This window comes from Scytonema hankhaensis NUACC26 (assembly GCF_045865695.1).
Lineage (GTDB): Bacteria > Cyanobacteriota > Cyanobacteriia > Cyanobacteriales > Nostocaceae > Scytonema.
On sequence record NZ_BAACAP010000227.1, the window covers coordinates 1 to 57,671 of the forward strand.

General features: G+C 41.4%; 48 protein-coding genes and 1 pseudogene (1 of these 49 running past the window's edge). 20 read left to right on the plus strand and 29 right to left on the minus strand.

All coding sequences use genetic code 11. The annotated features are described in order from the left end of the window. Positions 1–73: 73 nt before the first annotated feature. Together ACKTT2_RS33210 and aroB are read right to left on the minus strand one after the other, a co-directional pair. Positions 74–976, minus strand: a complete 903-nt coding sequence (locus tag ACKTT2_RS33210) for a flagellar assembly protein H (protein ID WP_407894812.1) — start codon at positions 974–976, stop codon at positions 74–76. 82 nt (positions 977–1,058) lie between these two features. Continuing rightward, positions 1,059–2,162 (minus strand): 3-dehydroquinate synthase, encoded by a 1,104-nt coding sequence (gene aroB, locus ACKTT2_RS33215; RefSeq protein ID WP_407894814.1) that lies wholly within the window; start codon positions 2,160–2,162, stop codon positions 1,059–1,061. Between the two features lie 203 nt (positions 2,163–2,365). On the opposite strand from aroB, the gene petL reads away from it, so the two are divergent. After that, positions 2,366–2,461: a cytochrome b6-f complex subunit PetL gene (gene petL, locus ACKTT2_RS33220; RefSeq protein ID WP_407894816.1), complete on the plus strand. Its 96-nt coding sequence runs from the start codon at positions 2,366–2,368 to the stop codon at positions 2,459–2,461. 218 nt (positions 2,462–2,679) lie between these two features. Here petL and bioB read toward each other — a convergent pair whose 3' ends face one another. Continuing rightward, entirely contained in the window at positions 2,680–3,690 is a 1,011-nt protein-coding gene (gene bioB / locus ACKTT2_RS33225) for a biotin synthase BioB (protein WP_407894817.1), read from the minus strand. Positions 3,691–3,863: 173 nt separating this feature from the next. Between bioB and ACKTT2_RS33230 the strand changes: the two genes are divergently transcribed. The 3 genes from ACKTT2_RS33230 to ACKTT2_RS33240 all read left to right on the plus strand — a co-directional run bounded on the left by ACKTT2_RS33230 (position 3,864) and on the right by ACKTT2_RS33240 (position 6,659). Beyond that, positions 3,864–4,436, plus strand: coding sequence for a GNAT family N-acetyltransferase (locus tag ACKTT2_RS33230; protein ID WP_407894986.1), 573 nt, complete (start codon positions 3,864–3,866; stop codon positions 4,434–4,436). 39 nt (positions 4,437–4,475) lie between these two features. Next, positions 4,476–4,910 (plus strand): hypothetical protein, encoded by a 435-nt coding sequence (locus ACKTT2_RS33235; protein WP_407894818.1) that lies wholly within the window; start codon positions 4,476–4,478, stop codon positions 4,908–4,910. A 291-nt stretch (positions 4,911–5,201) separates the two neighbouring features. Next, a complete protein-coding gene (locus ACKTT2_RS33240) occupies positions 5,202–6,659 on the plus strand; it encodes a protein adenylyltransferase SelO (RefSeq protein ID WP_407894819.1) in 1,458 nt (485 codons plus the stop codon). Between the two features lie 202 nt (positions 6,660–6,861). On the opposite strand, the gene ACKTT2_RS33245 is transcribed toward ACKTT2_RS33240, so the two are convergent. Continuing rightward, on the minus strand, positions 6,862–7,194 hold the full coding sequence (locus ACKTT2_RS33245; protein WP_407894821.1) for a DUF565 domain-containing protein: 333 nt from the start codon (positions 7,192–7,194) through the stop codon (positions 6,862–6,864). Positions 7,195–7,501: 307 nt separating this feature from the next. On the opposite strand from ACKTT2_RS33245, the gene ACKTT2_RS33250 reads away from it, so the two are divergent. After that, entirely contained in the window at positions 7,502–8,119 is a 618-nt protein-coding gene (locus ACKTT2_RS33250) for a hypothetical protein (RefSeq protein WP_407894823.1), read from the plus strand. A gap of 188 nt (positions 8,120–8,307) precedes the next feature. Next, the gene (locus ACKTT2_RS33255) at positions 8,308–10,110 is read left to right on the plus strand and encodes an ArnT family glycosyltransferase (RefSeq protein WP_407894825.1); all 1,803 of its coding nucleotides are present in this window, start codon (positions 8,308–8,310) and stop codon (positions 10,108–10,110) included. 146 nt (positions 10,111–10,256) lie between these two features. Here the strand turns inward: ACKTT2_RS33255 and minE are convergent, their stop codons facing one another. From minE to ACKTT2_RS33280, 5 genes are all read right to left on the minus strand, one after another. Next, positions 10,257–10,619, minus strand: coding sequence for a cell division topological specificity factor MinE (minE, locus tag ACKTT2_RS33260; RefSeq protein WP_407894827.1), 363 nt, complete (start codon positions 10,617–10,619; stop codon positions 10,257–10,259). A 30-nt stretch (positions 10,620–10,649) separates the two neighbouring features. Then, positions 10,650–11,456, minus strand: a complete 807-nt coding sequence (gene minD, locus ACKTT2_RS33265; protein ID WP_407894830.1) for a septum site-determining protein MinD — start codon at positions 11,454–11,456, stop codon at positions 10,650–10,652. A 98-nt stretch (positions 11,457–11,554) separates the two neighbouring features. Continuing rightward, entirely contained in the window at positions 11,555–12,586 is a 1,032-nt protein-coding gene (gene minC / locus ACKTT2_RS33270) for a septum site-determining protein MinC (RefSeq protein ID WP_407894832.1), read from the minus strand. 167 nt (positions 12,587–12,753) lie between these two features. After that, positions 12,754–14,082: a four-carbon acid sugar kinase family protein gene (locus ACKTT2_RS33275; RefSeq protein WP_407894834.1), complete on the minus strand. Its 1,329-nt coding sequence runs from the start codon at positions 14,080–14,082 to the stop codon at positions 12,754–12,756. A 22-nt stretch (positions 14,083–14,104) separates the two neighbouring features. Next, positions 14,105–14,767, minus strand: a complete 663-nt coding sequence (locus tag ACKTT2_RS33280) for a hypothetical protein (protein ID WP_407894836.1) — start codon at positions 14,765–14,767, stop codon at positions 14,105–14,107. A 289-nt stretch (positions 14,768–15,056) separates the two neighbouring features. On the opposite strand from ACKTT2_RS33280, the gene ACKTT2_RS33285 reads away from it, so the two are divergent. Continuing rightward, positions 15,057–15,713: a Uma2 family endonuclease gene (locus ACKTT2_RS33285; RefSeq protein WP_407894838.1), complete on the plus strand. Its 657-nt coding sequence runs from the start codon at positions 15,057–15,059 to the stop codon at positions 15,711–15,713. A gap of 53 nt (positions 15,714–15,766) precedes the next feature. Here ACKTT2_RS33285 and ACKTT2_RS33290 read toward each other — a convergent pair whose 3' ends face one another. Further along, positions 15,767–17,245, minus strand: coding sequence for a GTP-binding protein (locus ACKTT2_RS33290; protein ID WP_407894840.1), 1,479 nt, complete (start codon positions 17,243–17,245; stop codon positions 15,767–15,769). A gap of 51 nt (positions 17,246–17,296) precedes the next feature. Then, entirely contained in the window at positions 17,297–17,425 is a 129-nt protein-coding gene (locus tag ACKTT2_RS33295; protein ID WP_407894842.1) for a hypothetical protein, read from the minus strand. 107 nt (positions 17,426–17,532) lie between these two features. Between ACKTT2_RS33295 and tpiA the strand changes: the two genes are divergently transcribed. Beyond that, the gene (gene tpiA / locus ACKTT2_RS33300; RefSeq protein WP_407894988.1) at positions 17,533–18,258 is read left to right on the plus strand and encodes a triose-phosphate isomerase; all 726 of its coding nucleotides are present in this window, start codon (positions 17,533–17,535) and stop codon (positions 18,256–18,258) included. Positions 18,259–18,387: 129 nt separating this feature from the next. Continuing rightward, complete coding sequence (folP, locus tag ACKTT2_RS33305) at positions 18,388–19,221, plus strand: dihydropteroate synthase (RefSeq protein ID WP_407894844.1); 834 nt, start codon at positions 18,388–18,390, stop codon at positions 19,219–19,221. Positions 19,222–19,274: 53 nt separating this feature from the next. Here the strand turns inward: folP and ACKTT2_RS33310 are convergent, their stop codons facing one another. The 8 genes from ACKTT2_RS33310 to fabI form a co-directional block, all read right to left on the minus strand. Then, the gene (locus ACKTT2_RS33310) at positions 19,275–20,177 is read right to left on the minus strand and encodes an SPFH domain-containing protein (RefSeq protein ID WP_407894846.1); all 903 of its coding nucleotides are present in this window, start codon (positions 20,175–20,177) and stop codon (positions 19,275–19,277) included. Between the two features lie 232 nt (positions 20,178–20,409). Next, positions 20,410–22,059: an alpha/beta hydrolase gene (locus ACKTT2_RS33315; protein ID WP_407894848.1), complete on the minus strand. Its 1,650-nt coding sequence runs from the start codon at positions 22,057–22,059 to the stop codon at positions 20,410–20,412. Positions 22,060–22,447: 388 nt separating this feature from the next. Beyond that, positions 22,448–22,966, minus strand: coding sequence for a hypothetical protein (locus tag ACKTT2_RS33320; protein WP_407894850.1), 519 nt, complete (start codon positions 22,964–22,966; stop codon positions 22,448–22,450). Between the two features lie 75 nt (positions 22,967–23,041). After that, positions 23,042–24,508 carry an SLBB domain-containing protein gene (locus tag ACKTT2_RS33325; protein WP_407894852.1) on the minus strand — a complete coding sequence of 489 codons (1,467 nt, stop codon included), beginning with the start codon at positions 24,506–24,508 and terminating at the stop codon, positions 23,042–23,044. A 232-nt stretch (positions 24,509–24,740) separates the two neighbouring features. Next, positions 24,741–26,069: an RNA-guided endonuclease IscB gene (iscB, locus tag ACKTT2_RS33330; RefSeq protein ID WP_407894854.1), complete on the minus strand. Its 1,329-nt coding sequence runs from the start codon at positions 26,067–26,069 to the stop codon at positions 24,741–24,743. A gap of 554 nt (positions 26,070–26,623) precedes the next feature. Next, positions 26,624–27,598: an ABC transporter ATP-binding protein gene (locus tag ACKTT2_RS33335; protein WP_407894857.1), complete on the minus strand. Its 975-nt coding sequence runs from the start codon at positions 27,596–27,598 to the stop codon at positions 26,624–26,626. Between the two features lie 33 nt (positions 27,599–27,631). Further along, a complete protein-coding gene (locus ACKTT2_RS33340; protein ID WP_407894858.1) occupies positions 27,632–27,772 on the minus strand; it encodes a hypothetical protein in 141 nt (46 codons plus the stop codon). A gap of 172 nt (positions 27,773–27,944) precedes the next feature. Next, on the minus strand, positions 27,945–28,721 hold the full coding sequence (fabI, locus tag ACKTT2_RS33345; protein WP_407894860.1) for an enoyl-ACP reductase FabI: 777 nt from the start codon (positions 28,719–28,721) through the stop codon (positions 27,945–27,947). A gap of 379 nt (positions 28,722–29,100) precedes the next feature. Here fabI and ntcA point away from each other — a divergent pair, with 379 nt between their 5' ends. From ntcA to ACKTT2_RS33360, 3 genes are all read left to right on the plus strand, one after another. Further along, positions 29,101–29,769, plus strand: a complete 669-nt coding sequence (gene ntcA, locus ACKTT2_RS33350; protein ID WP_033336565.1) for a global nitrogen regulator NtcA — start codon at positions 29,101–29,103, stop codon at positions 29,767–29,769. 193 nt (positions 29,770–29,962) lie between these two features. Further along, positions 29,963–31,474 carry a DUF3084 family protein gene (locus ACKTT2_RS33355; RefSeq protein WP_407894863.1) on the plus strand — a complete coding sequence of 504 codons (1,512 nt, stop codon included), beginning with the start codon at positions 29,963–29,965 and terminating at the stop codon, positions 31,472–31,474. 8 nt (positions 31,475–31,482) lie between these two features. Next, complete coding sequence (locus tag ACKTT2_RS33360) at positions 31,483–31,923, plus strand: pre-16S rRNA-processing nuclease YqgF (protein ID WP_407894866.1); 441 nt, start codon at positions 31,483–31,485, stop codon at positions 31,921–31,923. Between the two features lie 50 nt (positions 31,924–31,973). On the opposite strand, the gene ACKTT2_RS33365 is transcribed toward ACKTT2_RS33360, so the two are convergent. After that, positions 31,974–32,237 carry a DUF3146 family protein gene (locus tag ACKTT2_RS33365; protein WP_407894868.1) on the minus strand — a complete coding sequence of 88 codons (264 nt, stop codon included), beginning with the start codon at positions 32,235–32,237 and terminating at the stop codon, positions 31,974–31,976. A gap of 1,342 nt (positions 32,238–33,579) precedes the next feature. On the opposite strand from ACKTT2_RS33365, the gene ACKTT2_RS33370 reads away from it, so the two are divergent. Both ACKTT2_RS33370 and ACKTT2_RS33375 read left to right on the plus strand, forming a co-directional pair. Continuing rightward, entirely contained in the window at positions 33,580–34,269 is a 690-nt protein-coding gene (locus tag ACKTT2_RS33370) for a DUF6875 domain-containing protein (RefSeq protein ID WP_407894870.1), read from the plus strand. Between the two features lie 102 nt (positions 34,270–34,371). Further along, positions 34,372–40,341, plus strand: a complete 5,970-nt coding sequence (locus ACKTT2_RS33375; protein ID WP_407894871.1) for a non-ribosomal peptide synthetase — start codon at positions 34,372–34,374, stop codon at positions 40,339–40,341. 222 nt (positions 40,342–40,563) lie between these two features. Here the strand turns inward: ACKTT2_RS33375 and ACKTT2_RS33380 are convergent, their stop codons facing one another. Next, entirely contained in the window at positions 40,564–42,717 is a 2,154-nt protein-coding gene (locus ACKTT2_RS33380) for a polyribonucleotide nucleotidyltransferase (protein WP_407894873.1), read from the minus strand. Positions 42,718–43,103: 386 nt separating this feature from the next. Here ACKTT2_RS33380 and ACKTT2_RS33385 point away from each other — a divergent pair, with 386 nt between their 5' ends. The 3 genes from ACKTT2_RS33385 (at position 43,104) to ACKTT2_RS33395 (ending at position 47,634) form a co-directional block, all read left to right on the plus strand. Continuing rightward, on the plus strand, positions 43,104–46,394 hold the full coding sequence (locus ACKTT2_RS33385; protein ID WP_407894875.1) for a sll1366 family intein-prone helicase: 3,291 nt from the start codon (positions 43,104–43,106) through the stop codon (positions 46,392–46,394). Between the two features lie 10 nt (positions 46,395–46,404). Beyond that, complete coding sequence (locus tag ACKTT2_RS33390) at positions 46,405–47,250, plus strand: SWIM zinc finger family protein (RefSeq protein WP_407894876.1); 846 nt, start codon at positions 46,405–46,407, stop codon at positions 47,248–47,250. Positions 47,251–47,334: 84 nt separating this feature from the next. Next, complete coding sequence (locus tag ACKTT2_RS33395) at positions 47,335–47,634, plus strand: CU044_2847 family protein (RefSeq protein ID WP_407894878.1); 300 nt, start codon at positions 47,335–47,337, stop codon at positions 47,632–47,634. Between the two features lie 154 nt (positions 47,635–47,788). On the opposite strand, the gene ACKTT2_RS33400 is transcribed toward ACKTT2_RS33395, so the two are convergent. The 5 genes and pseudogenes from ACKTT2_RS33400 to ACKTT2_RS33420 all read right to left on the minus strand — a co-directional run bounded on the left by ACKTT2_RS33400 (position 47,789) and on the right by ACKTT2_RS33420 (position 53,024). Continuing rightward, positions 47,789–48,433 (minus strand): retron system putative HNH endonuclease, encoded by a 645-nt coding sequence (locus ACKTT2_RS33400; protein ID WP_407894879.1) that lies wholly within the window; start codon positions 48,431–48,433, stop codon positions 47,789–47,791. Next, positions 48,430–49,836, minus strand: a complete 1,407-nt coding sequence (locus ACKTT2_RS33405) for an AAA family ATPase (RefSeq protein ID WP_407894881.1) — start codon at positions 49,834–49,836, stop codon at positions 48,430–48,432. The genes ACKTT2_RS33400 and ACKTT2_RS33405 overlap by 4 nt, the downstream gene beginning before the upstream one ends. An 8-nt stretch (positions 49,837–49,844) precedes the next feature. Next, positions 49,845–50,753: a metallophosphoesterase family protein gene (locus ACKTT2_RS33410; protein ID WP_407894883.1), complete on the minus strand. Its 909-nt coding sequence runs from the start codon at positions 50,751–50,753 to the stop codon at positions 49,845–49,847. Between the two features lie 144 nt (positions 50,754–50,897). Continuing rightward, positions 50,898–52,127, minus strand: a complete 1,230-nt coding sequence (locus tag ACKTT2_RS33415; RefSeq protein WP_407894885.1) for a metallophosphoesterase family protein — start codon at positions 52,125–52,127, stop codon at positions 50,898–50,900. Between the two features lie 60 nt (positions 52,128–52,187). Then, positions 52,188–53,024 (minus strand): annotated as a pseudogene (locus ACKTT2_RS33420) (Rpn family recombination-promoting nuclease/putative transposase). A gap of 13 nt (positions 53,025–53,037) precedes the next feature. Here ACKTT2_RS33420 and ACKTT2_RS33425 point away from each other — a divergent pair. Continuing rightward, positions 53,038–53,178, plus strand: coding sequence for a hypothetical protein (locus tag ACKTT2_RS33425; RefSeq protein WP_407894887.1), 141 nt, complete (start codon positions 53,038–53,040; stop codon positions 53,176–53,178). A 259-nt stretch (positions 53,179–53,437) separates the two neighbouring features. Here ACKTT2_RS33425 and ACKTT2_RS33430 read toward each other — a convergent pair whose 3' ends face one another. After that, positions 53,438–53,818: a DUF1823 family protein gene (locus ACKTT2_RS33430; protein ID WP_407894889.1), complete on the minus strand. Its 381-nt coding sequence runs from the start codon at positions 53,816–53,818 to the stop codon at positions 53,438–53,440. Positions 53,819–54,351: 533 nt separating this feature from the next. Here ACKTT2_RS33430 and ACKTT2_RS33435 point away from each other — a divergent pair. Then, the gene (locus ACKTT2_RS33435; protein WP_407894891.1) at positions 54,352–54,648 is read left to right on the plus strand and encodes an acylphosphatase; all 297 of its coding nucleotides are present in this window, start codon (positions 54,352–54,354) and stop codon (positions 54,646–54,648) included. Between the two features lie 10 nt (positions 54,649–54,658). Here the strand turns inward: ACKTT2_RS33435 and ACKTT2_RS33440 are convergent, their stop codons facing one another. Beyond that, on the minus strand, positions 54,659–55,951 hold the full coding sequence (locus ACKTT2_RS33440) for a proton extrusion protein PcxA (RefSeq protein WP_407894893.1): 1,293 nt from the start codon (positions 55,949–55,951) through the stop codon (positions 54,659–54,661). Between the two features lie 706 nt (positions 55,952–56,657). Here ACKTT2_RS33440 and ACKTT2_RS33445 point away from each other — a divergent pair. Then, on the plus strand, positions 56,658–57,236 hold the full coding sequence (locus ACKTT2_RS33445) for a COP23 domain-containing protein (protein ID WP_407894895.1): 579 nt from the start codon (positions 56,658–56,660) through the stop codon (positions 57,234–57,236). Positions 57,237–57,560: 324 nt separating this feature from the next. Here ACKTT2_RS33445 and ACKTT2_RS33450 read toward each other — a convergent pair whose 3' ends face one another. Beyond that, positions 57,561–57,671, minus strand: partial view of a protein kinase gene (locus ACKTT2_RS33450; protein WP_407894897.1) — the final stretch only. The gene runs 294 nt beyond the window's last position; only the last 111 of its 405 coding nucleotides appear in the window; its start codon lies beyond the right edge, outside the window — the gene reads right to left on this strand; it ends in the stop codon at positions 57,561–57,563.

Sequence of the window (57,671 nt, forward strand, 5' to 3'; positions counted from 1 at the left end):
AACCAGTCGCTGTTCAACAACTGGCTGGGCGAGATTGGTGGGTGAAATGCACTTTGAGCAGGTGTGATGTTCGCTATGCTTGTGGAGGTTGAAATTGTGCCAGTAACTCTTCGCGAGACAGTTGTGAAAGTTGCAGCAGCAAACGGGTATATTGCTCGGTCGGTAGTTGCAACAATGATGGAATGATACCAGCAAGTTGTTCGTCTAGTTCCCCAAAACGGACTTTGAGAAGGTTCTCAACCACAAGGCGTTGTCCTTGCTCGAGTCCGCGACGCTCAGTCTGTTGTTCCCACTCCAAGTAAGCTTGTGATAATGTCATCAGTAACCTCCGTTCGTCTTCATCTATCTCACCACTGATTTCTATATTAATCTTCCAAGTTGAGAGCAACTTTAACACTGCCGAACGTTGCGGATTTTCCACAGGCAGTGCAATCACTTCTTCTATGGCTTGCTGTTGCGTAGCATCTCTACCCAAAACCCTCAGCCACAGAGTTTCTGGAGTTCGAGGTAATTCGTTGATAGCAATCATTGCCGTTTTCAGCCCGTCTGCAAACAAATAAATTCCTTCGCCCCAAGTGTCATTAACAAGCGCCCGAAAGGTATTGACAAGGTTATCCGATGCACTTGGAGCCAGAATCCACAGCTGGGGCAATTCTGCTTCTGGAATGGTCTGTCTTTCTCGTTTGGCTTGGCGCTGAAAATCCGCTTGCAGGAGAAATAGCTTGAGCAAACAATTTCGGACTTCTGTAAATGAGGGTTGATTGCGAAACGGTTCCAATAAACAACAAGTCGTCGCAATCAACCCTAGTAAACCCAGAGTTTGGCGATTGACAGTTGGCTGTGGAAATGGCGCAAACCAAATATCTACAAATCTTGGCTCACCGGGAACTTCAAGCGTGGGTTTGACTTCACCAACTAAAGTTAATAACTCTTCCAAGAATTGTTTGGAGAATTGGTCAAAGGGAGTTCTGGTCATTCTTTAGTATCTGAGTACTATATCTATCTATATACAAACCTCCATAGAGTACAAGTATTTTTTTTGACCCTCCATCAACTATTTATTCTACGGTTATCATCCTTTGTAACACTTGCTTGATTGTATCAGATGGTACCTCATCAGTAATTGTTACAGTTCCTATTTGTGTTGGCAAAATAAACCTGACTTTGCCCGCCTTCACTTTCTTATCGAGTTGCAAAGCATCAACGATCGCATCAATATCTAACCCAGATGGCAGTTGAGTTGGTAAACCTGCTTTTTGAATCAGCAAATCTTGCCGTTCTGTCTCTTCTTTTTGCCACATTCCCAGTTCTACTGCAATCTGCCCTGCTGCTACCATACCAATGGCAACTGCTTCACCATGATTTACAATACGATAACCCGTCAAGCTTTCTACTGCATGACCAATGGTGTGTCCGTAGTTGAGAATTGCCCTCAACCCTGCTTCTTTCTCATCTTTACTGACGACATCAGCTTTAGCTTGACAAGAACGTGTCAAAATACTATCTACTAACTCTGGTTTGATGTAGCGCATTTGGTCAAGACGTTTGCTCTGTTCCATCTCGCTAAATAATTGAGCGTCCCAAATAATACCGTATTTAATGACTTCTGCCATTCCCGCACGAAACTCCCGCACTGGCAATGTTTTTAGTACTTCTGGATCTATAAGAACCAAGCGCGGTTGATGGAATGCACCAATCAAATTCTTTCCTTGGGGATGATTCACACCAGTTTTGCCACCGATTGACGCATCAACCATTGATAGGAGTGTTGTTGGCACTTGTACGAAGTTAATCCCTCGCAACCAAGTCGCTGCTGCAAAACCTGTCATGTCTCCAATGACACCACCGCCCAATGCCACCATTGTTGAGGAGCGTTCTATCCGATTTTCTAGGGCTTTATCATAAATTTTCTGCACTGAGCTTAAAGTTTTATAACGTTCGCCTGGAGGTAAGGTGCAGCTTGCGACTTCAAACCCAGCAGCTTCTAGAGATCCAATTGCCCTTTCACCATAATGCTTAAATAATGTTGGGTTAGAAACTATAAGTACTTTCTTACCAAGCTTTAAATTGGTCATGTATTCACCAAGCTTGTCTAAACCGCCCGGAGCGAGCGCAATTTCATAAGACTGCTGCGGCAGATTCACGCTAATAACAGACGCCATTACCAAACCCCTTTCAAAACGCCATCGGGCTGTATTCTACAGCTTAGGCATTATCGATTCTTGAATGTTAGACCCTTTTTATGTTCTTTTCTGTCTAATTTTTGGATATATCTTCCTTAAGGATGAGGGGAACGGGGGGACAGTTGAGCGCTAACCCAAATAAATGTTTCAATAGATTTATAAATGAATGTGGAGAAACACAAATGTTTGCTGCGATCGCTTACGTAGGATTCTTAGCCGTGTTTACTGGTATTGCAATTGCTTTACTGTTTGGTTTGCGTGCTGCTAAGATTCTTTAATTTATACAGTGCAACACTCCTGTGGGGTGGGCATTTTACCCTTGTGTTTTACCCCACCCTAACCCTCCCCTTACTAAGGGGAGGGAACTCGATCTTCAGTTTCCTTCAATTGGTGGGCAATGCCCACCCTACAGTTCAACCTTACTAAGGGGAGGGAACTCGATCTTTAGTTTCCCCCCTTTACAAGGGGGGATTAAGGGGGGTAAATTATGCTACAGTTACCCAACCACACTTTCCTTAGCAACTTTCTCCTGACGAGTGAAAGGAGGACGCATTTCCAAGCCGAACAAGTTTAACATATCGCGATCGCACCCGTAACCCGGACAGGGAGTTGTTACTGTTAGCATATGTCCGTCATCGCTAGAAAAGATGGAATTTGCCCCTGCTAGGAAACACATTGCTTGTTCAACCTGTGACAGCTTTGCTCTACCTGCACTTAAGCGAACGTCAGAAGCAGGCATGACAATTCGGGCTGTGGCGATCGCTCGTAGAATATCCCAAAAGGGAATATCCGATTGATTTTCTAAAGGTGTCCCTTCAACCTTGGAAAGTATATTTACTGGTACGGATTCTGGGTGAGGATGTAGGGTCGCTAAAGTGTGTAGCATGGATACTCGGTCATCTGTAGTTTCACCTAGACCGAGTATACCTCCAGAACAGACTGTAACGTTTGTTTGACGAACGTTATTGATTGTGTTGAGGCGATCGTCATAAGTTCTGGTGGTAATAATAGTACTATAGTAATCGCGAGAAGTATCTAAGTTATGGTTATAGGCGTAAAGCCCTGCTTCTTCCAAGCGCTTGGCTTGAGCTTCTGTAAGCATACCCAAAGTGCAGCAGACTTCCAAGCCTAATGTTGTGACTTCCTTAACCATGTCTAGCACCTGCTCGAATTGAGAATTATCCCGTACCTCTCGCCAAGCAGCGCCCATACATACCCGACTCGCACCGTTGACCAGTGCTTGTCGTGCAATACCTACTACTGTTTCTTTTTCTAAGAGTGCTTGTGGCTTAACTTCTGTTTTGTAGTGCGAGGACTGAGCGCAGTAACCACAATCTTCCGGACACCCGCCTGTTTTGATTGATATCAGTTTACAAACTTGTATCTTCTTGGGATCGTGGTATTGACGATGTATACTGGCTGCTTGATAGATAAGCTCTAGCAACGGAGTATTATATATTGCTCGTATCTCTGATTCTTGCCAATTGTATCTTATTGCTACTGACATCACTGACCTTTTTGTTGTTAAAAATTATCCGATTTTTGTGTTTAATGCATTCCCCTGATTGTACAGGTTCTATTAATAGTTTTGTACTTAAAAGCTAAAGATAAAAAACTTTAATTTAGTTGTCAATACTACAGAAAAATTAGAAAATATTGTCATTCTAGTCATTGATAACGATAAAAATGGAACTGCCACTGATTACCACTGAACGTCTTTTGCTAAAAATAGCTACTGAAGAAGACATTCCGGCAATTCTAAAATTTTATACAGACAACAAAACTTTTTTGACTCCTTACTCTCCCGCTTGGGCTAATGGTTTCTTTACGGAAGATTACTGGTATTGGAGGATAGATAGCGATCGCAAAGAATTTATAAATGATATATCCTTAAGACTCTTTATTTTTCTGCAAAGCGAGCCAAAGACAGTCATTGGACTGATTAACTTTAGTAATTTCACAAGACGAGCCGCTCAATATTGTAATGTTGGATACGGACTTGCAGAAACCGAACAAGGAAAAGGCTATATGACAGAAGCCCTGCAAGCAGCCATTCAATACGTATTTCAAGAATTGAATATGCACCGGATTATGGCTAACTATATGCCTCACAATCGGCGGAGTGGTAATGTCTTAAAAAAGTTGGGCTTTGTCATAGAAGGTTATGCCAGAGATTATTTACTCATTCATGAAAAATGGGAAGATCACATTCTTACTAGCATTACCAACTATAATTGGCGTTTAAAGAATTAGTCTTTGAATCTCTACGAAATCCTACAGGAATATTTCTCCATGAGTTACAAATCTCCGAAGCGCTTATCTGTATTTTTCACATCTTGTGTTTTGATTACCATATTATCGGGAATACCATCTGCAGCCAATGCTAGACCTCTTCCCTCTTATATACTCGTTCCACTTACAATACAAGCTTTAGGATACGCCTTACCACGGATTGAAAAAAGACTAACGCCGCAACAGCGTCAAAAAATACAAGCCCTTAAAGAAGAAGCATACCACGAAGTTGAGGCTGTATTTACCCAAGTTCAACATAGCAAAATGGTTCAAGGCTTGCGATCGCGTCAAAATCTCCAGCAACTAGTACAATCTGTAAAGCTTACACCTACACAAAGAGCGCGTATACAAACAATAGTTCAAGCCTCTCGAAGAAAAATCAATGCTATCCTCTCTGAGGATTCATCACCTGTTAACCAAAATTCGAGAAGTTGAGATTTACTGTATTTATAGGACTTCTATTTGATTTTTGAAATGCACGTAAGGTAGAGATTGCCCACCACTAAGTCTTTTGTGCGGCATAGCCCTACCTACTTAAAATTTCCACAAATCATTTATGATTCCTATAGATCCCCGACTTCTTGAAGAAGTCGGGGATCTAAGGGGATTTAAGTTTTGTTGAAGGGCTGACAGAAGATAGTATTAAAGAAGAAGTTTTTCAGTTCAATTTATTTAGTCTATCTCCCCAATCTGGCTATATTTTACACCAAATCGCACACAATTCTAATGGCTCTAGCTGAAACAGAAAACAATAAGATTTCTGACAATCCCTTCCTCAATCTCAACTACGAAAGCGCTCTCGAAGCTTTAGGCAATGATTATTACGAAGAAGTCGCTGCAGCAGAATTTCCCCAACACATATTGCGTTGGCGTAACGATTCACTGCTAAATCGCTTGGGGTTAAATCCTGAAGATGTAGCAGACGAACATTTTATCACAGCTTTTGGCAAATTTGAAGGAAGAAAACCATTGTTAGCGCTTCGTTACCACGGCTATCAATTTGGTGAATACAACCCTTTTTTGGGTGATGGTAGAGGGTTTCTCTACGGACAAGTCCGCAGTACTGATGGTGAATTATACGATTTTGGCACCAAAGGTTCTGGTAAAACTCCATACTCCCGTGGTGGCGATGGAATGCTGACTCTCAAAGGTGGAGTGCGGGAAGTTCTAGCAGCAGAAGCACTCAATTACATGGGTGTACGTACCTCGCGATGTTTGAGCATGATTGAAACAGGGTTGTCCCTGTGGCGGGGCGATGAACCCTCTCCCACTCGTTCCTCAGTTATGGTTAGGATGAGTCGATCGCACATCCGATTTGGTACGTTTGAGCGATTGCATTATATCCGGCGTCCCGATTTAGCTAAGAAGCTCTTGGATCGCGTCATAGAACTGTACTATCGTTATTTAGTAGATGAAGAAGAAAAATATGCCTTGTTCTATACAGATTTAGTTAAAAGAACAGCAGAACTTGTAGGACAGTGGATGGCTGCTGGTTTTTGTCATGCCGTATTAAATACTGACAATATGTCCATTACAGGAGAAAGCTTTGATTACGGTCCTTATGCTTTCATCCCTACTTATCAACCTAATTTTACGGCTGCTTATTTCGACTACTATGGACGTTACTGCTACGGTCATCAACCAAGTATTTGTAAATGGAATTTAGAAACACTCCAAGAGTCATTAAAAGCTATTATCGAACCATCCGATATGGAATCTGGTTTAGTTAGCTTTGACGAACATTATCATCGCGAGTATCGCTCTCTAATGTTAAAGAAGCTAGGTTTTGAGAAAATAGATTCTCCAGAAGCCATAGAACTTTTCAATTTAACAATTCAATTTTTGCTGGAAAGCAAAGTTGAATATCATAAGTTCTTTTCTGAAATGGCTCGCACGTTTTCATCCAAATGGCGCGACGATCCTAGTTTAATTATGATAGATTCGGACGTTGTACCAGTATCAGGTTCATCACAACTTTTCGATGACTGGTGCATTCTATATCATAAGATACTGAATAGTTTTGATATAGACCAAATAAACGCGATCGCCCAAACTTTAATTCGTTACAATCCCAAAACAGTGATTCTCAGACCAGTTATTGAATCAATTTGGGAACCAATTGTTCGAGAAGATAATTGGCAACCTTTTTACGAGCTTCTTGCTCGCATACAGTCTGGGGAGTAAGTGGTAAGTGGCTAGGGGTGTCCAAGAAATAAATTATCCATCTTGTGGTACGGGCTTCTAGCCCGTTCTTTGTGAGTGACGGGCGAGGACGCCCGTACCACAAGAGAAAGTTGGTTATTTTTTTATTTAGCTAGCCCCGGCAGAAACCCCACACTTACACGAAGTGCGGTGTGTGGAGTCGTCACAAGTTCCATAGTCGGGCTTACGATCCCAGCTTGAAGGCTTCGAGAAACAAGCTGTATATCAGACCTACTTTAAGGATATTAAGCGCTTCTAACCATAAGGGTTTTCGCTCTTGGGTAGAACGATCGTAGAATATCCTGCTACATACTTCTGTCAACAACACTAAAAACGCAGCAGCAACAACATCCAATTCGGCTGCTTGTCCGGCTGTTGTGGAAATTGCACTGCCTAAGAAAAAACCGAACAACCAACTGATTATTAATATCGACCACCGTCGCCAAGGGTTGAACAACCAAACCCTCAAGCGATCGCCGAGCGTACTCAATAGGTTGTTAAGACGAGTGTTTTGCATTACGTAAGCTTATAATCATCCGGAACCCATAATATATTGTTATATATGAGGGTATGCAGCACAGCGTAGTCTTGCTTAAATAGTATTATGGGCTTCTGCTTGGTTTTCAGCGAGCATAAATATCTATACATTTCTTCACTGTGAGAAGTAACGAAATTTTTAGTTGCCCTCATAGTGGTTCTTATGATACTTTTCATAACTGAATTCCAACTGAGTTTGTGCGATACGGCTTTAGCCGTTACGTCCGCTTATCGCCCTTGCTGTTATTGCAGCCAACAAAAAGTACTTATTAGTAAAATATATTACCATGAAACCATCAGTGTATTTTCACGCTGTTCTGGTGGCATCTTCATTGGGATTGCTCTTGCTGCCATTAGGGTGTCAAAAATGGATTGTATCTTTTGAGCCAACAGGACTAAGAGGTTCTTCCACCCCAACAGAGCGAGCATTAGACGTGCAAAGTGCAGTGCCTGTTTCCACTTCGTCCAGTTCAGTACCCAATCCAACTAATTTAAAAAGTAAAGAAGATAGTCGTACCGATATTGCGAAAGATGCTAGTAACAATGGGACATCGGGTTTTGGAAGCTTACGGATGAGCAATCAAACCAATCAACCAGTACGCCTTGCCTTACTTTCACGGCAATCTGTTAATAAGGGAAAAGAAGTTTCCTCGAAGACAGCGACAGCTTATGATGCTGTTCCAGCACATTGGGATTTTGCCCCTCAAGAAGGTAGTGAAAAGGGGGTAATTCTAGCCTTACCTAACGGGGATCTCAAGCTGGAAAAAGGTGATATCTTAGTCGCTTTTGCACAAGATGGTTCTCGTCGCTATTGGGGACCTTATGTTGTTGGAGAAACTTTTTCTCCAACCTGGAATGCTCAAAGCAAAGAATGGCAATTGGTTTTGATGAACAGTGACCAGTGACCAGTGACCAGTGACCAGTAAATAGTTACTAAATACTAGTCACTGGCAATTCTGGGTTTGATTGTTCGTGATTTTCCCTTGTCTCTCGTATCCACCTTGTCTATTAGAAATTAGTTCAGGAACCAAGAAGTTGAGCTAAAGTCTTCTAAATAAACAACCAATCCCCAGTCCCCAATCCCTAATTCACAATGCCCAATTCCCAATCCCCAATCCCCAATCCCCGATGGAGTAGTATAGAAAAGCGTCCAGCCCTTGCTGTGACTTTATCGATCTTATGGGTAATTTTGATAGGTGGGATTGCCTTTCTTTGGCATTTGGGCAGTATTGGCTTAATTGATGAGACGGAGCCTCTGTTTGCTGAAGCATCTCGCCAAATGTTTGTCACGGGAGATTGGATTACACCGTTTTTTAATGGTGAAACTCGATTTGATAAGCCTGCTCTTATTTACTGGTGTCAGGCGATCGCTTTTTCAATTTTGGGTGTGAATGAATGGGCGGTACGTTTACCTTCAGCACTTGCTGCTATAGGGTTGATTGGTTTAGCATTCTACACCATACACTGGTATTTTGCAAGGAAAGATGAGTTAGAGCAAAGGTATCGTCCTGAATTGCGATGGATAATAGCAGGGTGTGGAATAGCTGTTATGGCACTCAATCCAGAAATGATTATTTGGGGTAGAACAGGTGTTTCAGATATGCTGCTGACAGGTTGTATGGCGTCAGCATTACTGTGCTTTTTTTTAGGATATGCCCATCCTGCAAAATCTAATGTACAAGCACGTTGGTACATAGCTTTTTACGTACTTATTGCTGCAGCGATTTTAACAAAAGGACCAGTAGGAATTGTTCTACCAGTGCTGATTATTGGTATATTTTTGCTGTACTTGGGTAATATTACGCAAGTCTTACGGGAAATGCGTCCTTTTACAGGCTTACTTATTGTTATTTGTCTATCATTACCCTGGTATGTGCTAGTTATTTGGCGCAATGGTTGGGATTATATTAACTCCTTTTTTGGATATCACAACGTCGAACGCTTTACAAACGTAGTCAATCGTCACTCAGCTCCCTGGTATTTTTATTTTATAGTTGTGCTGCTTGGCTTTGCACCGTATTCAGTGTATTTACTTATAGCAATGGGACGGTTGAAGTTTTGGCAACGAAAATACTGGCGATCGCAAGAACGTTCTCAACAACTAGGTTTATTTGCCTTTTGTTGGTTTGTTGGCATCTTTGGTTTTTTCACTGTTGCCGTGACAAAACTTCCTAGCTACGTGTTACCTCTAATGCCTGCAGCAGCTATTTTAATCGCTTTACTGTGGAGTGATTTATTAGACAAGGGAGACAAAGGAGACAAGGTAACAATTTCTTCCTTATCCCTCTCTCGCTTTGGGTGGACTGGTTGGGTAAATGTTGTTTTTTTATCAGCAATAGCAGTAGCGATGTTTTACTTACCTAAAGTAATAGGTAGCGATCCTGCTGCACCCGACTTTCGTAACTTGCTAGAGCGATCGGGTTTAACTGTTTTGGGGGGAGCGATTTGGATTTTAAGTGCCATAGCAATTGCTGTTGCGATCGCTCGCCGTCGTTACGAGACTATGCTAATTATCAATATTATAGGATTTGCAGCATTCCTGACGATAGTTCTCACACCCGCCTTATTTTTAATGGATCGAGAACGTCAGTTACCTTTAAGAGAATTATCTGAAATCGTAGTTCAAACACAAAAACGTGGTGAAGAATTAGTTATGGTCGGCTTTAAAAAACCTACAGTTGTTTTTTATAGTCGTCGTAGTGTTACATACCAAAAAGTAACTGCGTCTGCTGCACAATACCTTCAAGACAAAGCAGCAAAGAAGCCAACACCTTCCACAGTATTAGTTCTTACTCAACCGAAAAAGTTTCCCGAAATGGGATTCAAGCCCACTGATTACGAAAATTTAGGGACTCGTGGTGCTTACCAGCTTGTTCGGATTTTTTTAAATAGATAGTGGTTAGTGGCGATGGAACTAAGTTTTACTCCACCGCTTCTAAAAATCTGGTTTTATAGAACATTAGTCCGCGTAGGCGGACTTAACTTGTATAGCCGTGATTTCTAATCACTCGATGTTTTTTCCAAATTGGGATGCTCCCTTTCTTACTCACTAACCCGATCGATAACTTCCACTTCTGAAATTGATTCTTTTGGAGTTACTCCTTTAGTGACAACTTCAGGTTTCAGTGTCTCTTCCGGTAAATTTTCTTTAATTCTCCGAATTGGTAAATTGGCAATCAGGGCGGTTGTCCGTTGATTGCTTTCTAGGGAAAACTCTAATCCATCTTTGTCAATTTCTACATAACGGCAGACAATTTCTAAAATCTCTTGCCGCATCTTTTCTAAGATTTGAGGGCTGAGGTCAGCGCGATCGTGAGCTATAACTAATTGCAGGCGACGTTTAACCTGAGTGCGGCTGTTGTCAGCACTGCGAGAAAAAAGTTTTTCTAAAAGTTCGACAATCATTGCAGCTAGAAGGGCAGACGGGTTGGAAAGTTAAACAATCTTCGTTCGGAACAACTTCTTCAAACGAGAAAAGAGGTTGTCGCGATCTGAATCTAAATCAAGAAATTCGATTGATTCTCCTTCCAATCTGCGAGCAATGTTGTCAAAAGCTGTGGCAGCTAAAGAAGAATTCTCTGATAGTACTAAAGGTTCGCCGCGATTGGTAGAGACTATAACGCGCTCGTCATCAGGAACTACCCCAATTAAAGGAATAGCTAAAAGTTCTTGAACGTCTTGAACCGACATCATATCATTTACCCGTACCATTGCGGGTCTGATGCGGTTAATGATGAGATGAGTTTTCTTAATACCCTGTGCCTCTAGCAGCCCCACAACCCTGTCAGCATCGCGAACTGAGGCTATTTCCGGTGTGGATACCACGAGGGCTTCTTTTGCTGGGGCGATCGCATTTTTAAACCCCATTTCAATTCCTGCTGGGCTATCAATCAAAACATACTCATACTTTTGTGCTAGCGCATTCACCAAAAGCTTCATTTGATCGGGAGTGACAGCATCTTTGGTACGATTTTGTGCTGCAGGTAACAGGACTAGATTGGGTTGCCGTTTGTCCTTAACTAAAGCTTGCTCTAGACGACATTCTCTAGCCAAAACTTCAACTGCAGTGTATACTATGCGATTTTCTAGTCCTAGCAGCAAATCCAAATTTCTCAAACCAAAATCCGCGTCAACTAAAGCCACTTGACGCCCTATTTTAGCTAAAGCCATACCCAGGTTTGCTGTTACTGTGGTTTTACCCACCCCTCCTTTGCCAGAGGTAACGACAATAATGCGAGTCATGATGGAAACGCGCTCGATTGGTGATTAAAAATATACAACAAAATAGGGATTGGGGATTGGGGACTGGGGAACTCGGGGCCCAATCCCCAATCCCATTTTCATCCCTCATCCTTTTTTTGGTTGAGCCTACTTAATAAGACTTTAGAGAAATCAGTAGAGCGGGCGATGCGAATTCCCTCTGAGGTGACGTATGCCACTTCAGGATAATACTGCGTAGGAGATTTTTCTGGTGCTCTAGCCACCGCGTCTGCTATCCGTAATTGGGTTGGTTCCATTTGTAAAGCCATAATCAAACACTCTCTATTCCCACTAGCACCTGCATGAGTAACACCCCGTAAACGCCCCCATACGAGAATATCCCCATCTGCAATTACAATACCACCTGGGTTTAAATCTCCCAAAAGAATGATATGACCTGAGTGGCGAATTTCTTCTCCCGAACGAATAGTTTTTTCTAAATAAAGAGGTTCCGCTAGAGGTGGGCTCGTAGGCTTGGGTTCGGGACGAAGCGTTTTTGAGATCTGTATTTGTTCTACAGAGTAGCCCGCAGTTGCAGCAACAATAGCAGTTTGGCGGCGACTGGTGGAAACAGATTTTAAATGAACTTGATATTGATTTAAACCCTCTGCTAGTTCTTGTAGTTGTCTGCCATCTAACAAGCGATCTTGGGCTTCTAAATGCACGAGAGTATCGGGTGAAAAAGAACGATTGCAAGCTAAAAGTCGCAATTTCATCTGTTGCCAAATGTCATTCCAACTGTATTCTGAGGAAGGCACTTGAGATTCTGTAGGTAAAACTAATAACAGCCTGTCTTTTTCACTTTTCAATTGGACTTGAATATTTGGATTTACCGTATTTTCTGGAGACGGTAATTCATTTACATCTATTTTCTCTACATCAGCAGTGAGAGAATTCGATTCTACATCCACAACTGTAGAATGTGAATCTTGCTCGGCAGTTATAAAATGTGAGGCTGTCTCAACAACAGCAGAAGGTGATTGTTCGCTGACATTAACAGAAATCACTTCTGTATTGCCTTCAGTAGGATTTGATTTTAAATATACGAGAACAGAATTGACCTCAGATTCGGGGAGAATAGGATTTTCTTCTGCATTAGAGTAACTAGACATTGATTTTTCTTTTTAAATATTGTTATTGGATAGTTGTTAGTTGTTAGTTGTTAATCGTTAGTGGTAAAAAATTTCTGTACGGACGTAATGCCTTGCGCCCTTACTAACCAATAACCACTGTACGGGCACAAGGCATTGTGCCCCTACTAACCACTATCCACTAACCACTAACCACTAACCACTTTTAATCTTCGATAAACTGTTGCTAAAGCATGGGCATCACCTACATTGCCAGGAAATAATACTACTGGTAAATCGGGAAATTGAGGATGATCTGATGGAGTTTTTACCATTGAACAACCAGATAGAATTTGACCGAGCAATCGTGCTGAAGTCAAAGCTAAACCAGTGCTTAAAACATCGTTAGAAGTAATACCACCCTTGCTAATTAAAAATCCAATATCTGATGGTAGATACCGTACAATATCCATTAATAAAGCTGAAACCCTCAGACCAAATTGCAATCTAGTTTCCACATTTTCAAATGTTAGCTCTTGACGACTGGTGTAAATTACTGGTGTTTTATAAGCATCATGTGCCGCTCGAACTTTGTCAACAACCTTGATTAGCAGTGTAGCAGATTCATCTGGGCTTGCATTAACCAACTGAGCGACATCAACTTCTACACCTTCTGTTCCCTCTTCTTGCAAAAGCATCTTTAATTGCTCGGTTGTTTTCTTTACGTGGGAACCTACAATAACTGCCCCTGGTTTACCCCCTCTAACATACTGTGCCATATTTTCTGCTGCAATGGGTTGAGGTGGTAGTCCCGCTAAAGCTGTTAAGATACTGGCAGCACTGCGAAATAAAAACCTTTTTCCTTGGCTTGCTGCTGCTAGTACGTCTCGTGCAAAAGTGTTCAGATCTGTTTGAGTTTCTCCATCCACAACTACGCACCGATTGTTGCTGAGTTGCATTAAGCGTTCTAAACTTCCTGTACGAATATCCTCAAGTAAAAAGCGTTCTACTGACTTTTCACTAATACGTCCATTCGTTTTTTCTTCTACATACTTTGGTAAATAACTGTGATGGTAGGCAAAAACTGAATCGCGAGCAAACTCAGTTTCGTGTACGGGGGTTGGAACACCATCAATTATTAAATAATGTACGCTGTCGCGAGTGATACGTCCGCCCTCAAAAAACGCTGGTACAAGGAAATGAGCATCAAAAGGACCGAGTTCTTCAGCAATGACATCGGTTTCAATGGGATAATGTCCGCGTAAAGTGGAGTCGGAACGACTAACAAGCAGAAAATCGTGAATTTTTTCAGCTTCTATAGCTATTTTGAGGTTATGGCAAACTTCCGTGGTAACCGATGCTGCTTTATCTGCAGGCAAAGACCTTGTATTAGTTAGTACAAAGAAAATCGGAGAATCGTCTTGTAATCCCAAGCGCAGGGTATCTACATCCCAGTGCATGAGCAGTAAACAACTGTGAACTGTTTGAGAACCTGTAGGGTCGTCATCCAGGACAATGATTTTTGGTTTTGTGGTCATTTTCGTGTCACCTACTCTTCACTTACTGGGGAGACTGCAATTTTCTTATCTCTGCTTGGACATCAAGGGCAATTTGTAACGATTGATTGAGAAATTGAGCGTATTCGCTGGCTTGAGCGCTCACTTGCAAAGTTTGCAGATTCGTTAAATTATTGACAAATAGCTCTTGGTTGTTGGCAAGCAGTTTTTTATTATCTCGTAAAATTCGTTCCGTTTTCAAAGCCCGGACTAAATCTTCTCTAATTAGTTGTAAAGCTGCGATCGCTTTCTCGCGATCGTTAAAATGGTTGTCATTGCCTGATATTGTGAGTTGGTCGTGAATATCTATCGCTTTGATAACAGAATGATATTTATCAACTTCATCTAAAAGAGTTGTGAGGGTTTTGGGACAGCTTATACGCCGCCAAATCCACCGCCCGCTTGCTACAGTCACTGGTACTATAATTAACAAGAGTAGCCCAAGAGGGACAGAGGAACCGAGGGTGGGCAAAATTATAAACGCATAAATTCCACCGACAATAATCGGTGTGAGAGCAAGTGCTACTATCATTTCGTTTATAAGAAAACCTAATCGCTTCTCGCGATTTTGCATAATAGAAGGTCGAAATACGTCATCTGGGTCTAACCCAATCAAGCGTCTTAGTTCGCCCTTCGTAATTTCTAAGCCCATTAAATCTGGCTGCAAGATTTATACTCCTGATAAAACCTGATTTACGTCTAGTATTGTAGTGAGAAAATTTTAAATAAAAAAAGGTTCCAAAATTTCTTGTGGTGCGGGCACAAAATTTCTAGTGGTGTGCTATCTATACAAGGACGGGCGAGGACGCCCATCCCACAAGATCGCAAGATAAGAGAATTTATTTTTTACAGTTCTCTCAGTTAGCTATGTTTTTGCGTAATAATCATGGCATATCCAAGTCACTCTCGGCAGCTTCTCAATAGTTGTGCAGTCCTCTAAAGTTCAAACTTCAAGAATGCCCATTCCTCCCTTAGAAAGCGGAGATCGTCTCTCTCGTGCTGAATTTGAGCGACGTTACAATGCTACTCCTGAAGGTTTTAAAGCGGAATTAATTAATGGAGTCGTATACGTGGCATCTCCCGTTAGAATTGTTCATGGCAGACCTCATGCTACTTTGATGACTTGGCTAGGGACATATTGGACAGCTACCCCTGGAACAGATTTAGCAGATAACACAACTACACGACTCGATTTAAAGAACGAACCTCAACCGGACGCATTGCTACGCTTAGAGGTTGGCGGTAGTTCTTCTATTAGTGATAATGGATACATTGAAGGTGCGCCTGAACTAGTTGCAGAAGTAGCGGCTAGCATTGCTGCTATTGACTTAGGTGATAAGAAGACTGCTTATAAGCGCAATGGTGTGCGGGAGTATCTGGTTTGGCAGGTGTTTGATAATCGGCTAGATTGGTATTGTTTGCAGGATGGTAAGTACCTTCCTTTGGAACCCGATGCTGATGGTATCATTCGCAGTCTCGTGTTCCCAGGGCTGTGGTTAGCGGTATCAGCTTTATTGGAAGGCGATCGCGTAAAAGTGTTAGCAGTGTTAGAATTAGGACTAAATTCACCTGAGTACATTGCTTTTTTGCAACATCTGTACCAGCAAAGATAAGGGAGTAGGGAGTAGAAAAATTTTGATTTGTTTTGGTATAAGAAAGTACGCGGTTACTCCTTTGATTTTACCTTACTACGTAATTCATCCTTGATTCGATTGAGAATAGAACTTTCATCAAGATCTGCCAAAATCTTATTAACGACAGCTTTAGGTCCGCTCGCTCCCCATGATGCTCCATTGGCCAAATAAGCCTTCGTGACTTGTCCTATGGCGTAGGAAGAAACGCCTGCAACTCCTGCTTGCGTCACGGCTACAGATAAATAGGGACCGAGGGAAATACCGCCAGTTGCAGGTGCAGATAATCCAAGCAGTGTTTTCAGGGAACTTAAACCCAAGTTTGCTAGTAATTCGCTTGCTGTAATGCCACCCATTCCAAGGGCAATTTGTTTTAATAAGTTAACTGCTCCTGTTTCTGTCATCGGAATGCTGTATAGTTTGGATAAACCTACGATGAGAGCAACATCGATTACTGCTCCACTCAGGAAATCTACTATTGTAATGGGATTGAGTGCGATCGCAGCTGCCTTTGTCATAACTGATTTCCAAATCAGTTGATTGGCGGCATTATCGCGAATTTTGAGCTTGCGCTGCACCAGTTGTTCGTTTACACTGTCAGCAAAAATCATTGTGTTAAGAGCAACCAAAGCTTTCCCTTCACGTTGCAAAACTTCCAAAATTTTTAGTTTGAGTTCCTCAATTTGAGCAGTTCCCGACCGTAACTGTATGCCATGAGTGCCATTAGGACGGCGAACCATCGTCCTCATTAATGGTGATGCTGCTGTCATCACAATTTCGTCGGGTGATAGGAGTTCTTTTACCCTCTCATTCCGAATTTTTTCATAAATTGCCATTCGGTCTGCTTCTGGATACTGGTCTACTTTATTAAACACCAGCAAAATCGGCTTACCCACCTCGCGTAATTGTGAAAGGGCTTCGTGTTCGACTTTGGTCATATCGCCGGAAATGACAAACAGAATTAAATCCGCTTGTTTTGCAATCTGTTCTGCTAGTGCAGCGCGGGTATCCCCATCGACTTCATCTAAACCGGGAGTGTCAATTAATTGTACTTGAGATTGACCTATGCTAGGTAAAGTCACTCGCAAAGCGTGTTCTGTTTTACCGATTTCTTCTGAAGAAAAGCTCCAGTCTACTGTTTGAGTGTTGCGGGTGACGCCGTGTAGAGGTCCTGTTTCAAAGACTGTTTGTCCTACCAAGGCATTAAGTAAGGAAGATTTGCCACGTCCTACTAAGCCAAAAGCTGCTATTTGAACTACCATGCGATCGAGTTTGCCTAACATGGTTTCTAAGTCAGCGATTTCTGTTTCTAGCCCTTCTTGTTCTTGGGGAGTGAGGTCGAGATGGGTGACTAAATTATGTAGTGCTGTTTGTGCTTGTTTGTAGTTGAGTTCTGCTTGAATGTCTTCAAAGGTGAAAATGGCACTATCGAGTTCTTTTTCCCATTGGAGAGAGTTGTCGTCTGTACTGGCTGGATTGCTATTGGGTTCTGGTATGGGTAATGTTGAAGTCATATCAATTTTGGATTTTGAACCGCAGATGAACGCTGATGGACGCGGATAGTTTTAAGAATTATGTAGGTTTGTTTTTGGCTGTAATTTTAAATTTTTACACGCCCCACCTTCCATCGTAATCACTTTTGATTTTAGAGTGAGGTGTAAAGAAGGTAGAGTTAGCCACTGGTCACTGGTCACTGGTCACTGGTCACTGGTCACTGGTCACTGGTCACTGGTCACTGGTCAACAAAACATCCTAAACTGAAGAATGCATCTGTAGCAGTAAGATATTGACGAAATCACCTGTGCGAAAAATAGTTATTGCCGGTAACTGGAAAATGTATAAAACTCAGGCAGAATCTGAAGATTTTTTAAGAGGATTCTTGCCAGCTTTGGACGCCACCCCCGATCGGCGAGAGGTGGTTTTGTGCGTCCCCTTCACCGCTCTAAGCGCTTTGTCAAAAAATTTACATGGCAGTCGCGTACAATTGGGAGCGCAAAATATCCACTGGGAGGAATTTGGAGCCTACACGGGTGAAATTTCCGGACCTATGCTGGCTGAAATTGGGGTACGCTATGTTGTTGTCGGTCATAGCGAACGGCGACAATATTTTGGGGAAACGGATGAAACCGTTAATCTACGTCTTAAAGCCGCTCAACGTTTTGGATTTACCCCGATTCTTTGTGTGGGTGAAACTAAACAACAACGAGATGCAGGCGAAACAGAATCGCTGATTACTCACCAAATAAAATCAGCTTTGGTGGGTGTAAATCAAGAGAATTTGGTCATTGCTTATGAACCTATTTGGGCGATTGGCACTGGTGATACTTGTGAATCCAAGGAAGCTAATCGTGTCATCGGTTTAATTCGTAGTTTGTTGAGCAATCCTGATGTTCCAATTCAGTATGGCGGTTCTGTTAAACCAAATCTGATAGATGAAATTATGGCTGAACCTGAAATTGACGGGGTTTTAGTGGGGGGAGCAAGTCTTGAACCTGCAAGCTTTGCTCGAATTGTCAACTATCAGTAAGGGGATTGGGGATTGGCGATTGGCGATTGGGAGCTAGGGACTAGAGGTAATAAATAATTAATGTCCAATGCCCGCTGCCCAATGCCCAATGCCCAAACCAAACCTCAATCCAAAACTCTCTAATCCAAAATGGTATTAACTATCCGAGAACACTGTTTTGAGTGGGGACAGCGCACTTACTTAATGGGTGTGTTAAATGTTACACCAGATAGCTTTAGTGATGGTGGCGATTTTTACACGCTCTCTGCTGCTTTAGCGCAAGCACGGGCTATGGTCGCAAGTGGTGTAGATATTATCGACATTGGAGGTCAGTCTACTCGACCTGGAGCCGAACAAATTTCTTTGAATGAAGAAATTAACCGTGTTTTGCCAGTCTTGCGCTTATTGCGAACAGAATCTCAAATTCCTATTTCTATAGACACCACAAGGTCTGAAGTAGCAAAAGCTGCTGTAGAAGAAGGGGCAGATATAGTGAATGATATTTCTGGTGGAACTTTTGACCCAGAGATGTTGCCAACCGTAAGTAGTCTAAATGTTTCTATTATACTCATGCATATCCGGGGAAATCCACAGAATATGCAACAAATGACTGATTATCAGGATTTGATGGGGGAGATTGTAGATTTTTTGACACAGCAAATTGCTGCCGCAATAGATGCTGGTATCGATCGCCAAAACATTATTATCGATCCAGGTATCGGCTTTGCTAAAAACTACGAGCACAATTTAGAAATTTTGCGCCGCTTACCAGAATTGCGTCAACTTAACTGCCCTATCTTAGTAGGGGCTTCCCGTAAAAGTTTCATTGGTCGAATTCTCAACCAAAGCGATCCGAAAGCACGAGTCTGGGGAACGGCGGCGGCGTGTTGTGCTGCAATCTTTAGTGGCGCTGATATTCTACGGGTCCATGATGTGAAAGAAATGCGCAATGTGTCTTTGGTTGCTGATGCTATCTTTCGATAATTGCCCCTCGAATTGCGATACGGCAGTATAGCTGTTAAGCTTCGCTTATCGCTCTAGGTAGAGCCATTTCCATTGCCAGATTTTTTCCCTTCATCATAGACACTGTCGGAAATCAAATCCATCATTTCACTGCCTTTACCTGGATCGACAAACACGACTTTAGCATTTTCGCTTTCCCCTAGTTTGTAGCTAGCATTGATGTAATCTTGAGCGACAAGATAACGCAAGATTTCTTTACTTTCGGGATTAGCCTGCAAAGCTGCAGAGATTATTTGCATAGATTCTCGCGTTCCTTGAGCTTTCTTAATAGCTGCTTGCCGTGCTCCTTCAGCTTCTTTAACCGCAGCATCCTTCCTAATTTCAGCTGCTTTCTGTTCTTCCATTGACCTCTGGACGCTTTCTGGAGGTGTAATCCTTTGAATATCTACTCTTGTAATCTCAACTCCCCAACCTAACTTCGGTTCGTTCGTCACTGGATCTATGACTACTTTCTTCGTCTGTGGATCTATTTGCTCATTCGTTACCTCATTTAACATTCTCTTAATAGTTTCACGCATATTACTGCTATCAGTATTAGCGTCCTGCAAGTCATTCTGAGCAATAACTTCTCGAATAGTTGTTGTCGCTAACTGAGTGAGAGCACCTTGAAGGTCGTCTACTTTATAGTAACTACTGCTCATGTTGACGATCCTCCAAAAGATCACAGCATCAACTTCTAAATAAACGTTATCCTTAGTTATGATATTTTGAGGTTTAATATCTAACAACTGCTCTCTTGTTGTGTCCTCCATCACAATTTGATCGAGCAAAGGCACAATAAAGTTCAAACCAGGATTGAGTTTTCGGTGCTGCTTCCCTAGGCGTTCGACTAAGGCTTCATTTCCCTGATTTATCAGTTTTGCAGATCCTAATGCGTACCCTACGAGCACTAAGACTATTGCAATAATTGGTTCCATGTAAGCTCCTAACTAAGTGTTTGGTAGAATTTATTATAAGGACACACTACTATGATGCCCCAAATTCAGGTTATTCTCTCTGGATGAGTATTGTAGGTATCACAAATTGTAGAAATAAGCAAGCTTTTATCAACTAAATACAAAAAGCTAGGGCAGTTGAGTCCTAGCTGTAAGACATCGCTATTAAATCACTAAGTGGTTACGCTTGCAAGTATTTTTTTTAGCCGTAACTTTACTTAATATAACTGCGATCGAGACTCCCTTCTACCCAAGGTTTAATACTGGATGGCAATTCAGAAATAAGACGCAATGGCAATTCAGGAGTAGAAAGAAACTGTGCGTAACCTGGGGTCAAAAATTCTCGGTAAGTTTTTGCTTCTGGTGTCAGTTGTTTGACGAATGCTAAAGTAGTCCCTTGAGTTAATCGTCTCAAGGATCTGGCTTCTTCACCTCGTCGTTCTTTCACGATGGAGTAGGCTTCACTTGCAGGATCGCTAATGCTTAAATGAGTTCCTCCAATGGCAGTTAACAAATATTTTTCGCTCTGTAATCGAGCGAAAGGTGCTATCTGATGTTTAAGTGCTGGGGTAATAGCATCTTCGGTTCCTGCTAAGATAAGGATGGGTTGGGTAATTTGGGCTAAAGCTTTTTTATTGAAGAGTTCCCCAATGACGGGATTTAGTGCGATCGCTTGACTCACTCGTTTATCTTGCAATCGTAGTTTTTTATCTCGCAATGAAGCAGCAGAACACTGCAACCAATCACCGGGAGATTTATCAAGATTGAGAGAGTTTTTACAGAATTTCCGCAAATCTTCTAAGTTCATCTCTGGGGTAACTAAAGCTAAAGCCGTGTAACCTCCCAAGGAATGACCGATGACAGAAACTTTCTCTGTGTTAAACTTTCCTTGAAGTTCTCCCAATTGAGTATTGAGTTTTGCAAGTTCATCAAGGACGAAGCTGACATCGAGTGGGCGATCGATAAATTCTGTGGGTGGTAGCAGTTTTCCTAAATTAGCAGCATCGTTTGCTTTATTCACTGACATGGCATTGCTACCTGGATGCTCGATAGCAACGACTGTTATACCATGTGAAGCAAGATGTTTCGCTAAGTATCTTAAGGATTTTCGATTAGAACCAAAACCGTGGGAAAGTACAACCAAAGGATTTTCAGCATTACCCCTACTCCAATAAATATCTACAGGTAATATACGATTGCGCCGTCGGTCAGAAAAATTTAGAGTCTGTTCCTGTACGATTTCGTTTCCGATTATGGATGGGTCAAAGGCTGGTTTAAAAGATGTATAACTTTTAGCAGATAACTCTCGTTCCAATAAAACACCTAGAGCTTGACTTTGCAAGTTACTTGGGTTAAGCTCTACTGCTAAACCAATAACTTGAGTTGCATCCACTGTTACATTTTCTCGTGGGTAAGCACGTAGGAATCCAAGCGGACTCAAACCATTGACTTGCTTAAGCGCGAGGTTGAGGGCAACTTGTATGGTATCAACTGTACTGCCCGGAAGCGCCGTATTCAAGGATGATAAAATTTGCCTACCTACTGGTGTTTGCCGTATTTCATCAACAAATTTATCGGCAAAAGCTGGATCTACAGTAAAACGCTTGGTCAAGAACTCTCGTATTTCTGATGTTAAGAAGGGTGACAAAACTTCTAGCCCTTCCGGCAATCTACCAGTTTTAGCAAACTTTTCCAAGTCTGCGATCGCCACTGACTGCTGAAAAGGACCCAAGCGGATGGTCACTGTTTCTGCAGCCAATGTAGAGGGAATTCCTACACCCCAACTAAAAGCTAGGGTTAAGCTGCACAGGAATCTTTTTAACCAAGATACTTTAGGTTGACGTTTGCTAACCAGAAATTGCATATAACTCGCGAGTCATTAGTTATGAGTACTAGCACATTTATGAATGACGTAGAAACTAGCAGTCTGGATTACCAGTTTTTAACTTAGGGATTTCCAACAAATAAATTATCCATCTTGTGGGACCCAGAGCAGCGCCGTGCGGTGAGTAAGCGTCCTGCAGGCGGGTTTCCCGCGCCCTGGAAACTAGCGAACCCGTTGGGGGAAACCCCCCAACCCCAGAGGGAACCCCAAAGCCCCCCGTTGAGGAGCCACTGCGTTGCTCTGGTTCCCAGAGTTGAAGCAAGTGGCGTGCGACGGCGGGGCGTCCTCGCCCGTCTTATACTGGTGGCGGGCTTTAGCCCTACATACAGTACTTAAAATTTTTCATAAATCATTTAGGATTCTTATATCACTCCTCTTCACTTAAAAAAGTTTCTTCTAAAAATAACATTCCAGATTTATTAGTAGAAATTTCTAAGATAAGTTCTTCATAAGCAGTCATGCGCTGTGTCACTGTGCGATAATCCTCAGACTGAGTACATAATTCCTCCCATAAGTCTTGAGTGCGAATGGTAGCGCCATCAAGAACATCTTCCGGGTCAATTCTAAGAGTCCGTTTTTTCACCCAGTCAAGAGAATTAATAAATTTTACGATCGCATCATAACCACCACTCCCCTCATCCGTGGATTTAGGAAGTGTAGGCATTGTTACCATATCACTGACTGCGCCTGTAAAAAAGCAGATGGAATCGGGTTCTTTGAAAAGAGCAACAAATGAAGCCACTCCAGAATCAAAACCTAAATCGCTACGATTTTGCAACCACAGCAAAATATAAAACTGTTCTTGATACTTTTGAATAATTTTTATTAAGTTATATTCACCAGAAGTAATACTTTTACCAGCCATCGGGAATAAGTTAATTCTCATAATTTTTCCTCTTGCTTAACAAATAAAGCCCGCTGATGCGGGCTAAAGGGAGTAAAACAACTGGTGATAATACTTTTAGAATCCAAATAAAGCTCTAAAAACACCTAAGACAGCACTGAAAGGATTGATGACTGTACCAATGGTATCACCAGTTTTAGCTACACCAGAACGGTAAACCACTACAACGTCATTATTACGAAGTATGGGGTTTGTGTCTTCATTAATCCCTGCTTTAAAATCTACCTTGACTTGACGCTTGGTTACAGAACCATCTGGATTCAAGCGAACTACGTCAACAGCTTTGCTGCTAGCTCTTGCATCATTAAATCCACCAGCTGCCAGCAATGCCTGATTTAAGGTACTATTGGGCTGAAGCTCTACTTGTCCCGGTCTTTTCACTTCACCGACAACACCCACTTGTATGCGTGTGGGAGATAAAGTTGTTGTCGCTAATTGTGTTGCTTCTGCCCGGTTGATTTCTGTTGCTGTTGGAATAACTACTGTGTCTCCATCTTGTACAATAACATCTTGATTGATATCGCCGCTCTGCAACAGTTGCCACAAGTTAACATTGATGGACTGTTCCGAGCCAGTTCTTGTGGGTCGGCGAATGATAACATTACGAACATCAGCTTGTGGTGTAATTCCTCCTGCCTGCTGAATTGCCCGTGTCAAAGTTGGTAGACCTGTAATACTTGGCGCACTGGTCTGAGTAGTAGTACCACCACCACCTTCTGCAGCACCCTGAGTGACTAAATATGACCCAGGACGATAAACTTCACCAATGATGGCTACTGTGCGGGGTCTTGTGGGATCGGCAGCGAAACTAGATGCAGATAAGTTACGTGCATTTGCTAAGTTTAGGGTACTTGCTGTGGGTACGTAAATGGTATCGCCATCCCGTAAGGTAACATCTTGAGGTAACCTACCTGTGCGTATAAATTCTTCTAAATTGAGAACAGTGACTTGCTCTGGTCTGCGTCCGAGTTTTCGCCGTAATTCTACTCTAGTGACATCCGCACTCAAGGTTACACCCTGAGCAGTGGTTAGTGCAGCGAGTACTGTTGGGTACTGTACCCCAGGATTGTCTCCCGCGCCTCCTTCTAGCCTGAGACTGTAGGCTCCAGGACGGGTAACTTCTCCAGTTACGGAAACGTTAATGGGGCGAGGTGATAGTAGGTTAACTGAAATAATAGGACGTTTTAAATAGCGAGAGTATCTCTGGGCAATTAAATCAGCTGCTTGTTCTGTTGTCAGTCCTAGAACGCTGACAGTGCCAATCAAAGGTAAGTTAATTCCTCCACCAGGTGGAACTTGGTACTCTCCTGAGTATTCGGGAACTTCAAATACACTCACTCTAATGCGATCGCCGCCTCCTAGCGTGTAGTTTGTGTCTACTGCCTGTGTCGCTCCCTGTGTCCTTCTCGGTGCAGGCTGTCTTTGCGCTAAACTAACAGATGGAACAGCGATACTTACAGATGTTAATAACACTATACCCACAAATGGATGGGCGAGCCATTTCACCACACTCGTATTATGCATTGCTTACCTGAGATTATTATCAATTAGATACTGCTTAAACATTTTTAACTTAATCCAATCATATGCCTCTCACTCACCTGCAAGGGGAGTGATGAGACGGACAGGTCGCTCAACTCTGAGAACCAGAGCACGTGACTCTCCTCATGAATTTTGGGGCAACGACGAAACCATCCCCGACCAATACTTGCCGCTATGCTAGTGAGGGAGTGGGGTAGGTGAGGAGTTACCAGTCTTAGGTTTTGGCACACAAACCAGACCTCCTTTTGATAGGTTTAACTTTGTGTACGTTGACGACTTTATTTTTGACTCCGAGATAGTTTTTCAATTTAACGCCAGTACCTAAGTTTTGCATTCCGACAACCTCATATATTGTTCCTTCAAATTCCACAAAATCTCGCGGTTGATAACGATATCGTTGTTTCTTGATTCGTCTTTGCCCAACAGATATTTTCTGACCTCTATACTGTCTTAAATTTTCACCATTCTTACTTTTATTACGGGTTCTACGACCAGAGGATAGTTCTGTACCTGACTTGACTGAACCATCTCTGCTGTCGATGTATTTTGCATCATAGAACTGTTCCATTGAACGTTTATTGCGTCTAATCTGTTCTAAATTTAATGACTCTATTCTTTTGTGAATTGTCCCACTAGCAATGACAAACGCATCATTGTGATGTGATTTTTTTAGATTGAAATCTCTCCTGACACCTTTGGTAATATAACCATAAGTTGAGCCATACTTCCCTTCGTTAGTTAAGCGCCATCGCACTATAGACATGAAAGTTTCACCTTTAAAAGACTTAAGTTTTGGTTCCCAGCCAAACAAGAAACCATTCTTTTTATGATTCTTTGGGGTATGACATTTATCACAAAGAGTAATAAGGTTTGCTGGTCTATCTGCTCTGTCTTCTTTCCTGAAACCAATGTGATGAACTTGCAATATGGGCGGGATAGATTTGTTTTTGCACTCTGGATTTTGGCATCTATGCTCATCTCTGTAAAGAATGTATTCACGAAGATTGTCAAATCGATATTGTTCACCTTGTTGGTACTCAATACCATTAATTTCACTGTTTTTGATTTTTTGAATGTCAAAGCTAGCAACTTCTATGACAACTTCTTTGACTGGAACAATACTTTTTATCCTGTCAATGATTTTGTGATGAGTATCAAGTTTTTGCTGAATACTTGGAGCTAACCAATTATCCTGACGCTTACGATTATCAAACCTGGAAGCGCGATAACGTTTTCTCTGACGACGTTGACGACGGTATACGAAGCGTTCTGTCAATCGTTCTGACATTCCTTGCAACATCTGAACTTCGCCACCAATCAACTCTTCTTTCTCGTTGACAACACTGTAACCAATATTGGAATATCCAGCATCAATCCCTAATTTCCCAGGTTGAGTGTAACCGCTAGAACCATAAATTAATTGAATGGTGAAAGGATTGCGACTGTGAATTTTTGCCTTGCCCTCTTTTAAAAGCAATCTAGCTTTTCGGGGTGAGGTCGGCATTAATGGATGCCCATGTTTGTTGACAACGTAAACTTTCATAACTGATATTCCTAATAAATAGGTAATCGTCAATAGACGTGGTTTCCTTGGCCAATGTTTTTCCAGGTTTCTTCTCACCAGCACTTCCCCTCTTCCTGTAGGAATGTTTAACCACTGAGCGCAGAATTCGGAACTAGGAAACGGGACGCTACTCCCTGCATTCCGAAGTGCCTATACATTCTGGATAAACGTAGTAAACCTTGCATAGCGGATTACTGAGGCTAATGACGAACCTCTAATTTCTTAGAAGCCCACACCTACCACGAAGTGGAGGTGTGTGGAGTCGTCACCCTGATTGACTATTTTCACGTATTCTGGTTCCCTGATGTTCACACATTCTTCAATTAAATTATCCTTCCGGAAGGGAATTATTTAATAAATTTAAATTTTATTTAAATTTTATTTAAAGCTCAACTCTCGCTTCTGTAAATTTCGTTATCCGAGCGCTAGTACATGAAGGTAGAAGTAAGGAGGCAGAGGGCAGAAGGCACAACATCTCTTATTGTAAGCTTTTTTTATGTTACTAACGATCGCTTTATTTCCGCGCCCTTGTACTAATTTTTTAGGTTTTGAATTTGTTGCACAAAAAACTTTTCTAAAGATGGGCGTGACAAATTCATAGCTATTAATTGCCCTCCCATCAAACGAAAACTCGCTAGAAAATCATAATAATCTCCTTTGAGTTCTCCTTGCCAAGAGCCATCCGGTTGGTATTCCAAATTTGCGACCCATTTTTCGATAATTTCCCAATCTCCACCGTGTCCTTTGACAGAGTATACGTCAGTTGTTCCTAAAAGTTCATTGAGAGATCCAGTACAAACGAGTTCGCCTTGGGCAAGAATGGCAACGCGATCGCAAATTTGTTCCACTTCACTCAAAACATGACTGTTGAAAAAGATTGTTTTCCCTGCTGCTTTCAGTGACAAGATAATCTCTCTCATTTGATAGCGTCCTACAGGGTCAAGCCCGGACATTGGTTCATCCAAGAATACCAGTTCTGGATCGTTAATCAGTGCTTGCGCCATCCCGACACGTTGTAACATTCCTTTGGAATAACGCCGCAAGAGTTTTTTACGAGCATCAGATTGAGGTAACCCCACCAATTCAAGCAACTGAGGAATGCGTTGGCGTTGAACTTTTTTAGGAATTTGAAATAGTCCAGCAACTAACTGTAAAAATTCCCAACCCGTGAGATAGTCATATAAATAAGGATTCTCTGGTAAATAACCTATACGTTCTTTAACACCACGGTCTCCAATCGGCTTACCCAAAAGCAGACCCCGCCCTGATGTTGGACGGATAATTCCCAGTAACAATTTTAACAGTGTTGTTTTCCCAGCACCATTTGGTCCTAATAGCCCAAAAGTTTCTCCCTTGTAAACTTTTAAAGAACAGTTTTTGAGAGAGACAACTTTCTGATTCATAAAAAAGCCAGTACGATAAACCTTTCGCAACTCAGAGGTTAGAACAACTGGCGGACTGTCTCGGGTATTCAGTTCAGAGTTTGGGGCGTCTGCAACAGACTTCATTTTGTGCTTCGGGTAACAACAATACGGTTTAATCTATAGGTTACCCAGTTGACTCTCAATAATAACATTGACCAATGACCAGTGACCACCTGACCAGTAACCACCTGACCAGTGACCACCTGACCAGTGACCACCTGACCAGTGAATAACGGAGAGGTATTGAGCGTTAATCATTTCCTCAATCGCCAATCACCAATCGTCAATTATCCAGTTAGGGGTCAGAGCCATTTGCCAATAACCAATCTCTAATGGTAAATACACAATTAAGTAGCTTTATACCAATCAAGGTAACCATCCTATTGACTAATCACTGGTCAGGTGGTCACTGTTCACTGTTCACTGTTTTTTACATACCCATGATTTCGTATCCTGCATCGACGTACAGGACTTGTCCGGTAATTCCGCTAGACAAGTCGCTACACAAAAAAGCGGCTGCATTGCCTACTTCCAGTTGCGTGACAGTGCGTTTTAATGGCGCGACTTGCTCAACATGGTGAATCATGTCCAAAATGCCTCCTACCGCACTAGAGGCGAGAGTACGAATGGGACCTGCGGATATGGCGTTTACCCGAATATTGGCAGAACCCATTTCAGCCGCAAGGTAGCGCACGCAAGCTTCTAATCCTGCTTTGGCAACTCCCATGACATTATAGTTGGGAATTGCTCGTACACCGCCCAGGTAAGAGAGAGTAACAATACTTCCTCCCTCAGTCATCAATGGTTTAGCGATCCCTGCTAGCTGTACTAGAGAGTAAGTACTTACCTCCATCGCCAACTTAAAGCCAGAACGAGAGGTTTTGCTGAAGTCTCCGCTCAAGTCATCTTTACTGGCAAAGGCGAGGCAATGAATGAGGATATCTAGCTTACCCCATTTTTGCTGGATTTCTTCAAAGGTTGACTTAACCTGCTCGTCGTTTTGGACATCACAAGGAAGAAACAAGCTGGGGTTGAGGGATTCTACCAGTTCTGCAACTTTCTTTTCCATTTTGCCTTTTTCATCTGGTAAGTAAGTGATTCCCAGATCGGCTCCTGCTTTATGCAGTTGTTGGGCGATCCCCCAAGCGATGGAGCGGTTGTTTGCAATTCCTGTTACAATAGCTTTTTTTCCTGTCAGGTCAAGCATATTAATTCTTAATGAGAACTTTCTTGCTTGAGCATACTAGAATCTGACGCTAGTTGTCTGGAGTTTTGAGCAGTATTAGTAAATATCATGCTCCGGGTACCTGTTAGCTACCAGAAAATTGTTACTGGAAGCTTCGGGGAATCTCAATATATCTTCGGTTTTTTGCTAAAAAACTGTTTTGTAAAAACTTTTGTAATCAACTATTAAAAAGTACTAGATCTAAACAGGAAAAATTATGTATCATGATGAACAATTAACTATGAGCACCAGAGGATAAGTATAGGAAAGAACAGAAAGGTTGACAATGTGTTCTTGATTTTTCAGGTGTATTCTTAGGGAATTAGTTTTATTTTTTCCGGCATTGGGTAGGGGAAGGGAGATGATGACACAAGATAAGGCCCTAGCAAATGTTTTTCGTCAGATGGCAACAGGAGCGTTTCCTCCTGTTGTAGAGACGTTTGAACGCAATAAAACCATCTTTTTCCCCGGCGATCCTGCCGAACGAGTTTATTTCTTATTGAAAGGTGCCGTTAAACTCTCCAGGGTGTACGAGGCAGGAGAAGAAATAACCGTAGCGCTACTTCGGGAAAATAGTGTTTTTGGCGTTTTGTCCTTGCTAACGGGAAACAAATCAGATAGGTTTTACCATGCAGTGGCTTTTACACCTGTTGAATTACTATCAGCTCCAATCGAACAGGTGGAGCAAGCACTCAAGGAAAACCCAGAATTGTCGATGTTAATGCTGCGCGGACTGTCTTCGCGAATTTTACAAACAGAGATGATGATTGAAACGCTAGCTCACCGAGATATGGGTTCGCGATTGGTGAGTTTTTTATTAATTCTCTGTCGTGATTTTGGCGTTCCTTGTGCTGATGGAATCACAATTGACTTGAAGCTATCCCATCAGGCAATAGCGGAAGCAATTGGTTCGACTCGCGTTACCGTTACTAGGCTACTAGGTGACTTGCGCGAGAAAAAGATGATTTCCATTCATAAGAAAAAGATTACTGTCCACAAGCCCGTTACTTTAAGTCGGCAATTTACCTAAAAGGCAGAAGGCAGAAGTTAGAAGGCAGAAGGCACGCCTCCTTTTCTCTTCTGCCCTCTGCCTTTCGACAGTGTAGAATGAGGAAGATAACAAAACAAATGCTTCAGAACTCAGCACTTTCCTCTAATTTCTCCACAGATGATGGCTTGAAGTAGTAGGCTGTATCTGGAAGGATTTCGTCGGTAGCTAAAAGATGACCACCGGGTACATCCTGATATTGGCAATATTAATCTTGGGAGGCGCGATCGCCACAGTGGGAGACCGGATTGGCACCCGAGTTGGCAAAGCGCGGCTCTCACTGTTCAACCTACGTCCCAAAAACACGGCAGTACTAGTCACTATTTTGACAGGAACTTTAGTCTCGGCATCAACTCTGGCAATTTTATTTGCTGCTGACGAAGGGTTACGCAAAGGAGTGTTTGAGTTAGAGGACATACAAAAAGACCTTCGACGCAAGCGCGAAAGTCTTGAATCCACAACTCAACAACTGGATATTACCCGGAAAGAACTCGAGCAAGCTAGAAAAGAACAACAAGAGAAAGAAGAACGCTTGCAAAAAACCAATGAGTCCTTAAAGGAGGCAAATACAAAACAACAAGCCACGCAAAATCAACTGAATAGCACGACAGAACAACTCAGCCGCACTCTGAGCCAACAAGCTCAAATTCAAGCTCAACTTCAAAATACCGAAACCCAACTCGATCGAGTTGTTACACGCTACAAACAAACTGTAGCAGAACTGAAAAACGTTGATGTTGAGAAAAAAAAGCTCCTGGCAGAAGTAGAAAAACTGAAGATAGGGCGGCAAAAATTGTTTGCTGAGGCAAAAAGAGCCATCGCCCAAGCTCAAGAAGCAATTGACAAGCGCGATCGCGAATTGGCTAACCGACAAGAGGTCATCGAACAGCGAGACAAAAAAATCAATGACTTAGATCGCCTGATTCAAGAACGCAACCAAGCGATTGCAGAACGAGAAAAAGTCATTGCTCAAAGGGAATCTCGCCTCAAAGATCTCGAAACACAACAGAACGAACTAGAACAGGAAGTCGCAAGGCTGGAAAAGTTCTACCAGTCTTACCGCGAACTGCGTTTGGGAAAACTTGCTTTAGTTCGGGGTCAGGTTCTCGCCTCTGGGGTGGTTCGCATCGAACAACCACCCGCCGCACGTCAGGCGATCGTTCAGCTTTTACAAGAAGCCAATCGAACGGCTAACCTCAGACTTACTGAACCTGGTACGAACACAGAAAATTCACAAATATTATTTGTTACTAAAGAACAAATTGATAACCTCAGCCAGCAAATTAAAGATGGTCGAGAGTATGTAGTACGAGTGTTTAGTGCGGGTAACTATGTTAGAGGAGAAAATAATATTCAGTTTTTTGCCGATGCAACCCTCAATCAAAAAGTCTTTACAGGAGGTGAGGTGTTAGCTGCTACAACAGCCGATCCCCAAAAAATGACAGCCTACCAATTACGACAGCGATTAGAATTACTTATTTCTGCTTCGCAATTTCGCGCCCGTAATGCTGGAATATTGGATAGCATTCAAATAGATAGTACTTTGTACCGCTTTATTAGCCAACTAAGGCAGTATAATTTGCCATTAGATATTAAAGCTGTTGCCGCCGAAGACACTTTCACGGCAGGACCGCTCAAAGTCAAACTTATAGCAATTCAGAACGGACAAGTTGTTTTTAGTACCTAAAGCGACTAATGACTATTCCTGACTCTCCACCAACACAACCAGTGATTTTGGGCTTCGACCCGGGTCGCGATAAGTGTGGTTTAGCTGTTATGGGCATAGATCGGCAACTTTATTATCATGAAGTTGTCCCTTCCGATGGTGCGATCGCTGCTATTTTATCGCTAAGGCAAAAATACCCCATTTCTTTGTTGGTCATGGGAGACCAAACAACAGCTAAGCTTTGGAAACAGCAACTCGAGCGAGAATTAACAGATTCATTGAACGTTATTCTTATAGATGAGAGATACACTACCTTAGAAGCACGCGATCGCTACTGGCAGATGTACCCTCCTAAAGGCTTGACTAAATTCCTTCCACAAGGTATGAGACAGCCTCCAAGACCGATAGATGACATTGTTGCCATCCTGCTTATCGAAAGATACTTAAATCGGCTAACGAATGATGAATGATGAATTATGAAAATACTATTCATAATTCATCATTCATCATTCATAATTTTTTACAGTTCTGCTCGAATTGTAAACGCATAGTCTCCGCCCGGTTCGAGTTGGTAGTCTCGTTGCTCTAAAAAACGACCCAACGGTTCTTTAATTAAGGCACGTCCTTGAGAGGGCTTGACAGCAAGTTCCCCGCGACGGAAATGCCATTGGAACTGCCACTCAAAATCGCCTGCTCTAACTTCACCTTCAAGATAGCCTTGTTGCCAGGATTGACGGAGAATCCTCACATGGGCAGTGGTTTCTGGTAAACGCTTAACACTCACGATGCTTAATTGTCAAGTTTTCGAGTAAAGCTAACTTCTTATAGCTTTACATTAACTCAGCATACTTCCAAATATCTCAATGGTAGTAATTGAACGACTCCCTTTCTATTCTAAATATTAACCACTTAGTGTTGGTGGGCATTGCCCACTCTACGCCTATAGGTAATATGTAGTAATCCTAAATCATCTATAAACAATTTTCTGTCATGTAGGTAGGGAAGACAGCCCACCACACAAGGTTTTTGTACGGCATAGCCCTACCTACGTGTTTGCAAATCAAATAGGATTGCTATAGCTAGCACGAAGCAAGTCAATCAAAATTTGATGACATTCACAACTTTGACCTGTCAGAATGCTTTGTAGTTGATTTACTCCTTGGACGCTCTAAAATTACCGATTTTTGTAGGTAGGGCTATGCCACACAAAGCGCGAATGGTGGGCTGTCTTCCCTACCTACTTGTTTAAGTAATTGAATGGCGGTTCGGGAGTAACTACAATCTCCTTCATCCAAAGTCTATTTGGACAAAGGGCTACACTCTTAGCACATTTCATCCATGTAAAAAATGAAAATTTTTTGGGAATAATTTATCATTTTTTCCGCATTATCTCTTTGTCAACTAATTGCCATCACCTCTACATACCATTTTCATATGTCTGTGTTATTTCTTTAATGGAAACTAACTCTTAAATAGCAAATTTTTTCTATAAATCCTATTGAATTTCTGAACAGAATTGAGTAGGGAAGGTAATACATACTAACAGTATTACGTAACAAGTAATAATCACTATATAGTTATTAAATAAATTGTTTTTATAATTAAATCAGTTTTAATCCAAAAATAGTTGAATGAAAATAATTAGTAGCTTTCTTAATAAAAAGATTGCTATTTTTTTGCTTTCAATATTTAATTTAAATTCTAGTTACTGAAAGCAAAAAACGGTTTTCTATACAAAAACTTTAAACTTAACGGTAATATGTGAAGAGCAATTTAACAAATTATGAATAATAATAATCGTGTAACTTAGTAAAAGTTCAGATTGAGTGCAGTTAAAGTTATTTTAGTTTGAGACATAGCGATCGCTATGTCTCAAACTAAAACTTCATGGCTGACAATAAACAATTAGGTTTAAGTGCTAATCAACTTAGACCACTTTGGAATGACATAAAATACTTTTTCCGAAGAAATACTCCAATTGTATTTTTTCTAACACATTGTATGGCTATGAAATAAGGAAAGCGTTGTTGTTTTCGTATGCCATGCATGATTTCCGATATGCTGCATGACGTAAATTTTGCTTCAAATAAACACATACGTTGACCAAATTAAGGGATGTAACTACAATGCCACTCTACACGCCTAGTGAAATAGATCGCTTTCAGGAAGACTTACCATATTTAATTGAAATCCAACAGTGGATTAAAAATTTTTTGATGAAACCTCACCCTAGTTTGGGTAGATCGGGTCCTGTATGCCCTTATGTGCCTCATGCATTTAAGACAAACAGTATTCAACTAGGAGTTATTCGCGCTCAAAATTTGCAAATACAGGAAATTGAAGACCTAGTTTTAAGCTATAAAGATATTTTTTTGCAAAAAGAGCCAAGAAACCAAGAAAATGAATTTACTCAAACTATTCTCTTAATTTTTCCTGATATTAATCTAGAAGATACTTCTCGACTCATTGATAGCGTGCAACAAAAACTTAAGGAATTTTTTGTGGATTCGGGTTTGATGTTAGGAGAATTTCATAGGCGAAATTATAGCTCCGGATTGCACAACTCCAATTTTTATCCTCTTCAAAGCCCTATACCCATTTTAGCTATTCGTTTTATGGTTGAGTCAGATTTACCTTTTCTGATAAATGCCGAGAAGTTAGAACTTCGTATCAAGTATCTCCAAGCTTATTTACGGCATTTTGATAAGGGAAATCAAGAGAGTAAAAATATCATTAATGCTCGTCACGCTTTGGAATTAGCAAAAGAGCAGCTTCAAAATGGGAATTTCTTGGAATTATGTTGCGAGCGCTCATAAATTTCTTCGTTTTTCAAGAGAAAACAAGAGATTTTGAAAATGCCCTAATTCGGTAGTAATTTGTTTTTCTGAAAAATCGTGTAATTCTTATACTGTATATTCATGAGCAATACCAAACAAAGTACGTCAATTTATAACAATTGCTTAATAATAGAAAAACCTCAAAATACTCAGCTAGAGAACTCTTTAGAATTATGCATTCATCAACTGTTTGAGAAGCAAGTAGAGCGATCGCCTGACGCAATTGCTGTTACATTTGAAAACCAACAACTTACTTACCGTCAGTTAAATCAACAAGCCAACCAATTAGCCTATCACCTACGCGCATTAGGTGTAGAAAAAGAAGTTTTAGTTGGGATTTGTGTAGAGCGTTCTTTAGAAATGGTAGTAGGGCTATTGGGAATCCTTAAAGCCGGAGGGGCATACGTACCAATCGATCCCGCCTATCCCAAAGAACGTTTAGCCTTCATAATGGAGGACACTCAGACACCAGTGCTGTTAACCCAAACGCCCCTGGTTAACAACTTACCTAGTTGTCAAGCAAAAATTGTTTGTTTGGATAGCGATTGGGAACAAATAGCCCAGAACAGCCAAGATAATCCTATTTGCGAAACAACAGTCGATAATCTGATTTATGTCATTTACACCTCTGGTTCCACGGGAAAACCCAAAGGAGTGATGATTCCTCACCGTGGAATACACAACCAACTTTTTTGGAGACAAACCACATTTGGATTAAGCCAAGTCGATAAAGTCTTACAAACAATTTCTTTAAGCTTCGATCCTTCTGTGTGGCAGATATTTTGGTGTTTGTTGTTTGGAGGTCAGTTAGTATTACCATCACCAGGCGAACATCGAGACACGGCGTATTTAGTTAAAACTATCTTTGAGCAACAAATTACTGTTCTCGCCCTAGTTCCTTCCCTACTCCGCGTGTTGCTAGAAGAAGAGGGAATTGAGAAATGTAAAAGCCTTCGACACATAACTTGTGGCGGAGAAGCCTTACCTATTGAATTGGTAGAACAGTTTTTTGCTCGTCTGAACTTGGAGAATGTTCTACATAACTGCTACGGTCCCACGGAAGCTTCTATTGATACGACTTTCTGGACTTGTCAGCGTGGAACTCATGGTATATTTGCTCCTATCGGTCGCCCAATTAGTAACGCGGAAATCTACGTATTAGATGAAAACTTACAACCCGTACCTGTTGGCGAATCGGGTGAATTGTATATTGGTGGTGTAGGATTGGCGCGGGGTTATTTCAATAGTCCCGAACTCACAGAGGAAAAGTTTATTCCCAACCCCTTTAATAAGTCAAAGTTATATAAAACTGGAGATTTGGTGCGTTATTTACCTGATGGAAATCTTGAGTTTTTGGGTCGTATTGACCATCAGGTTAAGATTCGGGGCTTCCGCATTGAATTAGGAGAAATTGAAGCCAAACTTGGGACGCATCCCGCCGTGCAACAAACTGTAGTCATAGCGCGAGAAGACGTTCTGGGTTATAAACAATTAGTGGCTTATGTTGTGGTAGATCCAGAACAAAACTCCACACAACGCTCTACTCCAAGTGAGTTGCGCCTTTTTTTGCAGGATAAGTTGCCTCACTATACGATCCCTGCTAGCTTTGTGTTTTTAGATGCCATCCCATTAAACCCTAATGGCAAGGTAGACCGCCATGCTTTACCCGCACCCGATAAAGGAAGTGACAGACATAACTTTGTTGAACCCCGCAATCCAATCGAGCGGGTTTTGGCAGCCATTTGGGCAGAAGTGTTGGGTTTGGAAGTTATAGGTATTCACGACAATTTTTTTGAACTAGGGGGACATTCACTGCTAGCAACGCAAGTGATATCTCGGATGCGTCAAGCTCTAAGTGTAGAAATTAAAGTGCAGTTGCTGTTTGAGACACCAACTATCGCGGATTTGGCACGCGAGGTTTCAGTCATTCAAAACCAAAAAACCGATTTGTTGGAAGATCGCACAATTCCCCAATTAGCCAATCGACAATCCGCCCCCCTATCTTTTGCTCAGCAGAGAGTTTGGTTTTTGGAACAGTTGGAACCAAATAACCCAACATACATCATCTCTCAAGCTTTTCGCTTACGAGAAACATCAGATGTAGACGTTTTTCAGGAAATCCCCATTGCCACTTATCCCCAGTCGCTAGTCCCCAGTCCCCAATCCCTAGATATAGGCGTATTGCAGCAGTCTTTAGATGCAATTGTTGCTCATCATGAAGCACTCCGAACAAATTTTGTTGTTTCTGTTGATGGTAGCCCCATACAAATTTTTCAGGAACCTCGTTCTGTGGAACTGAAGGTTGTTGACTTCACACAGCAACAAAAAAGCGAAACCGACTCTCAGGTGTTAGATTTCCTCAATCGGGAAGCACGGCGTTCTTTTAACTTATCGTCTGATTTGATGCTACGGGCAGTTTTATGTCGCGTAGATAACCAAGAATACGTGCTTTTGCTGGTCATGCATCACATTGCTTCTGATGGTTGGTCAATGGGTATCTTATGGCAGCAGTTGGCAACAGTGTATGAGGCTTTCGCGAATAAATTACCAAACCCGTTGCCAAAACTACCCATTCAATATGCGGACTTTGCCATTTGGCAGCGTCAACAGCTATCGGCTCGAGTTCTCAACCAACACCTGGACTATTGGAAAACTCAGCTACTAGATGCAAATACCGTACTGGAATTACCTACCGATAAACCCCGTCCCTCGGTGCAAACTTACCGTGGGGCAATGCAATCTTTGATACTACCTCAGAGTTTGGCAACATCTTTGACAGTGCGATCGCAGCAGGAAGGCGTAACCCTGTTTATGACTTTGCTTGCAGCATTTGGGACACTTTTGCATCGTTATACCGGACAAGAAGACATTTTTATCGGTTCTCCGATTGCAGGTCGCAATCGAGCTGAACTTGAAGATTTGATTGGATTTTTTATCAACACTGTAGTTTTACGGATTAATTGTTCTGAGAATCCTAGTTTTTCTACTTTACTGAATCGCGTTCGTCAAATGGCGTTGGGAGCATATACCCATCAAGATATGCCTTTTGAGAAATTAGTGCAAGAACTACAGCCAGAAAGAGACACTAGCCGCAATCCACTGTTTCAAGTCTGGTTTAATATGCTGAATCTCAAGGATATTAAACTGGAATTGCCCGGTTTGGCTGTAGAACCCGTCTCATTACCGGAAGCTTCTTCTAAGTTTGACTTAACCTTGTATGTGACGGAACAGCACCAAGGAATCAAACTGGAATTAGTTTATAATGCTGACTTGTTTGTAGCCGAGCGAATGGAGGAAATGCTTCACCAGTTCCATCATTTGCTCGTTCAGATTGCGGAAACTCCACAACAGAATATTTCTTCTTTATCACTGGTTACTCCCAATGCTGCATTACTTTTACCAAATCCTCAGCAAGAACTTTCTGTAAAATCAGCAGCAGCCGTTCATACAAAATTTTCTCAACAAGCTCAAAGAGTGCCACAAAATTTGGCTGTTGTGGATGGGCAAGTTGCTTGGACTTATGCCGAACTTGAAGAATTGAGCAATCAATTGGCGCATTATCTGATAGCTAATGATGTGAAACCTCAAGATGTGGTTGCTATTTACGGGGAAAGAAGTGCTTTGCTTGTTGTGGCAATTTTGGGTGTTTTGAAAGCTGGTGGGGCTTTTGTTGTTCTCGATCCGGCTTATCCTACTTCTCGATCCATTGATTGTTTGGAGTTGGTTCGGTCGCGTGTTTTGTTGACAGTTGGTTTGGATTCTGAATTTTTGATGGAATGGAACCGCAGATGCACGCAGATGGACGCGGATGAGGGTTTCTGCTGTTTGGATGTTTCTTATGATTCTATTTTAGTGGCGTTGCAAAGTTATCCTAAGAGTTGCCCGGAAGTGAGGGTGGAACTTGATGATTTGGCTTATGTTGCTTTTACTTCTGGTTCTACAGGTAAACCTAAAGGTATTAAGGGGAGTCATAGACCTTTATCTCATTTTGTGGAATGGCATCAACAGTCTTTTGGTTTGTGCGAATCGGATAAGTTTAGTCTGCTTTCTGGTTTATCTCATGACCCTTTGTTAAGAGATATTTTTACTCCCTTGTCATTGGGGGCGACTTTATGCATTCCTCAGCAAGAGGAAATTGAGACATTAGATCGGTTAGCTGATTGGATGCGCGTGATGGGGATTAATGTTGCTCATTTGACACCAGCTATGGCACAATTACTGACGGCGAATATTGAGAGTGAGATGGCGGATTTACGTTACCTGTTTTTTGCTGGTGATGTGCTAAAGTCACAAGATGTTACCAATATCCGTCGTTTTGCTCCTAACGTAACTTGTGTCAATTTTTATGGTGCTACTGAAACACCCCAAGCTATGGGTTATTTTGTTGTACCTGAAGATTTTGGTGTTAATAGCCTAATACCTTTGGGTCGAGGTATTGAGGGCGTACAATTACTTGTTCTGACCCAAAGCCTACAGTTAGCTGGGGTTGGTGAGATAGGAGAGATTTATGTTCGCACTCCTTACTTATCTTCTGGTTATGTTGGTGACGACGATCTAACTCAAGAACGTTTTATTGTCAATCCATTTACTAAGATTGCGACTGACCGACTTTATAAAACGGGAGACTTGGGGCGTTACTTACCTAACGGTAACATTGAGTTTTGCGATCGCATTGACGATCGAGTCAAGCTTCGTGGGTTCCGAATTGAGTTAGGCGAAATTGAAGTTGTGTTGACTCAACTTCCCTGTGTCCGAGAAGTTGTAGTTCTTTTAAGAGAGGATATTCCTAGTGAGAAGCAGTTAGTAGCATACGTTATTCCCAAGGAAAAACAAAGTTCTACAGCCAACGAACTCAGACAATTTCTCACAGAAAAGCTTCCTAGATACATGATTCCAGCTTCCTTTGTGATGTTAGAGACACTACCCCTAACTCCTAACGGTAAACTCAATCGCGCTGCCCTTCGGGTACCCGAAGTAGAAAAGAAAACCTTCATTGCTCCTCGAAACGAGTTAGAACGTGAGTTGGTAGAGATTTGGGAACGAGTCTTAGGTCAACCTGTTGGCGTGAGAGATAACTTTTTTGAGCTTGGAGGACATTCTTTACTAGCAGTGAAGCTATTCGCCCAAATCGAGCAAAAATTTAACCAAAAACTTCCTCTTACCACTCTTTTTCAAGCGGGTACTATAGAAGACATTGCCAGAATACTTTATCAGTCTCTTTCTCAGTCTAAAGAAGAATTTACCCAATGGTCGTGCTTAGTTCCAATTCAACCCAAAGGTTCTAAATCACCATTGTTTTGCATTCATCCCCTTGGTGGAGAAATTTTGTGTTACTACTCGTTAGCAAAGCATCTTGGTTTAGATCGACCGTTTTATGGGGTACAGCCACAAGGAATAGAAGGAAAATTGCCTTTCTTGACCAAAATAGAAGACATGGCAGCGCTTTATATTAGAGAAATTCAGTCCATTCAACCGAAAGGTCCTTATTTTCTGAGTGGTTATTCTTTAGGTGGTATTATTGCTTACGAAATGGCACAACAACTTTGCTTACAAGGTGAAGAGATTGGAATGCTTGCCATACTTGATACTTGTCTTCCTGGGTATAGCAGTCGATTGCCATTCTTGAAACGAACGTTGATGCATATCAGTAACTTGTTAGAACAGGGACCTGCTTACCTGTGGCACAAGTTTAATAGTTTGACAGAATGGACTCAACACAACATCACAAATAAGTATTTAGAACATTTAAAGATGTCAGAACCTTTACCTGACAACGATTTGCACGTAGCCCTGATGGATGCCAACGTACAAGCCATCAAAGAATATAATTTGAAGAAATACTCAGGTAAAGTAACTCTTTTGCGAACTTCCGATAAACAACGAGATAAAGAAAAAGCCGTGGGAGTGCAATACGATCCGCACTTTGGTTGGAGTAGTGTAGTGACAGGAGAAATCAATGTTCGTCTTGTTCCCGGTTCTCATCTGACTTTGTTTGAGGAACCTCATGTTAAAGTGCTAGCGGAACAATTAAGGTTAGGGATTGGGGATTAGGGATTAGGGATTGGGCATTGGGTTTCCCAGTTTACTGGAGTACAAATTTATCCGCGTCCGTCTGCGTTCATCTGCGGTTAAATTTCTCTTTAGTATTTTTTAGCCCGCACAAGCGGGCTTCATTTGCACAACTCCAGACTTCTAGCCTGAAGAGGTTAAATTCTTTGCGGCGAGATTTTAGATTTTTTGAGGTAAATTCAAAATCTAAAATCCTGTTACAGACTACCGATTAACTGCGGCTGCTTCTCGCGCTGCAGTTGCTTGGTCGGGGTGAATTCCCAAACGGGTGAGATTAATCCTACCCTTGTTGTCAATCTCCCGCACTTTGACAATCACTTCATCACCAACTGCAACTTCATCTTCAACTTTACCAACGCGATAGTCCGCAAGTTGAGAAATGTGAATCATACCTTCTTTACCAGGTAAGAATTCCACAAACGCACCAATTGGTATAATACGTGTCACGCGACCTGCGTAAACATCACCTTCGTTGAGCTTTCTCGTCATACCTTGGATAATATTACGCGCTCTTTTCGCCTTGTTTTCATCAAGGGCAGAAATCGTCACCGTACCATCATCTTCGATATCAATTTTTGCTCCTGTCTCTTCAGTAATGCCCTTAATTGTCTTACCTCCAGGTCCAATAACCAAACCAATGGTATCCGGATCGATCCGAATGGTCATCAGACGTGGTGCAAAAGGTGACATTTCTGTGCGCGGTTGGTCGATGGTCTGGAGCATTTTCTCCAGAATGTGCAACCGTGCTGCTTTTGCTTGGTGGACAGCTTGGGCAATAACTTCTAAGGGCAAACCGGAGATTTTCATATCCATTTGTAAGGCAGTAATCCCACTATCTGTCCCGGCGACTTTAAAGTCCATGTCGCCTAAAAAGTCTTCGATTCCTTGAATATCAGTAAGAACTCGAACTTCCTCACCTTCTTTGATCAAACCCATTGCTGCACCACTGACGGGTTTAGAAATGGGAACACCAGCATCCATTAATGCGAGTGTGGAACCGCATACGGAACCCATTGAGGTAGAACCGTTGGAAGAAAGGACTTCTGAAACGACTCGAATGACGTAAGGAAATTGTTCTTTTGGTGGTAGAACTGGCAACAAAGATCTTTCTGCAAGTGCTCCATGACCGATTTCCCTCCGACCGGGCGCACGTAAGGGTTTGGTTTCCCCTACGGAGAACGGTGGGAAGTTATAATGGTGCATATAACGCTTTTGTTGGTCTTGCTGCAAGTCATCGCTGAGGTATTGCATATCTCCCGGCGTACCAAGAGTACAAGCAGACAGTACTTGAGTCAGACCTCGGTTGAACAACCCGCTTCCATGAACTCTCTTGGGTAAAAGATCCACCAGACAAGACACGGGGCGAACTTCATCTAGTTTGCGTCCATCAACCCGAACGTTGTCTTCGATGATTTGACGGCGCATGAACTTTTTGGTCAAATCCTTAAAGTTATTGTCAACCGCTTTGTCTGCTTTTGCGGCAATGCGAATGGAGTCTTCCTCAGATAGTTCCGCGATCGCACTTTCAATGGTAGCTTTAACTTCATCTAAAGCTGCATCGCGCTGTGTTTTGTCCAAATCAAATTGTGACAGGATTTTCTTAATATCTTCGGTTGCCCGTTCGCGTATAAAGTTCTCTAAGGTTGAGTCTACCTCTGGAGGTTCTTTTGTTATGATTTCTAACCCAAGTTCCGCAATCAAGTCTTGCTGTGCCTCGATCAGGTCTTGTACTGCTTCATAACCAAACTCAATTGCCTCAATAATGTCCCTTTCTGGCAATTGATTCGCTCCTGCTTCCACCATGATGACACCATCTGGCGAACCAGCTACAATTAAGTCCAAATCGCCGGCTTCTATTTCCGCATACGTGGGGTTAATGATAAAGTCATCACCGACTAACCCAACCCTGACTGCTGCCATTGGTCCGTTAAATGGTATTTTGGCAATAATTGTAGCGATAGAAGCACCTGTAACTGCTAGCACATCGGGTGGTACTAACTCATCCATGGACAGAGTTAGTGCAACAACTTGCAAATCGTCACGCAACCAAGACGGGAATAAAGGACGTAAAGGACGGTCAATCAAACGGCTGGTCAGAGTTGCTCTTTCTGGCGGACGCCCTTCTCGGCGTAGCATGCCCCCAGGAATTCTACCTGCTGCATACAGTCTTTCTTCATAATCTACCGTTAGGGGGAGGAAATCGATGCCTTCTCTGGCTTTCGAACTTGTAGCCGTCACTAAAACTGCTGTATCCCCAGATTGTATCAACACCGATCCACCAGATTGGGGAGCTAATTGACCCACCTTCAGCCGAATATCCCGTCCGTCAAAGGATATTGACTTTTCAAATTCTCCCATTCAGTTTTTTTTCCTTCTATTTTCGCTATCTCTCTCTGTGGCAATCCTAACATTTATGCACTAAGGCTGGTGTCAGTTGCACACAAAGATAAACAAGTGTAACCATTCCTATTACTGAATGTAAATTCGGAACTCAATAAGTAAGTCTATGACAACTTTGGAGTTGTTCGATGTAAAATAAGAATTTGCGTGTATGCGATCGCCCAATGGAAAAGGGGCTGGTTAAATTCTAGTGGAGTGAGCTAAAATCCCCGCTGGAAGTACACCATACGCCCTACTGTAAATTCCCGCAACTAGAGTATTGGGAGAGGATCGAACCAAAAAATTTTGGTAAAAGATTCAACAAGTTCAAAAGTTAGTTCGGTAAAAATCTGAGAATTTGTCAAATGGCAATTTTACACGGTAGTTGGTTAATAAAGGATCGGGGTAGCTGTTTATTTATTTGGGGAGAAACTTGGCGGACTCTTGAAACTGGTGTTTGTAGGGATTTATCACGCGCAGAAGTCCCACAGCACCCATTGGCAATGACACCAGTGGAATTATACGAGTGGTTGCGAACGCATAACATAGCTATAGAAGCGCTCAACACAACGTCCCCACAAAATGGGCACAAAACAACCGATAATGGGCGGAGACGAAAATCCACAGAAACCACCATCAATTTACCAACTGACAGTCAGATTGTTGCCTTACCAACTAGTATTCAAAATGAAGAGGAAGCCCTATCGATTTCTCCAGCACATTCTGCCACATTAGGTACAGATGACAATGACACCCCGAAATATTTACAACCTTGGAAAGTAGAGGGCTTTTGTCTCAACCCCGAAGCCGCTACAAAATTTCTCACTTCTCTCCCCCTCAATATAAGTGACGAGGCAAGTCACTTTCGAGGAGGGGATTTACGTTTTTGGGGACAAATTGCTCGTTGGAGTTTGGATCTCATTTCTCGCTGTAAGTTTTTGCCTGTACTTCAACAGCAATCCGAGAATACTACAGTTGCTAAATGGCAAGCACTCCTAGATAGCGCCCAAGATGGAACTCGTTTGGAAAAGTTTTCTCAGTTAATGCCATTGGCTTGTCGGATGTATCGATTGGGGAACTCGGGGCCCCCTCTGGGGATAAGGGGCAATGGCGATTGGGGATTGGCGATTGGGGAAGGTTTGTATTCTCCAGTTTATGTTGATTTGCCAATTGAACCGCAAGAGTTGCTATTAGATTTTCTTAACAGTGCGGTAGATGCCCAAATACGAGGGATGGTAGGTTATCAACCGCCTGTGGAAGCTAGGATTATGGCATCTGTTCCATCCACAATACGACAGTGGTTGCATTCTCTAACGGCTGTAACTAATACAATCAGTGGGGATTCATTTGGGGTAGAACGACTAGAGGCGGCACTGAAGGCTTGGACTTTGCCCTTACAATATCAAATGGGGGCAAAACATCAATTTCGCACCTGTTTTGTATTGCGACCTCCAGAATTAAACCAGCAAGATTGGATTTTGGCGTATTATCTCCAAGCTGCTGACGATCCCAAGTTTTTGCTAGATGCAGCCACAATTTGGAACCAATCTGTAGAGAAGTTGGTTTATCAAAACCGGACGATTGAACAACCACAAGAAACTTTTTTGCGGGGTTTAGGCTTAGCTTCGCGATTTTATTCACCTATTGCATCGAGTTTAGAAACTCCAAATCCTGAATTTTGTCGCCTCAATCCCGTGCAAGCCTATGAGTTTATTAAATCAACGGTGTGGCGTTTTGAGGATAGCGGTTTGGGAGTGGTTTTGCCTCCTACTTTGGAAAATAAAGGCACTATCGCAAATCGTTTGGGTTTGAAAATTAGCGCTCAAACACCAAAGAAAGCAAAGGAACGTTTGGGTTTGCAAAGTTTATTAAATTTTAAGTGGGAATTGGCAATTGGCGGTCAAACTCTTTCTAAAGCGGAATTTGACAAACTAGTGGCATTAAACAGCCCTTTGGTAGAGATTAACGGCGAATGGGTAGAATTGCGATCGCAAGATATCAAAACAGCACAAACCTTTTTTGCTTCTCGCAAAGAACAAATGGCTTTGTCTTTAGAAGATGCTTTGCGAATTAGTATGGGTGACACTCAGGTGATTGAAAAGTTACCAGTGGTTAGCTTTGAAGCATCTGGGGCATTGCAAGAACTCGTTACGACTTTAACAAATAACAAAGCTGTCGAAACAATTCCAGCGCCTGCAAGCTTCCAAGGAAAATTACGTCCCTATCAAGAACGTGGCGTGGCGTGGCTTGCTTTCTTAGAACGTTGGGGCTTGGGTGCTTGTTTGGCGGACGATATGGGACTGGGGAAAACGATAGAACTCATTGCCTTCGTTCTCCATCTAAAAGAGCAAGAAGCATTGGAAAATCCAACTCTACTGGTTTGCCCAACATCAGTATTAGGAAACTGGGAACGAGAGGTCAAAAAATTTGCTCCTAACTTGAAAGTTTTACAATATCACGGTGACAAGCGACCCAAGGGAAAAGCATTTGCAGAAGTGGCGAAAAAGCACGATTTAATTATTACTAGTTACTCCTTGGTTCATCGCGATGTAAAGTCTTTGCAAGGAGTTTCTTGGCAAATGATTGTTTTGGATGAAGCTCAAAACGTAAAAAATGCTGAGGCAAAACAGTCACAAGCAGTGCGGCAATTGGAAGCAACATTTCGCATCGCTTTAACGGGAACGCCAGTCGAAAATAGATTGCAAGAATTGTGGTCAATATTAGATTTTCTCAATCCCGGATATTTGGGCAACAAACAATTTTTCCAACGACGCTTTGCGATTCCTATTGAGAAATATGGCGATACTGCTTCCTTAACTCAGTTGCGTTCGTTAGTTCAGCCCTTTATCCTTCGTCGCTTGAAAACCGATCGGGAAATTATTCAAGATTTACCAGAAAAACAGGAAATGACTGTCTTTTGTGGGTTGACAGCCGAACAAGCAGAACTTTATCAAAAAGTTGTAGAAGATTCTCTAGGTGAAATAGATTCAGCCGAAGGTTTGCAACGTCGGGGAATGATTTTAGCTTTGTTAAGTAAGCTCAAACAAATTTGTAATCATCCCGCACACTATTTGAAGCAGAACTCTTTGGTAAAACACCATTCCGGTAAACTTCAACGTTTGGAAGAAATGCTAGATGTTGCGATCGCAGGAGGCGACCGTGCTTTAATATTTACTCAATTTGCCGAGTGGGGTAAGTTACTTCAACCCTATTTAGAAAAGCAATTAAAGAGAGAAGCATTGTTTTTATATGGTAGTACCAGTAAAAAACAACGAGAGGAAATGATTGACCGTTTCCAACACGACCCCCAGGGACCGCCAGTGATGATTCTCTCATTAAAAGCTGGAGGAGTGGGATTAAATTTAACAAGAGCAAACCACGTTTTCCACTTTGATAGATGGTGGAATCCAGCAGTGGAAAATCAGGCAACAGATAGAGTTTTTCGTATCGGTCAAACACGAAACGTACAGGTACATAAATTTGTTTGTACTGGGACTCTTGAGGAGAAAATTCACGACATGATTGAAAGTAAAAAACAACTTGCAGAACAAGTTGTCGGTGCGGGAGAAGATTGGTTAACAGAAATGGATACCAATCAACTCCGTAACTTATTACTTCTCGATCGCAATGCTGTCATAGAAGAAGATGAAGAGTAATTGAAAAATTATGCAATCAAATCAAACACTCCAAGCAAGTAGAGAATGGTGGTCGCAAAGGTGGCTGGATTTGTTAGATTCCTATCGGTTTAAAAAGCGGTTGGAACGTGGCAGAATCTATGCACGTGAGGGAAACGTTCTTAGTATTGAATTTAAAGGTGCAAGGGTTTTAGCTAAAGTTCAAGGAAGTGAGCCAGAACCTTATAAAGTTTCTCTTTCCCTCAACCCCTTTAGTAATGAGGAATGGGGTTTTGTGGCTGAAACTATGTCTAAAAAGGCAATTTTTCCTGCTAAGTTGTTGGCAGGCGAAATGCCACAAAATATAGAAGAGGTTTTTACTGCCAATGGTCTTTCTCTCTTCCCTTTTACTTTGTCAGATGTTCACAGTAAATGTTCTTGTCCTGATAAAGCAAATCCATGCAAACACGTTGCTGCTGTATATTATCAGTTAGGCGATCGCTTTAGTGAAGATCCGTTTGTCCTGTTCCAATTACGAGGACGTACCAAAGACCAGATTATTCGTAGTTTACGTGAATTACGTAGCGATGGCAAGATAGAGACAGTAAACACAGAGAATGAGGAAACTCAGCGCGATGAGTCCCGACATACTACTTCCGTACCAGCATTGAGTTCTTTTTGGGAATACAATGAACCCCTAGAATCTTCTCTAGTGGTGATTGCACCTTCAAGTAGCGAAACTGTTTTGGATGCTTTAGGAGAAATTCCTCTGGCTAAAGAAGAAGAAAAAACAGCAAACTTGACAGTTGCTGATGTCGTGATGAAATACTTAGATACAGTTTATAAAGATGTCAGCCAGAAAGCTTTTCTAGCTGCTATGAACATTGGAGGGGGATGAGGAAAAAATTTTACTTAATACTTTAGCGATATTGACTTATAGTGATTGAATGGTAAGGAGGCATAATCATCCAGTAAAGCCAAAATGGAACTTCAAACCAAAATTATTACAGTAGAACTTGCTGATGGTACAAGTGTTCGAGTGGAAGCTATACAGATAGGCGATCGTAAGATTAATTTTCAGTCTCGACCTTTTGAGGAAGTTACAACTGCTATTGAATCTCTAACGAAGGAAATTGCAGAGTCAGTGCGTAAGGTTAAGCCAGATAGAGCGACTGTGAAATTTGGGGTTGATATTGCTGTTGAATCTGGTAAATTGACTGCTTTAGTGGTGAAGGGTGCAAGTAATGCCAATATCGAGATTACCTTAGAATGGGGTCAGTAAATAAAAATGCCCTATAATTTTTACCCCACCCTAACCCTCCCCTTATAAAGGGGAGGGAACTAAATTTCTCTTAATTTCCCCCCTTTACAAGGGGGGACTAAGGGGGGTAATGATATGATTCAAATGACAAACCAACTACTTTTAAAATATCCTCTCAAAAATACTGTTTAAGTATATACGTAATTGCTGCTGAAAATGGTGTAAACCGTCCGCTTGAATCTCGCTTATCGTAAGCTTGAGTTAACAATTGTATTTCTTCGCCTGTTAACCCATCAGTCGCTTGCAGTACTGCATCAATAGCTGCGCGTCTTAACTTTCTTAACTTATTAATGTCAAGTGCGAGTTTTTGAATAGTAGTTTTCGCAGGTGCTTGCTTTTGTGGCTCATCAATTGGCAGAATTTCTCCAGAACCAGAATATTTAAAATAATCAGGACAATTTGGATCTAAAGGAGAAATCATGAGTTCCTCATCAAACCACGCCTGTTTTTTGTGTCCGCAATGTACTGGTACGCGAGGTCTGTCTTCATCTTCTCCTTGACATGAAGCGATGAGATTTGTATATTCAAATGTGAGATGTTTGTATACACTCTTGGGTCTATAGTGTTCTATATGACATTGCTTTCTACTAATGGGTCTACCACAGTAACAACAAATATAACCTTGTTCTTGTAGAAGAGAGAAATACACATCATCTTTCACGCCTTTGGAGAAAGATTTCCAGTCAGGTATTCGACTCCCACGCTTCAAATTCCATTTGGTTAAGCTGTCTGGTTCTCGGCTTTTTTGAATATATTTCATCTGTTTAAAATTTCCTTGCGGCGGATCAGTACATCTGCTCGGACAAATTCTGGATCGTCTTCTCCGATTTCATCTGCTAAATTTTGGCGTAATTGTTTGGCACTATCCAGATTCCCTCCATCGATCAATCTGAAGAGACGATCCAAACCATCTTTAATTTGTTGAGGTCTTTCAGCAACACCCATAATGTCTTCTAAAATAGTATTGCTATCCCTACCAAAAGAACTTTCTGGCTGTCGGGCTTCGATACCTTCAGATGTTGTTTCTAGAAGAAAGACGTTATCAGCTTGAACGTGACTGACAACTTGTGGTGAGTGGGTTGTGATAATAAATTGACAATTGGGGAATGTTCTGGTTAAAGCAGGAATAATTTCTCTTTGCCATTTTGGATGTAGATGGAGTTCAATTTCATCCACTAAAACAACACCGTTTCCTTGAAGTGGATTGTCTAAACCTGGATTGGCAATTGCTAAGCGTCTTGCTAAATCTCCCACTAAGGCTAGCAAACATTTTTCGCCATCAGATAATTGACTGACGATGAATTCTCTACCTTGTTTTTTAACAGTCATGCGTAAAGGATCTCGCCCTACACGCAAGTCAGAAAAATCTGGTTGCATGGAAGAAACTGCATTTCTCACCGCTTCTAACTGTTTGTCTCGAAGTTCGGAATTATCTCGCCGCAACTCATTTTCTAAATCTTCGCGATTTCGGAACCATTCAAAAAAGCCTTTGAAGTCAATTCTTCCACCAGTTAATGCTTGGTCGTAAGCATTTCTTTGTTGAAAAGAAAATGTTTCAGCAATTTCTAAAGGCATATCAAGAACTGCTCGATTGACTGGATAGTAAATTGCTAAGGGTATGCTAGCATTCTCGTCTGCTACCAACTGATTTCTGATTGCGTTAGCTGCTTTTTCTAAATCTTCTAGAAAATCTTCGCTTGTTTCCTGACCTTCTATTTGATTGAAGTCTTCTAATAGGGATTCCAAAACCAGTTTTAAACTTTTCTGTCCTACCCGCTTTTGTAAAGGTTGCTCTCTCTTATCTAGGAAAGCTTTGATTTCTTCAAGTTTTCTCGCTGCTGAACTTTCAGGAGATTGTTCTTGTGCTCTAATCTCACTTAAAGACCAGGTTAAATCTTGTCTTTCAGTTAGAGAAATGACGATCTCAATTTTAGTTTCTTGACTGCCATTGGTTATATCTTCTTCGCTTAAAGAACGCATAAATTCTATGGAATCTTGAATTCGTCCTGTCATCTGAGACAAAAGAATTGCAAGACAATCAAGGATACTGGATTTTCCTACACCATTGACACCGATAAGTACAGTTGGACCCGTTTCACAAAAATCCAACGTTAGATCGCCGATTCCACGGAAAGAAGACATTTTTAGGTGCTTGACTTTCATAGCAGATCTCAAGTTAATATAATCCCTTTATCAAAAACGCGGTTATCGCTGTCGATACCACTGATTTCTATTCTATCTGGATAAACCTCAACAGCAGCAAAACTTAGTTTTGATGCAGAATAATCTGTCCAATCGGAATGTCCAACAGGACGAGTTCCCGCACCTCCACCACAAATTAAATATGTTGTTCCGTTAATAACTTTTGTTCTTTCATAATGGTGTTCGTGACCGTTAATATAGAGTTGGACTCTATATTTTTGAAAGAGTGGAGTGAAGATTTTTATAAAATTTGGATTACTACCATAAACACCCGATGCATAAATCGGATGATGACCGTATACAATTTTCCAAGTCGCGTTAGAACGAATTAATTCGTTCTCTAACCATATTAACTGATTTTTCCAATCGGCATTGTCGTTGGTATCTAAAGCGAAAAATTGTATGCGATCGCGACGAAAAGTGTAGAAGCGCCCCAATATATTAAAGTTAACATATTTCATTTGAGGGTTGCCATTTTCCGTGCGAATATCATGATTTCCTAAAACAGCTTGAAATTTCACGCCTTTTTGAAGCAAGGATGCATAGGGACGCTCAAAAACTTCATTAATTTTTTCAATTTCGCCGTTAGTATATATATTATCTCCTGCCAGTAGAATGAGATCGTAAGGCTTTTGGCTGTGATATTTAGTCATTGCTCTAGCTACAGAATACTGACCGCTATCTCCGGTTCCTGTATCTGCAACAGAGACAAAACGAAGCAACAAATCTTTTGTTTTTGGTTGAGCAGAGACGACTGTATTTGCTACGGCAGCACTATGAGTATAATTGCGATTTTGACGACCTAAAAGACCAAGAATACCTGCACCAAGGGTACTTAAACTACCAAAAAAGAGAAATTGACGACGTTTTAGTTTCATGAAATTGGGTTAGTGGTTAGTAGCGTAGGATAGGCGTCTCGCCTGTCATCGTTAGTTGACAAATGACCAATGACAAATGACAAATGACAAATGACAAATGACAATATAAATTTCAATCAATATAACATTTGCCCGGAAGAAAATTTATGGGCTACAAAGGTTACTACCCAAACGATTGATACAAGAAGATTTTTCTTCAGACGTTAACTCATTCCATTCCACATCTCGGCGTAAAACGATACCATTATGACTATTTAAAAAACGCGGTAATTGCTCGTACTGAATAACTTTTAATGTTTGAATATCATAAGTTGTATAAGTAGTTAATTCTGGTGAATTAAAGTTAATATCTAGCACAGTTAAAGATTTCAAACGACGAGGGGTAGTGTCAATTAATGGTCGAGGACCAGAACCGAGAAGCCCTAAGTGGAGTAGCTGTAAGTTACCGCGATGTCCGGGATAGTAAGCGTGCTGGTGACCGCTAATATAGGTGTGTACCTTGTACCTTTCTAGCATTGCCCGCAGTCGATCTGCATTATCCATGACGTTTCCCGGATCGTTACGACCAACCGCAATTCCGTATAAAGGCAAATGACCGAGTAAAACTCTCATTTTGGCTGCTTGAGCTTTGGAACTAGCAAGAGTTTTTTCGACCCATTGCAGCTTTTCTTGTGGAATGCGGCTAGAAGAACCATCCCACACCAGGAAAAATATATCTTTGTACTCAAAAGAGTAGTAAAAAGGAAATTCAAAACGGTCAACAAATTGAACTCCAGGGTCGTGTTTGGGATTATTCCAGTACTCTGTTGCTAAGTCTCGCTCTTTTTGGTAAATAAAATTACCCTTGGCTCCTAACGAGCTTGAAGCATCATGATTACCAATGGTAAAACCAAAAGGAAGCTTGGCACGGCGGAGAGGGGCTGCAATGTGGTTATCAAAAGCAGCCCACATTGCCCGGATTTGTTGTTCTGATAGGGTAGCTTTTTGTCCAGCAACCATGTCTCCACCGCATAGAACGAGATCCGGTTGCCAAAAGGGAATTAACGCTATGCCCTTATCCACTTCTGGATCGTAGTCGGTGGAACCATAAGCGCTATTGAGGTCGCTGATTGCTAACAAACGCACATCGCCACGCTTTGGATTGAACAAACCATCCAATCCCGCACTTTTGACAATGGCAGCTGTTTCTGGAGGTAAAGATGACTGTGAAACAGTTTGAGGTTGAGTTTGGGAAACATTAGTTTCAAGCGATCGCTGTACTGTAACAGGTATTTGTGGCGATTTAACTGATTGACAGGCATGCAATGCAAAACAAAGACACAACCCCAAAGTAATTCCAAAAAAGATTTGAGGAAAAAACTGCCGAAAACGCATTAGGTTTCGAGTCCAAGAATAATTTCATGGACTACCATAACCTATCTGTCGCGAGAAAATTTATCGAGCTGCTAACCAAGCTTGTAAATCAGCCACACTTGTAAAATCTAAAAGTGCTTCGCTCAATTCTTCCACAACAGGTAAGGGTAAATTGGAAATTTGTTGGCGCAATTCCAATGAAAGTTCTCCAAAGCGCTTGTTCAACAGTCGGATAACGAGATTGACTGTCGCTTCCACGCGACCTTCTTCCTTGATTTCTCGATAAACTCGCGTTTCCTGCAATGTGATTCCTAGCATAGACTCTATCTCCCTAGGGCTAAATTGTTCAAACTTATACACCATGATTGTTGTCACCATCTCTATTATGGCGCGAGTTGATGGTTGAGATTGTTCTTGACGGGTTCCGGTTAACAAATATCTTGCTTCTTCAATGGCTTGTTCATCCTCTATGGTTGTCAGTACCATCAGTGCTACTCATAAGGGTAACTGACGAATATTTCCCAACTCGTTTAAGTACACCCGATGTACTTGGTCGCTGTTGAGCAATGCACGATAGGGATAGCTATCGCTTTGTTCGATACTGCGTGACGGATAAATTACCACTGCTTGCCAATCGCTAAATCTGTCGCGGTTGCGGTAGAAATAGAGTGAAGATTCCGCACATAAGCGTTCGTAAAGTCTTTCATCTTTTTGAAATTGTACCTCACAAAAATAAACCACTCCTGCACCTTGATTTTCTGGTGGGAGAAACACACCATCAATTTCAAATTTCGGTTCTTTGACAGCAACAGAATCAAATTGATAAGTACCTGCATTGTTTGGAGAATTTGTCAATAGTTCAAAGAGTAAAGTTGGGGATTGTTGAAACAGTTTGTAAAAGATCGAGTCTCGACGCATAAGGGATTTACTGATGAAGCTGTTTGATGACAACGCATTCAACAGTTTATCCCCTTCAGTCATCAGTTTTAAAAAGAATTGTTATTCTTTGAAAAAGAAATATAAACCTAAATACTCTCAGGCGATCGCATCTTTAATTGACGACTTAATTTAGGGACTTCCAAATAAAAAAATATACAATTTTCTCTTGTGGTGCGAAGAGCAGCGCCGTGCGGGGGTTCCCCCCGTTGAGGCGACTGCGGGGCGTCCCGCCCGCCAATAGTATAGAACGGGCGTCCTCGCCCGTTCCACAAGATGAATAATTTATTTCTTGGAAATCCCTTATCGAGCTGCTAACCAAGCTTGTAAATCAGCTACTGCAACTACACGCTTATGAAATTATCTTACAAGTCATTAACCAAACATAGGTTAACTCATGGCTGTAGCGGTTCAACTGTTTGCTGTAGAACGCTTAATAACCAGTTTGCAGCTGTTGCTCTGCGAGTTTGTCGAGGTCCAAACTCACCAATTTTATAACCCTTAAAGCCTAGTTTTTCCTTCAAAAGTTGTTTGTTCTCTGGTGGAATGGAACGAGTCAGCTTGACTGTTGCAGGGCGACTTTCAATAAAATTAGGTGGTTCGGGATACTCATCTCGCCACTCAGGTGTAACTTGCGTATTGTCCCACTGCTCAGTTGACGAGTCATAGTGATAGCCCAAGGAGTACCAGACTAACTGATTGACTGTAGCGTCATCAATTTCTTCATTGAGAATTGCCCAAATAGTTTCTGTCGTAAGAGGTGGCAAATTAGACATGGGTGCTTAAACGATGGAAAATGACAAAAAAGGTAGCGGGGAACGGGGAACAGAAATTACCCCTGTAAAAAAACGTGTGTTGTTGGTCTAGAACCGCATTAAAAAAAGGTGTTTTCCGAGCATAGAGTGGGCAAGGAAAAGAGTTCCTCTAAAACCAATTTTAAACAAGAATGGGACACATAGGAATCATAAATAATTTATAAAAAATTTTCAATGATGTAGGGTGGGCAATGCCCACCACATAAAGATTTTGGTGAGAATTGCCCACCCTACGTATATTTCAAAAATCAAATAGTCGTCCTATATAGGACTTCTATATAGCAATCCTAAATCATTTATAAACAATGTTTGGTACTGTAGGTAGTGCTCTACCGTACAAAAGACTTGGTGGGCAATGCCCACCCTACTTGTATTTTATAAATTAAATACGATTCCTATATATAGGTTAAAATCCAAAATGGTATTACCTCGATCGCAAAGAAAAGTGCATAATAAACAAAGTAAGCTGGATATTATCAAAACTTAACCAGTTAATGCAGAATACCACACCGCAATCAAAGCAAGTTCGCGCCCATGTATTCATTTCTGGGAGAGTTCAAGGAGTTGGCTATCGCTATGCCACCGTCGAAACTGCTACTCAACTCAGATTAACAGGTTGGGTGCGGAATCTACTAGATGGACGTGTAGAAGCAGTTTTTGAAGGAAGTCAGGAGGTTGTTGATGAGATGATTCGTTGGTGTCATGAAGGTCCACCTGCTGCTATGGTGAAAGATATGCATATAGAATACGAGCAACCGGAAGGGCTGCAAGGATTTCAAGTGAGACGCTAATAAAACTCTTTTACTCGTTCATATCTTTATATGTGGCTAATGCAGAAGGTGACAACCGACTGAGATAGCGGAATATCCAATACTTAAATATAGTGTCTAAAATTACAGGAAAAGTAGCAATAAATAAAGATATCAAGCTCTGATTAGCTGGAAGCCCTAAATGTTCCGCAAAGCTATCCAGAATAACTTCCCATCCATGAGGTGAGTGAAAACCCACAAATGTATCTGTGAATAAGATTATTAAAAAAGCTTTAGCACTGTCACTTAAACCATAAATGATATTATCTAAAAAAGCTTTTACCACAAGAATTTCTTTCTGACTTATAACAATAACTAGGGCAAAAGCTATCAGCGATAACAAATCGGCAAACACATTACTAATAGCACTGTTACTTTTAGAGTGGAATTCCTCAACAAGTTCGCGAGCTTTCTCTTTCACTTGATGCTCTATTGACTCTGGAGACAGAGGAGGTGCTTGAGAAATTAAGTGTTGAAATTGAAGCTTTTTCTCAAAATTTTTTAATTCTTTAAAAGCCTCTTCCTCCATTTCATGATGAAGAAAAATTGGATTTGCATTTTCACCTCTCACTCTTTCAACAATAGGTACTATCAAAGGTTTAGAGAAGTGTTGGGTTAACATAGGGATAATGACTAACAGCAGTAAAAATCTGACTGCCATTCTTGTTCTATTTTGGGAAATCCGGAAATTTTTCACAAAATTTTCTTCAGCTTCTGAAGAAAAATCTGACTGAATTCTACTAAAAGTTCTACCAATAGTTCTAGGCAATAATCCTGATTTATTAAAAGCTGACTCAACTCTTATCTCGGTTCCTTGAGATGAAGTCATTGGATTTTCAATAATGTTTTTAACTTGGGTATTTTGTGGTTTTAAGACTATACTGTCATCATTGACTAGCTTCGGCTTTTCCTGCTTATAAGTATACTTATCTAAAATCTCATCAATAAACTTCAACTTATCTAAAAATGTTGTATTGGGAGTATTGAACAATGAATTACCTATTTTAAATTCTGCTAATCTTAGTTTAATAATAATAATGTTTTTCTCTAATTGTACCTGCCAATAAGACATGGCACTTTCAGAATAACTCGCTGATTCGAACGATATTTTCTTTCCTGCAAAGTGTTCTATCTCAATATTTCTAATGGTCAGAGCAGCTTGGTGAGCTTCTGAAAGGGATCTTTCTGGCGTACCTGTTAACCATTGGTAGATAGATTGCAAACGTTCTTGAAGTTTTCTTTTAGAAAAAAGAGTTTTCTTGGTCTTGATAATAGAATCTTTCATAAGAAGGTTAATTAATTAAATATTTATCTGATATTTATGAATTCGTTTCTAATGAAGAATAGTAAAGGGGCGATTGAGAACAATCGGAACATAGAATAGAGCGATCGCTCATATCAAACAATTTTACACACTTTCCGTTACCTTTACCATACTTATATCCGAGAGGATGTCTGAGAAGTATCAAATTTTATTTAGATCCCCTTTAGTATTTTTAGAGGGGATTTATGGAGATCGGGAAAACCTTGATACATCAGTAAAAACTTTATAGACAGCCTTTGAAGTTGTGATGCAAGAACACAATAAGTAGATGCAAGTCACTAAGGGATTTTCAAGAAATAAATTATCTATCTTGTAGAGCGAGAGTTCCCGCCTGCCTGTTCTTTGAGACGAGCTATAAGCAGCATCCCACAAGATAAAGTTAAATATTTTTAATTAGGAAGCGCTTACACTCAACACCATTGTAGATATCAAACCCTAAACATAGACTCAGTAAAATGTATAACTAAATAACTATATAACTTGATTTAGATTTTTACCTATATTTACTGACTTCATGACAAAGATTATTAAATTCACCCTTTACTTTATTAAAAAGATCCGTTTTTTTGCTATATGGTAAATATGGTGTGGAATACTACAACTTAAATTTGTAGTCGAGTGTATTCATGAAACAATTGCATCAACCCTTTATCAGTAGCTGATTTATGTGAAGATAAGGTTATCGAGTCAGGCACTGACCGCAAGAACAGTAGTTTTGGGGATTGGAGTAGTAGCAACAGTGGGTACAACTGTCGTCCTGAATCAAGTTAGCAATGCGATCGGTAGCACAGCCTTCTACTGTGGACAAACAACAGACAAAGACGGTGTACGTGTACCTACAACATTTGCTCGCACTCAAGACGGAAAGGATCTAGCGGTAATTCGTTGGGTTCGCAAGATTTTCAAAGATCCGAACTTGACTCCACAAAAACGCTGTAAGGAAGTATCTCAAAGATTTCAAAAAAATTATGATAATGGTACGCTTAGATATGTCAAACCAGGTAAGCTGAATCGATCGCCTGTCGTATGCGCTTCTGTTCAAAAAGATGCTGGTTGCACAAACAAAACTTTGCTATTCACTCTTGAACCAGGTAGCGATCCCGAGGAAGTTGTTAGCCAATTATTTGACCGTCGTGCTTTAGCAGCTGGAGACGCACTCAATCAATTTGGTGGAGACAGAAGTAACAAACCAATCGTTATTGATTTGGAAGCGTATCTATACTTTGGATCGTCAACAGCTAAATAAGCTTTATCAGTCCATCTGTTAATTCGGTGTAGGGGCAAACAATATTCTTTAGATGACTTGGCGTAATTTGACACTGGTTGCTTGCATGGGCGTAATATTAATTACGCTGCCAACATGGGTAGTAAATGTTAGTGTTAGTCAACTTTCTCAATCCAAACAAACTTCTATTCAATCTGTAAAACAATTGCATTCCTATGCACAAGCCATTAGTGTGAAGGTAATGTCATCATCAGATGTGTTAGGGTCAGGGTTTATCCTGAGAAAGGAAGGCTTAGTTTATACTGTATTAACAAATGCTCATGTGTTGCGCTCAGGTCATCCGACTTATCGCATCCAAACTGTTGATGGTCGTATTTGGAATGTAGAGACCAAGGATGACAAGTCTTTACAGGGTCGCGATTTAGCTTTTAAAGGGAGTTCTACACTAATGTCATG

What these genes read in the sequence shown, in the direction of transcription:
- ACKTT2_RS33210 (WP_407894812.1), bottom strand. Translation starts at nt 976, where the DNA reads ATGACCAGAACTCCCTTTGACCAATTCTCCAAACAATTCTTGGAAGAG.
- aroB (WP_407894814.1), bottom strand. Translation starts at nt 2,162, where the DNA reads ATGGCGTCTGTTATTAGCGTGAATCTGCCGCAGCAGTCTTATGAAATT.
- petL (WP_407894816.1), top strand. Translation starts at nt 2,366, where the DNA reads ATGTTTGCTGCGATCGCTTACGTAGGATTCTTAGCCGTGTTTACTGGT.
- bioB (WP_407894817.1), bottom strand. Translation starts at nt 3,690, where the DNA reads ATGTCAGTAGCAATAAGATACAATTGGCAAGAATCAGAGATACGAGCA.
- ACKTT2_RS33235 (WP_407894818.1), top strand. Translation starts at nt 4,476, where the DNA reads ATGAGTTACAAATCTCCGAAGCGCTTATCTGTATTTTTCACATCTTGT.
- ACKTT2_RS33240 (WP_407894819.1), top strand. Translation starts at nt 5,202, where the DNA reads ATGGCTCTAGCTGAAACAGAAAACAATAAGATTTCTGACAATCCCTTC.
- ACKTT2_RS33245 (WP_407894821.1), bottom strand. Translation starts at nt 7,194, where the DNA reads ATGCAAAACACTCGTCTTAACAACCTATTGAGTACGCTCGGCGATCGC.
- ACKTT2_RS33250 (WP_407894823.1), top strand. Translation starts at nt 7,502, where the DNA reads ATGAAACCATCAGTGTATTTTCACGCTGTTCTGGTGGCATCTTCATTG.
- ACKTT2_RS33255 (WP_407894825.1), top strand. Translation starts at nt 8,308, where the DNA reads ATGCCCAATTCCCAATCCCCAATCCCCAATCCCCGATGGAGTAGTATA.
- minE (WP_407894827.1), bottom strand. Translation starts at nt 10,619, where the DNA reads ATGATTGTCGAACTTTTAGAAAAACTTTTTTCTCGCAGTGCTGACAAC.
- minD (WP_407894830.1), bottom strand. Translation starts at nt 11,456, where the DNA reads ATGACTCGCATTATTGTCGTTACCTCTGGCAAAGGAGGGGTGGGTAAA.
- minC (WP_407894832.1), bottom strand. Translation starts at nt 12,586, where the DNA reads ATGTCTAGTTACTCTAATGCAGAAGAAAATCCTATTCTCCCCGAATCT.
- ACKTT2_RS33275 (WP_407894834.1), bottom strand. Translation starts at nt 14,082, where the DNA reads ATGACCACAAAACCAAAAATCATTGTCCTGGATGACGACCCTACAGGT.
- ACKTT2_RS33285 (WP_407894838.1), top strand. Translation starts at nt 15,057, where the DNA reads ATGCCCATTCCTCCCTTAGAAAGCGGAGATCGTCTCTCTCGTGCTGAA.
- ACKTT2_RS33290 (WP_407894840.1), bottom strand. Translation starts at nt 17,245, where the DNA reads ATGACTTCAACATTACCCATACCAGAACCCAATAGCAATCCAGCCAGT.
- folP (WP_407894844.1), top strand. Translation starts at nt 18,388, where the DNA reads ATGGTATTAACTATCCGAGAACACTGTTTTGAGTGGGGACAGCGCACT.
- ACKTT2_RS33310 (WP_407894846.1), bottom strand. Translation starts at nt 20,177, where the DNA reads ATGGAACCAATTATTGCAATAGTCTTAGTGCTCGTAGGGTACGCATTA.
- ACKTT2_RS33315 (WP_407894848.1), bottom strand. Translation starts at nt 22,059, where the DNA reads ATGCAATTTCTGGTTAGCAAACGTCAACCTAAAGTATCTTGGTTAAAA.
- ACKTT2_RS33320 (WP_407894850.1), bottom strand. Translation starts at nt 22,966, where the DNA reads ATGAGAATTAACTTATTCCCGATGGCTGGTAAAAGTATTACTTCTGGT.
- ACKTT2_RS33325 (WP_407894852.1), bottom strand. Translation starts at nt 24,508, where the DNA reads ATGCATAATACGAGTGTGGTGAAATGGCTCGCCCATCCATTTGTGGGT.
- iscB (WP_407894854.1), bottom strand. Translation starts at nt 26,069, where the DNA reads ATGAAAGTTTACGTTGTCAACAAACATGGGCATCCATTAATGCCGACC.
- ACKTT2_RS33335 (WP_407894857.1), bottom strand. Translation starts at nt 27,598, where the DNA reads ATGAAGTCTGTTGCAGACGCCCCAAACTCTGAACTGAATACCCGAGAC.
- ACKTT2_RS33340 (WP_407894858.1), bottom strand. Translation starts at nt 27,772, where the DNA reads ATGATTAACGCTCAATACCTCTCCGTTATTCACTGGTCAGGTGGTCAC.
- fabI (WP_407894860.1), bottom strand. Translation starts at nt 28,721, where the DNA reads ATGCTTGACCTGACAGGAAAAAAAGCTATTGTAACAGGAATTGCAAAC.
- ntcA (WP_033336565.1), top strand. Translation starts at nt 29,101, where the DNA reads ATGATGACACAAGATAAGGCCCTAGCAAATGTTTTTCGTCAGATGGCA.
- ACKTT2_RS33355 (WP_407894863.1), top strand. Translation starts at nt 29,963, where the DNA reads ATGACCACCGGGTACATCCTGATATTGGCAATATTAATCTTGGGAGGC.
- ACKTT2_RS33360 (WP_407894866.1), top strand. Translation starts at nt 31,483, where the DNA reads ATGACTATTCCTGACTCTCCACCAACACAACCAGTGATTTTGGGCTTC.
- ACKTT2_RS33370 (WP_407894870.1), top strand. Translation starts at nt 33,580, where the DNA reads ATGCCACTCTACACGCCTAGTGAAATAGATCGCTTTCAGGAAGACTTA.
- ACKTT2_RS33375 (WP_407894871.1), top strand. Translation starts at nt 34,372, where the DNA reads ATGAGCAATACCAAACAAAGTACGTCAATTTATAACAATTGCTTAATA.
- ACKTT2_RS33380 (WP_407894873.1), bottom strand. Translation starts at nt 42,717, where the DNA reads ATGGGAGAATTTGAAAAGTCAATATCCTTTGACGGACGGGATATTCGG.
- ACKTT2_RS33385 (WP_407894875.1), top strand. Translation starts at nt 43,104, where the DNA reads ATGGCAATTTTACACGGTAGTTGGTTAATAAAGGATCGGGGTAGCTGT.
- ACKTT2_RS33390 (WP_407894876.1), top strand. Translation starts at nt 46,405, where the DNA reads ATGCAATCAAATCAAACACTCCAAGCAAGTAGAGAATGGTGGTCGCAA.
- ACKTT2_RS33395 (WP_407894878.1), top strand. Translation starts at nt 47,335, where the DNA reads ATGGAACTTCAAACCAAAATTATTACAGTAGAACTTGCTGATGGTACA.
- ACKTT2_RS33400 (WP_407894879.1), bottom strand. Translation starts at nt 48,433, where the DNA reads ATGAAATATATTCAAAAAAGCCGAGAACCAGACAGCTTAACCAAATGG.
- ACKTT2_RS33405 (WP_407894881.1), bottom strand. Translation starts at nt 49,836, where the DNA reads ATGAAAGTCAAGCACCTAAAAATGTCTTCTTTCCGTGGAATCGGCGAT.
- ACKTT2_RS33410 (WP_407894883.1), bottom strand. Translation starts at nt 50,753, where the DNA reads ATGAAACTAAAACGTCGTCAATTTCTCTTTTTTGGTAGTTTAAGTACC.
- ACKTT2_RS33415 (WP_407894885.1), bottom strand. Translation starts at nt 52,127, where the DNA reads ATGCGTTTTCGGCAGTTTTTTCCTCAAATCTTTTTTGGAATTACTTTG.
- ACKTT2_RS33425 (WP_407894887.1), top strand. Translation starts at nt 53,038, where the DNA reads ATGAAGCTGTTTGATGACAACGCATTCAACAGTTTATCCCCTTCAGTC.
- ACKTT2_RS33430 (WP_407894889.1), bottom strand. Translation starts at nt 53,818, where the DNA reads ATGTCTAATTTGCCACCTCTTACGACAGAAACTATTTGGGCAATTCTC.
- ACKTT2_RS33435 (WP_407894891.1), top strand. Translation starts at nt 54,352, where the DNA reads ATGCAGAATACCACACCGCAATCAAAGCAAGTTCGCGCCCATGTATTC.
- ACKTT2_RS33440 (WP_407894893.1), bottom strand. Translation starts at nt 55,951, where the DNA reads ATGAAAGATTCTATTATCAAGACCAAGAAAACTCTTTTTTCTAAAAGA.